The sequence below is a fragment of the Nostoc sp. JL23 genome, from assembly GCF_017115065.1.
Classification (GTDB): domain Bacteria; phylum Cyanobacteriota; class Cyanobacteriia; order Cyanobacteriales; family Nostocaceae; genus Nostoc; species Nostoc punctiforme_A.
The window spans coordinates 1-57,671 of the sequence record NZ_JABXKN010000024.1; the positions used below are offsets into that span (position 1 = coordinate 1).

The window sequence follows — 57,671 nt, forward strand, 5'->3', positions numbered from 1 at the left end:
TTATCTGAATGGTTTACTTGCTATTTGAGTGTTTCTGCCAAAAGTGGATGCTCCCAACCTGTGCAGCTGGTCAACAACGCAGACTTGAATGCGCTTGGGCAATTGAACAGGCGATTGTTGCAACTTATCAAGTGCAGAATGAGGTTTCAGCAGTCAGCGATCGCCTCATCCTACTCCAAAATAAAATCTGTGAAGATGCTCTCACTGTGATTAATCGCTGCGAATCACATGATGAGCTTGATTTTCTCTTTCCCGAAATTATTCGCTTTAAAAATCATGATTTAGCGGTATTGGATTCGTGGCAAAATCATGTTGATTGGATGCGTAGTTTACCGCCGGAGGCATCGCTTCCTTCGTCAGATTTAAAACTTTTAAGTAGCGCTGATTTTAATAGTTCAGAGACCCACTATTCCACAATCAATTTAGCAGAACCGCCAGAACAATTAGTATATGAGAGTTTAGCCGAAAAATCTCATTTCGCTTCACTTCGTGACCAGTTGTTATTTCTATTCGAGCCTGAACTACGTCGAGAGTACGAATTTTATATTAGTGAACAAGCTGGAATTACGGGTTATAAAACATTAGTTACATCTAATTTGCAACAGGCATCAGACTTAACTGTTGGTAATCTTTATTACTACTTTAAAAATAGAGATGAATCGAAAGATGAGACAGAGCTAGTTTCAGCTAATTAAAACAGCTACGGCAATTCTTGAAACAAGTATTCTTCTAAAGTCCGCGTAGGCGGACTTTTTTGTATGTCCGCAAATTACATTCGTTAAAATATAAAATTATATCATGTCTGCTTGATTACTTATTAAATCCGAATGCAATAACTATGAACAGGTAAAAAACGAGTCAAACTAAATTAACCCCTGAAGAGTGAAAGTAAAATAAAATTATCCTCCACTTAAACCCCATCATGGCTATCCCAGAACTCGAACAACAACTCCTTCAGCTTTCCCCTAACGATAAACTGTATATGATCCAATTCCTTGCTCAAAGCCTGACCACACACAACACCCACCCAAACCAACCCACCAAACTCTCAGAATTCTTTCTTCAATCACCCCTAGCTGAACTCACCGAAGAACTCGACCTTAGCCGAGGCTTGACATTGCTAAAAACCCTCATTGAGTCCCTACAACCAGAAACCCAAATTGAAACTCCAGAATATCCCCTGACTAAATTCTATGGATGTATCGAAGATGAAACATTCTTTCGCCATCCCCAAGGACAACAACAAGAACGCGAACCCATCCAGTGAAATTCCTGCTAGATACTAACACTTGCATTATCTATATGCGTGGTAAAAATTTCACCTTAAAGCAGAAACTAGAAACCACTGCTACCAAAGATATTGCCGTTTGCTCAATCGTCAAAGCTGAATTATTTTATGGCGCAATGAAAAGTGCCAATCCAGAACGTAATCTTACCTTACAGCAAGAATTTTTAGCTCAATTTATATCACTACCGTTTGACGATCTCGCAGCAATGACATTTGGAATAATTCGATCTCAGCTAGAAGCATTAGGCACTCCAATTGGCGCTTATGATTTACAAATTGCTGCCATCGCACTGACAAATAACTTAACCCTTGTTACCCATAACACCAGAGAATTTAAGCGGATTAATAACTTGCTGATTGAAGATTGGGAGATAGATAATTGAAAAAAGACTGGCTAGAAAACATCATCTCACAACTTACCGCGTAGGCGTAGCCCGCCGTAGGCATCGCTCTCTTGCATTCCTTGGGGTATAAAATCAATCACTCGAATACTACTGTTCTATTACCATATACTAATACACGATTTTGTAAGTGCGATCGCACCGCTCTTGCTAATACAACTCTCTCCAAATCTTTGCCTTTTCTCACCAAATCATCAACCTCATCACGGTGACTCACTCGCACCACATCTTGTTCAATAATTGGGCCTGCATCTAAATCAGCAGTGGCATAATGCGCCGTTGCACCAATAATTTTCACACCACGTTCAAAAGCTCGGTGATAAGGATTTGCTCCGATAAATGCTGGTAAAAATGAGTGGTGTATATTAATAATTTGTGGAAATTGATTAATAAAATCTGCACTAACAATCTGCATATATTTTGCCAATACAACTAAATCAATCTTGTACTGACGGAGTAATTCTAGTTGTTGGGCTTCTTGTTCTGATTTATTATCTTTATTGATGGGAATGTGATGAAAGTCAGTATTAAATTGTTCTGCTACTACCTTTAAATTAGAATGATTACTAATAATTAAAGGAATTTCAGCAACAAATTCTTTAGCGTGTTGTCGCCAAATTAAATCAAATAGACAATGGTCTTGCCGACTTACCCAAATAGCAATGCGTGGTACTGTATCAGAAAAACGTAATTCCCACTTAGCGCCTAAAGGTTGTGCGATCGCATTAAATGCAGGGGCAATAAATTCTCGCGGTAAATTGAACCCATCTAACTGCCATTCAATGCGCGTGAGGAATAACTCAGCAGCAAAATCTGTGTGCTGATCTGCATGGATAATATTACCACCATTAGAATAGATGAAATTGGCAAACTTAGCCACCAGTCCCCTTCGATCGGGGCAGGAAATCAGCAATGTTGCTGTCGGATTTGTCATAGTAACTTAGAAAAACTAGTGAGATTTGAAGTAGAGTAGCACAGATGTGCTAACCCATTGTGCGTTACCGAAACATACCACAGAAACCGTAATTGCTTATTTACTATTTGTCGGAGTTGGTAAAGGGGTGCTGAGTTCAGGTAGCTTCTGACTATTATCTACAGGTTGTTTCCACTCTGATAGTTCCCGATTTACGGCATTTGCAAAATCTGTAGATACCAACAGCACATTTATATTACCATCAGGTTTAGCAGCAGGGTCAGCTTGAGCATACAAGAAACGTCCGTTAAAATTAGATTTACCCAAAAGCAACTGATGGCTTTGTCGGTTTTTCAGAGTGATATTAATAGTTGCTTGGGGTTGATCTAGGGCGAATTCTTTAAGCTCTTTTGCTGGAGTTGATAGAGTGCGATCGCTATTACCTTTGACTAACAAATCCATTAAATAAGAAACAATAGCGTCATTTGCTGGACCCGATATCGGAGATTTGATTAACCATTTGGGTTTACTAGAAGATTCAGGGTTACGTTCCAGATTAAGAGTGATTTTGTTTGTCTTGACTGTTAAAGACTGCACATCATCTTCTGCAAAAGAGAAAATTTTCTGCTTTTGCTCCTTAATTTCTTCTCGCTGAGTTGCACCCCGAATTTCATAGAAGTAAACAAAACCACTTAAACCCAGCGCTAGCAGTATCAAAATTAAAGTCGTTCGTGGCAATTTCATTTTTTAGTTATTTGTCATTTGTCATTTGTCGCATAGAAAAAACTCTTGTCCAGTCTCTAATTGTCACTCCTAACTCCTAACTCCTAACTCACTTCTTACCGTCGTTTCCACCAAATAATAACTGCCATCGCAAATCCAATTAAGGGTAAAACCAACAGAGATGACAATATTAAAAGATTAGCTTGTGTGTTTGTCAGGGTTATCCGGCGATTTTTCGGTTCTTTGGGACGAATGGAAAGGGGTTGCTGATCCTCTTGACTCAGCCAAGTAACTGAGTTGAGGAATACATCTCCATTTAATTGCTGTTGAAACAAACCATCGGTGGCGAAATCGGAATTTCCTAAAACTACTAACCGAGACTCGGTGGCTGTTTGAGATGAGGGAGCAGAGGGAGCAGGAGAGGCAGGGGGAGTGGGGGAAGCTTTGCTTAGTGATGGTAGAGGTGAAGGTGTGGGTGCAGGTTGGGGAGTGGAAGTAGATTTGGGTGTTTGTTTTCTTGTTAAGGCAACACCCAAGGTTAGGGGCCCTTTCAGGTCTTTATCTGCATTAAACTCCAATTTTTCGCTTTGGAGGTCGCTTTCTGCCCAACTGTTGGGGTAGGGTTTGGTTCGTAGTAGTGGAGTAGCCTGAACACCAGGCACAGAGGTAATTTCCAGTGGTCGGGCAATAGGATAAAAGGAATTACCGTTACCGAAATCTTTGGTAATTGGATGTTGACCGTATTCTGTGACTAAGGGCGCAGCAGGGCCAAGTCCGACGACGCTCTCGCCAGAGACATCGACAGCTAAACGATTATCTAGACGAACACCCCACTCTTGTAGCAAGCTGTTAAGTTTGGGATCGGTATTAGGATCGATCATCAGCAGTAAATTACCGCCGCGATTAAGATATTCTTGCAAGGCTTTGACTTCACCCTCAAACAGTCCTCGTTTGGGGCCAGCTACTATCACTACAGCCGCATCTTGAGGAACTTTGGAAGTTTCTCCTAAATTCAACGGTGATGTTGTAAAGTTTTTATCGCCTAATCCTTGAACTGCTTGTGATATTGCACCTTTACCAGCCGAAAGTTGGCGTTCGCCATGACCTTGTAATAAGTAAACTTTAGCTGTGGTTGAATTTGTTAGTTGTTGCAGGCGACTAGTTAATCTAATTTCTGATAATCGCTCATTTTCATTTACCGTCTGTACTAATTGCCGTTTATCACCAGATTCTAAATAAACTTCTCCATAATCTTTGACACCAAACTTTTCTGCAAGTCCTGGTCTAGCTTGGGGGTCAATATACTCATATTTAAATTTTGAGCTTTGCCTCTGATAATTTTCTAGTAGTTCTCGGTCTTGGGGATTTTGGTTAATATCAAATACCCACACTTTAACTGGCTGTGGTAAAACTCTTACTAATTCGCGTGACTGGGGAGCAAGAGTAAATAATTGAGCTTCTGTTAAGTCTGCCCGCAAGTGATAGCGAGTTCCCAAAAAGTTAATCAATCCCAAAATTGCTAGTACTGCCAAAGTTGCTACTAAGGCATTAGTCCCAGCTTGGGTAGAACGACGGTTCCACCAGTTACTCTGGTAGCTTTGCCATATTATCCCCAATCCACTGATGACAATTCCTGTAATTAGAAATGCTAATGGAATTAATCCCCATTGTTCAGAGACTAATCCAACTGTTAAGCCGACAGCAATTAGGAATGGGCCCAACCAAAACAGATATTTCCACAGTTTCTTTTTTGCAACTATTTTCATAATTTGTCATTTGTCGTTGTTCATTGGTCATTGGTCATTTGTCATTGAGCGTTAGTCTAAAAATAGTGACAAGTAAAAATATATGGACGAAAATTGAGTAATTAAAAATAAGATAAGCAATGCAACTGAATAAATGGCGACAAAGCGTTTCCAAGAATTACAGGTTTATCAATTATCAGAAAAGTTGGCAGATGACATTTGGAAAATTGTTGAGGGATGGAATTTTTTGCGAAAGATACGATAGGTAAACAGATTGTACGTACGGCAGATAGTATCGGTGCCAATATAGCAGAAGGTGTAGGAAGAGGTAGTTTTCAAGAAAATAGACGTTTTATAAAAATAGCGAGAGGCTCTTTGAATGAAACTCAACATTGGTTAAGACGGGCTTACACTCGTAACCTTTTAACTACCGAACAGATAAATGCAATCAAAACAATCATTAACGAACTAGCACCCAAATTAAACTCCTACCTAAACTCAATTGGCAATGTCCCAGATGACTAATAACAAATGACCAAGGACAAATGACAAATGAATGACTATTGCCTTTGAAAACGCAGTGCATCAATTGATTGAGCTGTGAGAAAGATGCCCAAAAAAATGTAACTGGCAAATAAAATTAAAGCGCTAGTATCAAAAATGCCTTGGATTAAAGTGTTGTAATGTTTCAGCAACGATAGATAACCTAAAGCTTCGCCTACAGGCCCAGGAACAATTTTGGCGATTAAATCAATCAATAACAATAATAAGATTACTGCAAAGGTAAGAACGGCAGACAAAATTGTGCTGTCTGTTAATGAAGAAATAAACATCCCTACAGATAAAATTGCCGCTGCTAGTAAGATTAATCCAAAATGACCCAGCAAGGGAATTGAAGGTGTCATTGGTGGATTTGAACCGCTGATGGCGATCGCTTCTAACACTAGCATGGGTACAACCATTGTGATAAAAAATGTTATCACGCCTAATAATTTACCTACAGCTACCGCCCAATTGGTGATTGGTGAGGTGGCTAACAGTTCTAAAGTGCCCCGCTTCCGTTCTTCGGCATAGAGTCCCATTGAGAGTATGGGCAGGATAAACAACAATAGCCATCCCATACGATCCAAAAATGCTCGGACAAATTCGTAGGGGACATCTATTGGTGGGACTGGTACTCCCAGCTGTTGCCCTTGTGCATCTATTGCCGCAACTCCTACCAAAATGCCGTCTGGCCCTAGCAAAATCATCACGAAGAATAACCCGGCGATGAACCAAAATATGCCTGCGATCGCATAAGCTAAGGGCGATACAAAATAACTCTGTAACTCTCGGCGATAAATGGCAATAATATTACTCAGCACTATACCCATTTACGCTGTTTCTCCTTCGTTGTCTGCTGCTAAGTCTACATCAGGATCGAAATTCTTTTCTTCTGTGGTTAGTTGCAAGAATACGTCTTCTAAGGTGGCGTTAACCCGCCGCAGTTCGTGTAAACCGAATCCCGCACGCACTAATGTTGTGGCAATATCCTTTCCTGGCTCTTTTCCTGGTTGCGATATTACCCGCAGGTAAGCGCGGTTTTCCTGGGGTTGATGACCTCCGGCTGTGGGAATTGATTCTATCAGGCTCACACCCGCGACTTTTTGCAATACCTGTTTTGCTAAGGCAGCTTCTCCTTCTATTTCCAACTCATACCCAGAACCACCTGTCAATTGAGTCATCAGGTTTTCTGGCGTATTAGTTGCCACCACTTTACCGCGATTAATGATGGCGACGCGGCTACAAGTCATGCTCACTTCTGGCAGAATATGTGTGGAAAGAATAATTGTGTGAGTACCAGCGAGGCTTTTAATTAAATTCCGCACCTCAATTATTTGTCGGGGATCGAGTCCGACAGTGGGTTCATCGAGAATAATCGCTGGTGGATCGTGGACGATCGCTTGAGCAATTCCTACCCTTTGGCGGTATCCTTTAGAGAGTTTGCGAATAATTACCCGCCGTTTATCTTCTAAGTTGCAGCGTTCGATGGCGGCTGTCACCTTATTGGGGCGATCGCCTGCTGGAACTCCCTTAATTCGGGCGACAAAATGTAAAAATCCCTCCACCGTCATGTCTGGATATAATGGCGGTGTTTCGGGTAAATAACCAATGCGTTGGCGCACAGCCAGGGAATTTTCATGGACATCATAACCAGCAATCCGGGCATTTCCATTGGTTGCCGGTAAATAACCAGCCAGAATCCGCATGGTTGTGGTTTTTCCAGCGCCATTGGGACCCAACAATCCTAAAATCTCCCCAGGCTCGACGCTAAAGGTGACATCAGTAATCGCTGGGGTAGAGCCGTATATTTTACTCAGATGTTCAACTTCAATCATCCGTATAGTGGCGATCGCAATTTATAGAATACCCAACAATCTTAGATCGCAATATTGAGTATGGGGGACTGGCACAAAGATTAGCTGACAAGGGGTAAAGTTCCTGAAAAAGCTCTTTAGGAACTTCCAAATAAAAAAACATCCCAAATTTTCTTGTGGGATGGTTGTCAATACGGTTCGGGTAAGCACTTTTCATATCCGTTGTGGTTTGGGAAAAGGAGAAAGGCTAAGGGGTAAAGGTTTGAATTCACCTTTTTCCCTTTTCCCTTTAACCGAACCGTATTGGCTCAGTGACTATAGTAGACATCGCACTTCTGAATAACTACCTTGTCGTGACCAAAACGATCGCTTTGGTTATAAAAAGAATCGTTTTTGTGGCAAACGCTTATGCGATCGCAAACAATACTTAAATAAAACTTATGAATTGTTTGATGTTGGCAATAAATCTTGCACTGAACTTACGACTCTGTTTCTAGCCTGTCTCGCGCTGTCCAAATTGCCTCGCGCACCTCTCCCGCGCACTCTTCACCCGTCGTCTCGCGCCAAAAGTTACGGAATAACGTAGACGCTTCTCTACGAGACGCTACGCGTAGCTTGCTTCCCGAAGGGTACGGCTGCAGGCTACCACAGAGGCACAGAGGGCACGGAGAAATCAGAGTTTGAGAGATAATTTGCGTAAGTCCTATTTTAATTCACTACAGATACAGCGATAATTTACTCAAATCATCACTGAGTTATTTCATGCAGCCAGTTATTGAAACTATTGCTTTACGTCAAATGGCTTCGGGCGATCGCCTATCTTTACAACTATACAAATTCATCGGCGCTAAACCTGGTAAAAAGGTTTACATTCAATCTAATCTGCACGGTGCAGAAATTGCTGGCAATGCCGTTATTCACCAGTTAATTGAGTTTTTGCTAACAATAAATGATACAGATTTAACTGGAGAAATTTGGCTAGTTCCCGTTTGTAATCCAATGGGGACGAATGAACGCGCTCATCATTTTTCCCCTGGACGTTACTGCGTTTACGAAGCCAAAGACTGGAATCGCATATTTTGGGACTATGAGAAAGAAGCTGATGATTTAGTAGCTTTTACTAAATCTCAACTTCATAGCGATCTAAAGGTCATTCGACAAAATTATCTAACTATAATTAAGCAACAATTTGCGAAAATTTTAGAAAAAATTAATTCTCCTAGTGCAGTGCCATACACTGAGCTTTTTGCTTACAAACTACAAACTCTGAGTTTAGATGCAGATTACTTAATTGATTTACATAGTTCTACAAATCAAGCATTAGACTACGTTTATTACTTCCAAAATCGAGAAGACAGTGCAAAATACTTCCTACTAGATTTTGGGATATTGCTTAATAAATATGATGGTGATGCTTTTGATGAAGCTTTTATCAAACCTTGGTTAGCACTAGAAGCTTGTTTTAAAGAGTTGGGTAGAGATATCAAGTTTGATGTGGAAGCTTGGACACTGGAATTAGGCTCAGGAATGCAAATGAATCCTGATTCAGTTGCTAAAGGTGTACGGGGTGTGAAAAACTATTTAGCGCAAAAAGGTGTAATACAAGTTTCTAATTTATCAGAAGACACCAAAACTCATAAAATGACTTTTGCATCTAGCAGCAACCGGAAAAAATATTATGCGATCGCAGGTGGTATGATTCAATCCAGAATCGAACTAGGTAGCACAGTCAAAGCTGGAGAAAAACTGTATCAGATTCTCAGTTTTAATAAAGAAGGTCAACTACCTACTGTAATTGATGTCTGCGCTCAACATGATGGATTAGTTTATGATGTCGCAACTAATCAGGCTGTGAATGAAGGCGAGTTTGTACTAGGAATTGTGAGTTAGAGCATGGGGCATTGGGCATAGATATTCATGTGATTGTCATCACAAAGACGCGATAAATCGCCGTCTCTACAAAAGACTAATTATTGTAGAGACGGCGATTCATCGCGTCTCTTACCTTAACCGAACAGTTTTGAGTTTAGTCTCCCAAATAAATACTCATACCACGAGCGGTTTTAACTAAAGTACCATTGGGATCGACAGCGCTATATTGAGCGATCGCTTCTGTAATTGGTACACTTAATACTTGGCGATTTTGCCAAGTCACCATGCGATCGTATTTAGCTTCGGCAATCAGATTAACGGCTGCTACGCCAAAGGCTGTTGCAACTGATCTATCCAATGGTGAAGCAGTTCCACCCCGTTGAATGTGTCCTAAAACTGTGACTCGCGTTTCTACACCGATGTGCTGAATAATTTCATCGGCTAAATATTCGCCAATTCCACCGTATCGAGATTGACCTAAGCGATTGGTAATCGTCACATTTTCGCCATCTTGGGTACGAACGGCTTCAGAAACAATAATCAAACAATAGTTTTTGCCTTTTTCTTGGCGTTCTTTGATTTTGTGACAAATATGCTCAACTGTATAAGGGATTTCGGGAATTAAAATTACATTTGCTCCCCCCGCAATTCCCGCAGCTATGGCTATGTGTCCGGCATCACGACCCATTACTTCTAAAATCATGACTCGGCTATGACTTGCTGCAGTAAAATGTAACCGATCTAGTGCTTCTGTGGCAATATTTACTGCTGTATCAAAACCGATGGCGTGTTCGGTAACGCCAATATCGTTATCAATGGTTTTGGGAATACCTACTAGATTAATACCGCCTTGTTGAGCGAGGCGACGCAAAATTGCCAAGCTACCATCGCCACCAACACCAATCAAAGCGTCTAAACCTAATTCATGATAACCTGCAATAATTTCTTCGGAGCGATCGCATAAACTTCCATCCGCCATCGGAAAGGCAAAGGGGTCGCCTTTATTGGTTGTCCCCAACATTGTGCCACCCGCAGTTAACAATGAGTCAACTTGGTCAACTTCCAGCTTGGTGAATTGTGGCGGACGTGCCATTAATCCTAGAGTCGCTTGACGGATTCCCAAAACCTCCCAGCCGTAAGTATTTACAGCACAATTTACTACAGCCCTAATCACAGCATTTAAGCCAGAACAATCACCTCCACTCGTCAGAATTCCTATGCGTTTGGGTTCTCCCACATTTTTTATTGACATTTTGATCCAAATGTATATGTTAAATAGTTGATGAAACTTAAGCCAAAGTTAGCAGCAGATTAAACCTCAGCAAAAGTCCTCCCTGTTAATGCCAAAGTAATATTATGTTTCTTTTGTATCTAAAAACAAAACTAAGTCTAAAAATTCCGTAAATCTTGAGCCAGAAGTCATAACTTATGTGAGTTTGGTATGATTACCGATGAAATGAGGTAAACTTGGAGTTTAATTTTTTTATATTCTGACTACTGAATTCTGACTCCTGAATACTACAACTAAGGTTATCTGAGCTGTAAAATATAAGTGTAGAGCCAGTAGTAGATTAAACCTCGGCAAAAGCAATCTCTAAAAATGCCAGGGTAATTTTATGCCTGTTTTGTGTCTAAGAAAAAACCAAGTTATCCCAGCTATAAAATATGAGGGTGGAGCCAAAGGTGACTAGTATTGAAAATTACACTTTCTCTTTTTCAGGAGAAGTAACAATCCCCCAGGCTCCTCCTGAATTCAAATCAGGTTTTATCGGCATTGTTGGTCGTCCCAATGTCGGTAAATCTACTTTGATGAATCAGTTAGTAGGACAAAAAATTGCCATCACATCACCAGTGGCACAAACTACACGTAACCGTTTGCGCGGTGTCTTAACTACACCAGAAGCGCAGTTAATATTTGTAGATACGCCAGGAATTCATAAGCCCCATCATCAATTGGGCGAAGTATTGGTGCAAAATGCCAAAATTGCCATTGAATCGGTTGATGTAGTCTTATTTGTGGTAGATGGAGCCGTGGCTTGTGGAGCCGGCGATCGCTATATTGCCGAATTGCTCAGTCGCAGCAAAACACCAGTAATTCTGGGCGTAAACAAAACCGACCAACAACCGACTGATTCACAGTTTCTAGATGATAGTTACGCTCAGATGGCCCAGTCTCATGAATGGGAAATCGTGAAATTTTCTGCCAAGACTAGTACAGGATTACCGCAACTTCAAGAGTTATTAATTGAACATTTAGAAATTGGGCCATTATATTATCCTCCAGACTTGGTAACTGACCAGCCAGAACGCTTTATTATGGGTGAATTAATCCGAGAACAAATTTTATTGTTGACTCGTGAAGAAGTACCCCATTCAGTTGCGATCGCCATTGACTTAGTAGAAGAAACTCCCAGCATTACCCGTGTACTTGCTACCATCAACGTCGAGCGTGATTCTCAAAAAGGCATACTCATTGGCAAAGGTGGAGCAATGCTCAAAGCCATTGGTAGTGAAGCCCGCGAACAAATTCAAAAATTAATCGCTGGCAAAGTTTATCTAGAATTGTTTGTGAAAGTCCAGCCAAAATGGCGACAGTCGCGGATTAGTTTAGCAGAGTTAGGCTATCGGGTGGAAGAATAATAATTGGTCATTTGTCATTAGTCATTAGTCATTGGCAAGCAAAAGACAAAGGACAAATGACAAAGGACAAATGACAAATGACTCTTAATTAATAAAAATGTCTTTAGATACTCACTATCCCTTAAATTTACCCGTCAATGCTCCGCCATTGCGCGTGTTAATTGTCGAAGACGATCCGATGATGCAATTGGGATTAGAGCAATCGTTAATGGCTCATCCTCAGTTGGAGATTGTTGGACAAGCTGAAGATGGTTATTTGGGAGTTCAAGCCGCACTGCAACTGAAACCTGATTTGGTGGTTATGGATATTGGATTGCCGCGATTGGATGGTATTGCCGCAACACAGCAAATTAAGGCGGCGTTGCCAGCAACTCATGTAGTAATGCTGACATCTCATCAAACGGAGACAGAAATTATTGCGGCATTGTCTAGCGGTGCAGATGCCTATTGTATCAAAGGTGCAAGTGTGGAACGATTGTTAAGTGCGATCGCAGCCGCAGTTGATGGCGCAGCCTATCTCGATCCCCAAATTGCACGGCGAGTAATTGATAATCTCAAACCACCTTCACCCACCACCAACAACGCCAACTTATCTGGGCGCGAGTTAGAAGTGTTAAAGCTGATGGTAGACGGGTTGAGTAATCCCGAAATTGCCGAAAAACTCTATCTCAGTCCCAACACCATCAAAACTCACGTCCGGGGAATTATGAATAAATTAGCAGTGGACGATCGCGTGCAAGCAGCAGTTGTGGCACTGCGTTCTGGATTGGTTTGATTATCTTATCTGGCGATCGCCACACCTTTTGCTTTCAAGTTAGCACGAATTTTAATCCCATTTACAACTAGAGACGTACATATATATGTACGCCTCTATAGCTGATTAATTTGTTGCCAAGATGTTTGAAAAATAGTCGCTCTCAATGCATTTCAGTTAAAAGAGTTTGAGAATTCATTAGGGTCTACATTAGCAGGAAATAACAAAATTTCCTTGCCTTCTAAACTTGCCTTATGGTGAAGCAAAATTGCCTTTTCCAAAGAACAATATTTAATTGGAACCCATCTGTCGCTATAAAAGTAGACAGTTACTCGGCTCATTGCATACTCTTTCAACAGCAGTGGAAGAGACCAGGACGAGTCCACAGTTTGAACCTTACCTGTTGAGTCCATGCTTTGAACCTCAGTTATTAAGTATATTTACTTTCACTGATTGGAATGATTTAAAGGAACTATCATAAGTAATAACAATCTGGCTTAACAGTATATCTTTAGATAAAAGTTACAATAATTAAAACTGCTCTCACGCTCTTGGCACGAAATGCGATCGCTACTTCTTGTGTCTTTGCAGCTTGGGTTATATCCACAGCATCACCTCCTGGAATAGTGGTTACTGAGATCGCCATTGCAAAAATATAAGTAGGGATTTGATAGAAGAGTGCGATCGCATAACCTAGTTTTCTTACAGCTATTTTCAGCTAAATAGCTGTAAGCTTTATGCATCTAACTCTTAACAAATGTCCACTCTAGTACCTTGATCGGGGCTTCTTGCAGTGCTTTAGTTAATGCGTTGCTGCTCTGAAATTTCACCTGAGAGAGATCGCAGGCTTCGACGTTGACTGTGAATTTATCGTCCTCGAAGGGCCAGGGTTTGACAACAACCAAGTTATCACTGCGCTGCATGATGTCATAGCGCTCACCTTCAGGACCCTTGCTAATTTCTAAAAACCGCTCATCATCAGGTAGTTCTTGCTGACATAAAATGAGAGAAAGGCGATCGCACCATTGCATAAATGCATAGGCTGCATCAACTTCTTCCTTTTTGATGCCCAATTCTTTGCGCCAACGTTGCTGATTTTGAAGTTGCTCGTCTAAAAGTTTGTCTAATTTTGAAGACTTACCCCGGCTTGACTCATTTAAACGGCTGATGTGCATAGAAATTAATAGAGCCACCCATCGTCCACGGTAAAGAGCATTTTTTGCCAAATTAGCTAATTTTTCGATACCGGCATCGACATCGGCATTTGAGGAGAGCATGAAATCCTTTGGCGCACCCGCTTCAGTCAGAATATCTTCTTCCCACTCTTTTTCTAGATCATCGTGGTGAGAAATTGCCGCTATGGTTTCATATAACCTTGCTGGAGCATCTTTGCGTCGCCACTGTCCCGCCAGTTGAGCTGCTAATAAAGCATGGGCACGATGATAAATGACTTCCCAACCATTTGACGTAGCGTTGACAATCACAAGTTAATCTCCTGATTTTGAGTTTTGATTTTGAGTTGAATTAATTTCTGAAGTCAGAAATGTTGGGGTAGTAATTGAAGCAGCGATCGCTCTAACTTTTTCAGTGTTGCGGAATATTTATAGCTATAGCTATTTCCAATTGAATGTAATAGCCAAATACTCAGCAAAAATTCCCGGCTTCATTAGAAAAGTCGGGAATATTTTTGCTTGCTAAATGTAGCTAAACAGCCCAAAAATTGCTAAATAAGGTGGGTAAATAACCCACTTGATGATTGGGATTTTTTCACAATTTCCCAATCATCTGTTTGCTCAAAATCAACCTATGCAATTAAGAGTGGCTTTCGAGCGGATTAGCAATATATTTGAATGTTGGCTCAGAATTCCAAGGGCCACGCTCATCCTTACCATCTCCGTTTGTAGATAGATTGTAGTAAAGAGCAACAGTTTCATCTGGCTTAATATTACCAAAGAATGGATCTGTCAACTTACCTAGTGAATCTAGAGCTTTCATAAACATCTGAGTATGAGAAATTTCTCGTGTTAACAGATGCACTAAAGTCTCTTGGGTTCCTTTGTCGGTTGCCAACTTAATCAATTCTTCGTAAGTTTGACGAGCGCCAGCTTCAGCTGCAACGTTAGCTCTTAAATCACGCACTACATCTCCGCCCTCATTTAAGTAATTTGCAGTCCAAGCATTACCTTGGCTATCTAGAAAATGAGGTCCAATTCCTCGTACTGCAAAAAGAGTACTCTTGTAAGCCTCTGTTTGATCTACATTTTTAGTATGAGCCTCAATGAGTTTACCAACCATTTCTAAATGGCTGAATTCCTCAATGGCAATGTCTTGGAGCATATCTTTAATGCCAGCATTTTCGACATGGAATGATTGAACCCAATATTGAAGTGCTGCGCTAAGTTCTCCAGTAGCTCCGCCAAACTGCTCTAGTAGCAACTGAGCAAAACGAGGGTTTGGTTCACTAACGTTAACTGCATGAATAGGCTCTTTTTTGTGGAAAAACATAGATTTACACTTCCCAAAATTTGGTGTTACACAATGAATCAATTTATCTTTTAGTTTTTTCCAGATAGAGCTAATTTGATGTTTGATAGCTTCTTAAGCTGGTGAACTAGAAGATTGAATAAAATACAGTAGTTATCTCAGGGTTAGATAACTGCCAATCAGCGGTTATACATTGCTGCTTCTTCTGATTAATCCCCACAGGTAAATAGCAACAATTGCACCAAGCACAGCCACTAAAATACCAGGAAGAGTTAAACCAGCGCCAGCCGCAGTAATTTGCAGAGTTCCTGTTCTTAACAAGGTAAATAAACTTCCACCGACGAAAGCACCAATGATACCCAAAATCATTGTGGAGAGAATTCCGCCGCCTTGATAACCAGGATAAATAGCTTTAGCAATCGCACCTGCCAAAAGTCCTAAAACTATCCAAGCAATAATACTCATAACCGCCTCAACAATCTCACTCACTTAATATCTAAGTTATCAAGTTTAATTTCAAATTCTTTCTACCAGATGGGGTAAATGCTAAATCCGAAAGTTATACAAAATAATTTATATCCAGATTGGATGAGAATTGGCATATTTTACATTTTCATATTAAACGAAATTTTTCTAGAAGTTATTATAAACATTTATTTATTATCTGCAAAATCAAGTATTAACTGACTGACTCAATCTATCATCTTTTATCTCTGCCTTAAGGCATAAAGTTTATATCTAACTTTTTGGGGATGTATTACAAATATTTATATCTAAATTTTTTGAAAATTTTCGTTATAGTTGATCATGAATTAGCTATATAAATAATTAACCAAGCTTTTTGCATATTTTTTATTTAATAAATTTACTCCAATTGTCTTCTGACTGCCTATCATGCTTTTGCTTTGCTTAATGCACCACGCAAATAAGTTCAAAAATAAAATCTGATTGCTATAGTCTTAATAATATCCCCTCAACTTTTATTCTTAAGGTAGATTGAGGGGATAATATGTGGTAAACATTTGCAGCTTGCAGAAGTGATATCAAATAGCGCGAGAGAACTTTGTCTCTTGCGTTCTTGTGTGAGTATCAAATATGACGACAATGTTTCTTACTAGTAATCTACCAATGTCGGTAATCTGAATTTGATTTTTTGATAAACTGACTAGACCATCGGCTTCTAGTGGTTTTAACGTCTCTAGTTCCTCAGAGAAATATTCATCAAAACTGATATGATATTTGTTTTCAATATCTTGCTTATGAAGTTGAAAATGAGACATAATACCCATAATCACATCCCGTCTAATAATGTCATTCTGAGTGAGCTTGATACCTTTACTAACAGGTAAACTACCTGCTGCTAGTGTCTGATAATAATCCTTTAACTCCTTGTGGTTTTGAGCATAAGCATCTTCTAACATACTGATGGATGTAGCACCAAAACCAAATAATTCTGTCTCGGCGTGGGTAGTATAGCCCTGAAAATTGCGTTTGAGAGTGCCATTACGTTGAGCGATCGTTAATTCGTCATCAGTTTTAGCAAAATGATCCATCCCAATAAAGAGATATTCGTTATTCGTCAATTCTTCAATGGTCATTTTCAGAATCTCTAACTTTTCCTCTGCTGGGGGTAGTGCCTCTTGGGGAATATTTTTTTGCGTGGGTTTGAGCCACGGTACATAAGCAAAGTTAAAGACAACAATTCGGTCAGGATCTAATTCAATCGTCTTTTTCAGCGTCTCATGAAATGTCTCGCGGGTTTGATAGGGTAAACCATAAATTAGGTCTACATTCACACTTTCAAACTTAGCTTCTTTGATCCAACTCATGGCATCAAAAAGCATTTCTTCTGGCTGGACACGATTGACAGCTACTTGAACTTGGCTATTAAAATCCTGAATGCCAAAACTAATGCGGTTAAATCCAATCTGTCTCAGAAAGAAAATGTAGTCTTTATCGATATAGCGGGGATTAATCTCAATTGAGATTTCTGCTTGGGAATCGATGTTGAAATAGCGATTGATGTTTTTCCATAAAAATTCTACTTGGTAAGGCTCCAAGTAATTAGGAGTACCACCACCCCAGTGGATTTGCAGCACTTTTCTATCAGAATCGATTAAAGCTGCGGTGTTTTTAATGTCTTGAACCAAAGACTCCACGTAAGGTTTAGCAATATTCTTGTTGTTGGAAATTACTGTATTACAGCCGCAGAAGTAGCAAGCACTTTGGCAAAAAGGGATATGGAAATACAAAGAAAGAGGGGTTTTGCGTTGGTTCGATGCTGCGATCGCGGCCTTAAAATCAGTTTCAGTGAATGTTTCGCTTAACTCTGTAGCAGGCGGGTAACTGGTATATCTAGGTGCGCGAGTGTCGTACTTTTGAATCAAATCCAGATCAAACTTGACACCAGGTAATAGAAAAACCATTGAGTTGCTTTCCAATGAATGAAGGGAGTATTTAATGGGGAGCAGGGGAGCAGGGAGGACAAGGGAGACAAGGGAGACAAGGGGAATTATTGAACAAGTTTTTCCCTTGTCTACCTTGTCTCTTCCCATGCCCCATACCCAATGCCCAATGCCCAATGACAAATGACAAATGACAAAATTAATTAGCCGCAGCTACTTCAGTGCTACCTGAATTTTGAGAACGAGTGAGGCTATTAAAGAGAACTTGGCCGAGTGCTTTAATTAAACTTCCCTCTAACTCTTGAGCCATCTTTAAATTGAACCCAAAGGCATTATTGGCTTCTGCAACAATCCGTTCTGCTGTTATATCATCAACGGGCAATGCATTTAATGCCTGACGATACTTATCCTTAAATGCCTTTTTGTCAGGAATTTGCTCAAAGTTGTAAAAGGATGTGCCTTCATAGCCAGAAAGCTTCAGGGCTGACTGAGCAACTTTTTGTAGCATTTGACCCCCAGAAAGATCGCCCATGTAGCGAGTGTAGGCATGACCTAGCAATAAGGCTGGTTCACTAGCAGAAATTTCCCGAATGCGGTTAATGTAGCTCTGGGCAGCAGGTGAGGCTGTAACTTGCTCTCTCCAATTATCCCCATAATAGAACACCATGTCTTTTTCGAGCGAGGATTGGCGATTAAGTTCCAGAAAGTAAACTGCACTAACCACAGGATGCTCTCTATGGCTCTCTAATGCGGCTTCTAGTTCGCTGTAGACGTAATACAAGTTGCTTAAGAATTTGGCGAAGCAGTCTCTATCCACGACTCCTTGCAAAAAACATTTCATGAATGCCACATTTTCCGCTGATGTGTGGGCTTGTTGAGTTCCAGAGCGAAGTTTGATGGCTAGATTGCTACTCATTGTTGCTTCCTTCATGTTCAAGCGCAAGGTTTCTCGGCAGCCACCGACTCACGATGCCTGCCACAGCCAACTAAAAAATTGTTATTCTAGGTTGAGAAAGAATTTGCATCACTCTATCCAACAAGTACAACTGCCGATGCAAATCCCAGCTATTTTTATTTATCCTAAGATTATTTAACTATTCATTCATATATAACTATTAAGATATTAATATTTATTTATGTTTTTCTGATGCTCATGTTCAGACACATCCCAGTAGAGGCGCAAGGACTTGCGCCTCTACCGCGTAGTCTATTTACCTGAAAAGCGATGCCCACGGCGGCAAGCTATGTGAACTCATTGTAAAATTCTGCCAAAAATTACCCTTGATAGTCTCCACTATTGGGTATTCATTGCAGACTTACCTAATCAAACCCGTCGATATTGAATCATTGAGACGGACAATTTACTGGACATCTGCTGACAAAGAATGTAGAGATGAGTTAGCGCAGTTAGGTGAAGCCTAGTACCGCAAGGCGGAATTAAAAATTAAAAATTAAAAATGAATACAGCATAAGCATTTCATTGATTTGGAATGGTGAGGCAGTCCGGTCTTCTTCCATAGCGCCAAGGGGGTTCCCTCCATGAGGAACTGCCGTTAGCGCAGCGTTAGCGAGCCTGCGTAGCAAATGTGTTCATCTGCGTACAAGTGGCGATCGCTATCCTTTATGGTGGACAGATATAGAAATTGATATTCAAGAGTCAGGCGATCGCCAGAAAGTTGAATACAAGTATGTGCGTCTCGATGCAAACGGTAATGCCCGATGGGAGAGCTTACTAGATACAAATCGCTGGATTCCCATTGATTCTAACAATGACGCCAACACAATTATTGTGGATGATGGCGCATTCGGTTATTTACAACCTTATCCGTTCGGATATATTGAGAACCCTGCTGTCCGAATACCCCTAGATGAAGAGTCTGAAGGGTTAAAAATCGTAGTCATTGGCAGTTCCGTTGCATTAGGTCATAAAGCTTGGTTTTTGCAAGGTTGGGTCTGGCTGTTAGCACAGGCTTTACAGCAAAAATATGGTTAATTTGAGGTCACTTGATGGTTTATCAATTACTGTATCATCTCCGCTTAATGTGCCGCCTACTAAGTTGATATAGAGCTTAATTTCATCAAATAAGTCTTTGGGTTCATACTGCTCACGCAGCAAAAATCTATTGTCAATTTTTGCTAAAGAGAAAGTTATTTGGTCGAGTCTATATTGTGTTGTTCCACGTGTCGTAAAAGATGGAAATCCTTCAGCAACAATAGTAGATTGATCAATATTTGCATCAAAATTACTTTGAGATAAATATGATTTAGCTGCTAAAAGTAAAGCCACTAAATGAGCTTCAGCGCTTCCATCTGTAGGGCTAGCAATCCAGCAGCGCTTAAAGCAGCATCAGGAATAAATAGTCCCGCACTGGCTGTAGTAGCTCCATTCGCCAGTCGTGCTGTGCCTGTTCCTAAAATTTGTACTAGAGTTGGTTTAGTCATCAATAAAAAATATTTAGGTTCTTACAATTTAAAGTAGTTCTCTTGTACTGCAAAGAGTTTTTAAAAATTTAGTGACAAAAATTAAGTTTTGTCACTTCGACTACGGGCAACGGCGATAGCCTTAAAAAGAGCGATCGCAATCTTGACAATACCAACGCTGAATCATGCCGTCCTTGCACTGATTGCAGCCGTTACGGTAAGTATGCCACTCGTGGCAACGGGAACACTGAATGCGGGTTAGGTTTTTTGTCAATTAGGTTTACTCAAAGTAGGTACGAAAATAAGTAGCATTTTAGCAGTGCGAACTTCTGCAAAGATCCTCAAAACGGGGTTATAAATGCTCTGGATGAGTAGCAAATGAGTAGAATTATAGATCAGAGCCAAAAAACCTTGATATACAAGGGGCTTCGGTTTAGCATTGAAAAACGAAGAGAAAATTGCGTAAATTGAGAATAGGAAATCAATTTTTATAACTCCTAACTCTTGTACAGACGCGATTAATCGCGTCTCTCCTAATTTCCTACTCCCCACTCAGTACTCAGCACTCAGCACTCAGAACTGTTATGAGCATTACACTTACAGGTACAGTCGAACGTCGTGATATTGGTACAGGCGCATGGGCGTTAGTTACAGAAGAGGGCGTTACTTACGAAATCCTCAGAGGGGCTGACAAAGACTTACTCAAAGCCGGACAAAAAGCAAAAGTGAAAGGACAGGTGCGTGAAGATATCATGACTACTGCCATGATTGGCCCTGCTTTAGAGGTCAAATCTTTTGAGGTAATTAGTTCTGATTAGCTGTGGAATCCAGAACCTCTTGCAGACGGCTTCTAAACTCCCCTTTGGGATGGCCTCCTTTCACTTCACCAACAATCTGAAATTCTCCCTCTGGAGAATTGCAGAGGATGTAAGTAGGCCATCCCATTTCTGATTTATCGGGATATTGAGTCAACAAAATCTTGCGATACTTGCGGTAAGCAGTCGTATCTTGCATTTTTACATCGATAAATTCTAAACCCAGTTCTTCAGCCACCTTTTTGTCATAAAAAGACATTTTGTGGCAGATGCCGCACTCTTCTGAAGAGAACTTAATTACAGCTAAACTCATGGGTTGGCTACTCTTTGATTATAAACAAAGTTTTTTAGCATAATGCCATGAAATATTACCATATAGCTGGTCATTAGTGTCAATCTAAGGCTGAAACCCCGATCTAGTATTTTTTCATTTTTCCCTAATAGTAGTCTGTCAAGTTTAAATTGATGGATTCATCAGTGACAAACCAGTGCGATATCTAAGACGGGCTACGTCTACGCCAAAATATCAAGTAGGATGCGTTTATCAGTCCAAATCTATTCACTGTCTGGATTTAGGCTTGCATTTTATATACCAAAATAGAGATTTTGAGAAAAAATAAGGTGCGTTAGCTGTCTTTGTAACGCACCATCTATTAGCAATTGCAGATTAATAAATCCACATTTTTTATTCTTCTGGCTCTAAATCGACTTCTTCCTCTTCATCTTCTTCACTGGCTTTAGCTACAGAGTTAGCAGAAACAACAGCACCTTTATCTAACTTTTCACGCACCAGTTTCTTAATCTCTTCAGCAAATTCAGGCTTTTCTTCTAGATACTTAATAGCGTTGTCTCGCCCTTGGGAGATATTATCGCCATTGTAACTATACCAAGCCCCCTTGCGGACAATAATGGAAGTTTCTTCTGCCAAGTCTACAATACAACCCAAGGTAGAAATCCCTTTACCAAAAATAATGTCAAATTCCGCTATTCTGAAGGGCGGCGCTACTTTATTTTTGGCGACTTTGACTTTAACGCGATTACCAAATTCATCTGTACCTTTCTTCAAGGTTTGAATTCGACGAATATCCAAGCGCACCGAAGCGTAAAATTTCAATGCATTACCTCCAGTCGTGGTTTCTGGGCTACCGTAGGTAACACCGATTTTTTGCCGCAACTGGTTAATGAAAATTACTGTACAACCAGATTTACCAATGTTGCCCGTAATTTTACGCAGGGCTTGGCTCATCAACCGCGCTTGCAAACCAACGTGAATATCACCCATATCGCCTTCAATTTCAGCACGGGGAACCAGTGCTGCTACTGAGTCAATGACTACAATATCAACCGCAGCAGAGCGTACAAGCTGATCGACAATTTCCAAAGCTGATTCGCCAGTGTCAGGTTGGGAAATTAGCAAATTGTCAATATCTACACCCAATGCCGCAGCATAAGTAGGGTCTAGGGCGTGTTCAGCATCAACGAAGGCAGCAATACCGCCATTTCTTTGCACTTCGGCGAGCGCATGTAGCGCTACTGTAGTTTTACCAGAACTTTCTGGCCCATAAATTTCAATTACCCGCCCTTTGGGTAAACCACCACCCAATGCTAAATCTAGGGTAAGCGCTCCACTAGAAATTGTTTCCACCCGCATCCGGGTAGCGTCGCCCAGGCGCATGATTGCTCCTTTACCAAAGCTGCGCTCAATCTGGTTTAGCACCATAGTTAGTGCTTTTTGCTTGCCAGAAGTATCGGTGTTGATAGCCATTCTTGTCTCTAATGCCTCTTAATATATGGTTTTAAGGAGTGTTGGTGTCGGAGTTTGAGTAGAACAGATATACTATTTTAACCAGAAAATTCTGGAATAGAACTTCTCAAATCAAAAAAGGGGTGTGACAAGATCGTAACTCGATCGCTACCAGATTAGGGTAGTTTTGCACAATGATACCAACTTGCATTCAGAGATAGCTTTTTTTGGCTGGGTAAGCAAGGGTTTTCAAAGAAAAAATAAGTTACCTAAACAACACTGTCAGTAGAACTGTACTAGTGAGCATTTGCGGAGGTTGCTCAATTCGGAGCGATCGCCATTCCAATAAGCATATCATCTACAGCGACTTCATTACTTCATTGGGTCGGGATTGATGTAGAAGGCTTTTAGGGTAGTAGTAAAGGGATTTTCAATGCTTTAGGTAACTTTTAGCTTTGAGAAGCTATGATGCTCAGTCGTACTTGCTGCCTATGAGCTTGACGTATAATTGTACCAATACAGGAGAAAACATCATGGCTAAAGTTAATCTAGATGCTCTGATTCCAAGAGAGGATTTTGATGTAGAAGAAAATATTAATCTGGGCAAGAAAAAAGAAACAATTTCTATTGAAGACCTTAAGATAGACTCATTCTTCTTTTCAAACATCAGAAAACCTGATTTTCAAAGAGAAACTAACGAATGGGATAAAAATAGAATTTGTGAATTTATCAAAAGTTTTCTTGAGGGCGATTTAATACCAGCAATTATTTTATGGCGAAGTACAGGTGGCTACTTGTTTGTAATTGATGGTAGCCATAGATTAAGTGCTTTATCTGCTTGGGTAAATGATGATTATGGTGATGGGAAAATTTCAAAACTTTTTTATGATGGGGTAATTTCTGATGAACAACTAGAAATTGCTCAAGAAACGCGAAAATTAGTAAACAAAACAGTCGGTTCGTATGATGATTTTAAGTTGGCTTCCACATACCCTGATAAAGTTAAACCCGAAGTTGTCAAATATGCTAAAAATCTAGCAGCCTTGGCAATTCAACTTCAATGGGTTGAAGGTGATGCAACTAAAGCAGAAAGTTCATTCTTCAAAATTAATCAACAAGCTGCACCAATTGATAAAACTGAGCTAAAACTCCTTGAATCTAGGAGAAAGCCTAACAGTATTGCAGCGCGTGCAATTATTAGAAGCGGCAAAGGGCACAAATATTGGTCATCTTTTTCAAATGAAACACAATATCAAATACAAGAAATAGCCAAAGAGATTAATGAAATACTTTTTGCGCCTAAGTTAAAGACTCCTATAAAAACTCTGGACATACCAGTTGGAGGAAAACTTTATTCATCGCAAACATTACCACTAATTTTAGATTTTGTGAATGTTGTTAACAATCTAGATTTTAATAATAAGGGAATTAATGATGACTTAACTGGTGAAGCAACAATACAGATTTTAAAGAAAACCAGAAAGATTGTGTATAGATTAAATAGCAATCATTCCTCATCTTTGGGGTTACATCCAGTTATATATTTTTACTCAAAAGAGGGACGACATAGAACAGTATCCTTACTTGCTGTAGTTGATTTTGTAATGGAACTTGATAAAAGACAAAAAATAAATGACTTCATTAAAGTACGAGAACAGTTTGAGGAATGCCTCATAAAATATGATTATTTGATTCAGCAAATTTATTTAAAATATAGGTCTGTTCAAAAAAGCTACAAAGATGTATCAAAATTATTTCAGAAACTTGTAACTAATTTACAAACTGAAAAAACGATTCATAATATTCTAAATGATATTATATCTAGTAATGATTTTCAGTACTTGACTATTCGTACAATAAATCAAGAAACTCATTCATCTACACAAGACTTTAATACAAATAAAAAAAGTGAGATTTATATAAAAGATGCATTACAAAATGCACAAAAATGTAAAATTTGTCAGGGTCTTATCCATAGAAACTCAATTTCGATTGATCATATCCAGCGTAAAGAAGATGGCGGATTGGCAAGTGTAGATAACGGACAGATAACTCATCCATACTGTAATACAGGATATAAAAATTAAATGACAAAATACATCTGCATTAGAGCATTCAGCTAATGGCAAAACTTGATGGCACTTCATGCATTACCATTGTTACTATAAACGCCAGTTATCTAGTTTTAGTGAATAATTTAAATCCTGAATCCTTTGATAATGAGATAAATTACCCGTAACTAAAGTTATATTATGACTGATGGCAATTGCAGCAATCATACAATCGGGATAACCAATTCTTTTTCCGGTTGTCTCTAAATCAGCGTAGATTTTCCCTGCTAATACTGCTTCTGTCAAGTCAAAGGATAATATTTCCTGTGAAGCCAGTATAGTTAAAAATTGCTGAAGACGTTTTTCTTGCTTACGTTTTTGCCAGCCTTCTACAATTTCCATGACTGTAATTGCAGAAATGGTATATTTATCAAACTGATTTAAGTAACTATTGGCTTTGACAATAATACGAGGATTTACTCGTTTAATAATTTCTGAAAGAATATCCGTATCAAATAGGGACTTTTCTACTTCATTCATCTGTTCCAGTATATCCTCTTTTTTCCATCGCCTCAGCAACAATTTCATCAACAATTTCTGGAACATCAGCATATAATCCCATTAAGGGATCGTTTTTCTTCTGAACTTCTGCTAAACGTTCAATTACGTGACTAATCAATTCTGATAGAGTTGATTGATTGACTATTGCCAGAGTTTTTGCTCGTTCAAAGGTGAGTCTGTCTAGTTCAAGTTCTATTTTTTCCATTATAGTTTTAAACTCTATTTAGTGATTAATTTAAGTCTAATAGATTTTTTGGATATTTTCAGTTTGATTATTCAACAAAATAGCTATCAATTAACGTTATTTGCTAAGATTTAATTAGGCTTTTGCTTTCAGGTATCTTTGATGACTTTCGACCTTCCCGACTCTCTGATACTCGATACAGCGCTTTCAGTTTCTGGATTAACTGACTATATCCGCTTGCTGTTAGAGCAAGATGAACAATTGCGGCAAGTTTGGGTAACTGGCGAAGTTTCCAGTGCTAACAACCATCGCAGTGGTTTATTTTTTACACTGCAAGATCCCGATCGCACCGCCGGAATTAAGTGTGTAGTATGGAATAGCCAATTGCCAAAACTCGCCCAAATGCCTGTTCCTGGTGAGCAAATAATTATTTTGGGTAGTATTCGCCTATATCCACAACGGGGAGAGTATCAGTTATCAGTTTGGCAGACTTTACCTGCTGGTGTTGGTTTACAGGCATTACGCTATCAACAACTCAAAAACCGCTTGCTGGCTGAGGGATTGTTCGACGCGCAAAGAAAGCGATCGCTCCCCACCCACCCTCAAACGATCGCTGTCGTCACTTCACCAACGGCTGCTGCTTGGGGTGATATTCAAAAAACCCTGAAGCAAAGGTATCCAGGTTTACACGTTTTATTTTCTCCGGCGACCGTACAAGGTGAGCAAGCACCTGAATCTATCGTCAAAGCAATTGAGCGGGTGGAAAGAGATGGACGCGCCGAAGTGCTAATTTTATCGCGGGGTGGTGGCGCGGTGGAAGAGTTGGCTTGCTTTAATGATGAACGAGTGGTGCGATCGCTGGCTAGTTGTTCGATTCCTGTAATTACTGGGATCGGCCATCAACGAGATGAATCTTTAGCAGATTTAGTTGCAGATGTATGTGTGCATACACCGACTGCGGCGGCGGAAATGGTTGTGCCATCACTTTCAGAGTTGTATACTGAACATCGGCAGCGAGTTGTGGCTTTACATGAGGCGGTGCATGACTTTAGAGAAAATGCCGAGAATAAACTGCAAGCATTACGGAATCGTTTGCGACGTTTGCGGTTAGATCGGCAAGTGCAGCAGGAAGTGGAAAAGCTTGCTTGGAAGCGTCAGCATTTGGTGCAAATTACGACGGGGCGATCGCAGCAAGCAACGCAGCATTTAGAATTATTGCGGCAAAAGTTGGCAACTCTTGACCCGAAAGCGGTGTTGCAGCGTGGTTATGCGGTGGTGAGAAGGGAAGATGGGGCGATCGCTCGTTCGGCGGTGGAGTTGGCTGTGGGGGAAGAGTTAATGATTCAGTTGGGACAGGGTGGAGTTAGAGTGAAGGTTATGGAAGTGAACGAACCGCAGAGGCGCAGAGGACGCAGAGAGTTGAATGGTTAAACGTAAGGGTGCTTCTAGTTCTGAGGAAGGTTGGAATTATGAGGCGAAGGTTGCTGAGATAGAGGGAATTATTACTCGCATTGAGGCGGGTGAGTTGGAATTGGAAGCTGTGTTTGACCAATTTGCCACTGCTGTGGAGTATTTGCGTCAGTGCGAAGGTTTTTTGCAGCAGCGACAGCAACAGGTAGATTTGTTGATTGAAACATTAAGCCAAGAGTAGATACCGGAGACTCTAGTTTGAGTTTAGGCTAGTAGTGTGAATATAGGAGTTTGCTTTTAAGTGAGGTATAAAATGCAGGACTCAAAATCTCAGATATAAAGAGTTTCTGCCTTCTGCCTCCTTTAAGCCAGAGTTCTAATGAGGAGTTGGATAAACAGAGAATGACTGATGAGATCATTGATTTGACAAACTGCGATCGCGAACCGATCCACATTCCAAGTTTGATCCAGCCTCACGGGGTTTTACTGGTTTTGCAAGATCCCACCCTGGAAATCCTTCAGGTGAGCAGCAACATCCAGGAAGTTGTTGGTCGTCAACCTGATAAATTGCTGGGCAAGCCATTGTCAGATTTACTTGATATCAAGCATATTCAGCTGATTCAACAATGTCTTGCAGAGGATTTTGAGAGCGTCAATCCCCTAAATCTGTCTATCAAACATCAAAATAAATTAATTCATTTTGATGGTATTGTGCATCATTTAGAGAATATTATTATTCTAGAATTAGAGCCGAAAAAAGCGAAGGATAAAACAGGCTTTTTTGACTTCTATCAACAGGTAAGAGGAACCATTACCCGGATTCAGAAAGCACCAACGCTGCTAGAAATGTGCCAGATTGTGGTGAGAGAAGTTCGGCGAATTACTGGCTTCGAGCGCGTCATGGTCTATCGATTTGATCGCGAAGGGGCAGGCAGCGTCATCGCTGAAGACACCAATCAAGAAACGCCCTATTTGGATTTACACTATCCGCCTTCTGACATTCCCAAGCAAGCCCGACAGCTATACACCCTTAATTGGCTGCGGCTGATTCCAGATGCCAGCTACCAGCCTGTCACCTTAATTCCAGCGAACAATCCTTTAACAAATCAACCGTTGGATCTCAGTCTCTCGGTGTTGCGGAGTGTTTCTCCAATTCATCTAGAGTACCTACAAAATATGGGCGTGACCGCCTCTATGTCTATTTCTCTGATGCACGAGCAAAAGCTTTGGGGATTGATTGCCTGTCACCATTCGTCACCCAAATATATTTCTTACAATATCCGCACCATCTGCGAGTTCATTGGACAGGTGATGTCTGTGGAACTGGCAAATAAAGAGGCAAGTGAAGATATTGATTATAAAAGTCAATTAAAGTCATTACAAACTCAATTTGTCGAAGGGTTGTCTCAGGCTGAGTATTTCCTGGATGGCATGGTGCAAATGAAATCTCAATTACTCAATCTGGTTAGTGCCACAGGAGCTGTGATATGTAGTGGCAACCAGTATATTCGAGTCGGTAAAACGCCACCGGAGTCAGAGATTCACGCTTTACTTGATTGGATTAAACCTCAACTGCATCATAATTTGTTTGAGACGCGATCGCTCACGAAAAATTACCCTGCTGCTGAGTCATTTAAAGCGATCGCTAGTGGCGTTTTAGCTCTGGAAATTTCCAAAGTTCACCACAATTACATTCTCTGGTTTCGCCCAGAGGTAATTCAAACGGTGAATTGGGGCGGCAACCCCAACAAGCCTGTGGAAGTTTTCTCAGATGGTAGTTTAAGAATGTCTCCTCGCAAATCCTTTGAATTATGGCAAGAAACGGTGCAAGGATCTGCCCTGCCCTGGAAACCCTGTGAAATAGAGGCGGTTACTGAACTGCGAAGTCTAGTTGTGGGCGTTGTATTGCGGCAGGCAGATAAACTGGCATCGATGAATTTTGAATTACAACGGAGTAACGAAGAGCTTGATTCTTTTGCTTATGTTGCCTCCCATGACCTAAAAGAACCGCTGCGGGGCATTCACAACTACGCTAACTTCTTAATGGAAGACTATGCAGACGTACTAGATAGCGATGGAATGGCGAAACTGCAAACCTTGGTACGGCTGACGCAGCGAATGGAAGACCTGATCAATTCCCTTCTCCATTTCTCGCGGTTGGGACGCGCCGAACTGATCCGGCAACCAGTGAATTTAAACGAGTTAGTGCCGCAGGTAATCACCACTTTGACCATTTCCCGACCGCAGAGCGAAGTTGAGTTTCGCATTCCTCAACCCCTGAAAAGCGTTCAAGGCGATCGCGCTCAGATTAATGAACTCTTCAGCAACCTGATTAGCAACGCCATTAAGTACAACGATAAACCCCAGAAGTGGGTCGAAATTGGTTTCATCGAAGGCAATGGAGAAAGCAAAGTTGCTTCTACTTCTCTAACTTTCTACGTTCGTGATAACGGCATTGGCATCCCCCAAGAGCATCTCGACAAAATCTTTCAAATCTTCCGCCGCTTACATGGACGGGATGACTTTGGCGGTGGGACTGGCGTAGGGTTAACCATTGCCCGCAAAATTGTGGAACGTCACGGTGGTAGAATTTGGGTGGAATCTACACCAACTGAAGGTAGTACGTTTTTCTTCACCCTGTCAGCGGAGGCAAATATATGACTCGGATTTCAGCCTTCCCGATCCAGGAAACGCCACTACTTTTAATTGTCGAGGATAGCAACGAAGACTTTGAGGCACTGCAACGATTTCTAGGGCGTTCTACCATTGCGATCGCTATTCAGAGGTGTGTAAATGGGGAACAAGCCTTGGCGTTTCTTTATCGCACTGGCAGTTATGTGGAGCGCCAGAGTGCGCCCCGTCCCGGTTTGATTGTGCTTGATTTGAATCTGCCCGGAACGGATGGACGAGAAGTGTTACGCCGGATTAAACAGGATGACAACTTGAAGATGATTCCGGTGGTGGTGTTTACTACCTCTAACAATCCTAAAGATATTGAAGTATGCTATCAATATGGTGTCAACAGCTACATTGTTAAGCCAATCAATTTTGCTCAACTGAAACGAGATATTCAGATGCTTGTGGAATATTGGTTTGAAGTGACGACACTGCCTGATTATTCCAAGGATTAGTAATGAGTCAGAGATGGCGCACTGTCTTAATTGTCGATGATTCCGCAGAAGACCGAGAACTCTATCGGCGGTATTTACTAAGCGATCGGGAGTATTCCCATACCATTTTAGAGGCGACACTAGGAAAACAAGGTCTGGAACTATGGCAGCAACACCAGCCAGATGTCGTTTTACTTGATTATCGACTGCCCGATTTAGATGGACTAGAATTTCTGGCTCGGTTACAATCCTGCCTGCAACAGCCATGTTTCCCGGTGATTATGGTAACGGGACAGGGCAATGAAGCGATCGCAGTTCAGGCGATGAAAGCCGGCGCACAAGATTATCTAGTCAAAGGGCAAATTAGCGCGCAAGGGTTACACCTGGCAATGAATCGAGCAATCGCCAGCCTACAGATCCGTACCCAACTGCAACAGCAGATTGAACGAGAACGATTGACTAGACAAATCAGCCAGCAAATCCACCAATCACTGGAACTAGATGAAATTCTCCAAACCACTGTAACTGAGGTGCGCCAGTTTCTCCAGACCGATCGCGTCATCGTTTTTCAGTTAGATTCTGACGTAAATGGCATTGTTGTCGCCGAATCTGTTGTCGGAGAATGGCGAGCAGTCCTGTCGGCCAAAATCTATGACCCTTGCTTTGCCGAAAGTTGTATAGAACGCTATCAGCAAGGGCGGGTGATGGCAAAATCTGATATTTATGACGGCAGTCTTGCTCCCTGTCATGTGGAATTTCTCGCACAGTTTCAGGTATGGGCAAATTTAGTTGTTCCCATTCTGCGAGATGACCAATTGTGGGGACTTTTGATTGCTCATCATTGTACTGCCCCGCGATCGTGGCAATCGATGGAAATTGAATTACTACAACAACTTGCAGTTCACCTGGGAATAGCCCTCCAGCAAGCTAATGCTTATGCCCAACTAGAGCAGCAGAGTGAAGCCCGTTATCGTGCCATTGTTGAAGATCAAACAGAATTGATTGCCCGGTATTTACCAGATAGCACCATTCAGTTTGTTAATAGTGCTTATTGTCGTTACTTTGGGCTAAAACCAGAGGAAATTATTGGTAAGAGTTTTCAACCTGTGATTTTTGCAGAGGATCGGGAAATGGTGACTCGGTTGGTAAACTCTATGAGTGCCGAAAATCCCACCGTCACGGTTGAGAATCGAGTCATGATCAACGGGGAAATTTGCTGGACTCAGTGGATCAACCGGATGATATTTAATCAACAAGGACAATGTACAGAATTTCAATCTGTGGGACGAGATATTACCAAGCTGAAGGAGGCAGAAGTCCAACTGCGTCATAGTAGTGAGCGTGTCAGTTTAGCCAATGCAGAATTAGCCAGAGCTGCCCGACTTAAAGACGAATTTCTGGCAAATATGAGTCATGAGTTGCGTACCCCTCTCAATTCAATTCTCGGATTATCTGAAGCCCTATTGGAGGAAGTGTTTGGCAGCTTAACCCCGAAACAAAGCCAGTTTTTACAGACTATCGAACAGAGTGGGGAACACTTACTGGCATTGATTAACGATATTTTAGACCTATCTAAAATTGAGTCAGGCAAGATGGAGATTGAATTACGTCCAGTCTCGCTTGATTCAGTTTGTGAATCTAGTCTCAATTTTGTCAAAGAACAAGCTCGACAAAAACAAATTCAACTAACCTGCGAAATCGATCCAACCATCACCGAGATCGAAGCTGATGAACGTAGATTGCTTCAGGTGTTGGTCAATTTGTTGACAAACGCGGTGAAATTTACGCCCGATGGAGGTCGCGTTAAGTTTGAAGTCAAGATGAACTCGCCACAGCAAGCCGTTGAATTTCGGGTAACTGATAACGGAATTGGGATTTCCCCAGAAAATTTGAGCCAGATATTTCAGCCGTTTATTCAGTTAGACAGTTCCCTATCACGACGTTACACAGGAACCGGACTAGGATTATCGATTATACAACGTATTGTCGATTTACATGGTGGCAGCATCCACGTCGAGAGCGAGGTGGGACGAGGGAGTTGCTTTAGTGTCATGTTGCCGTGGCATCCCTTATTTAAACAAGATGACTCACCATTACCTGAAGCCCGATTGAACGAAGGTGAAATCCAACAAGCTTTAGTGGTGGAAGATTCCGGTGTGGCTGCCAACCAAATTAAACGATATTTTGCGGAATTAGGCGCAACTAGTGTAATTCACCCAGTTGGGGAAGGTGTATTGAAAGTTGCTCTACAAGTCAAGCCGGATGTGATTGTGCTGGATATCTTGCTGCCTAAGAATTCTGGGTGGGAAGTTTTAAGGGAGTTAAAAGCACATCCCCAGACTCAGAATATTCCGATTATTCTCATTTCAGTAGTGGATGAGCGATCGCGCAGCTTAGAGTTAGGATCTACTGAATATCTTTTAAAACCTCTCTCGCGACAAAAGTTTTATCAAGCATTGAACCGGATTTTCGCAAAGGTTCAATCGCCCAACTCACAAGCTGCCATTGTCATTGCTGCGGCCGAATCAGCCCAAACCCCCAAAATTTTGTTAGCAGAAGACAATGAAGCCAACATCACTACGCTCATGAGTTACCTGGAGGCATATAATTTTCAGGTTATGCTTGCCCGCAATGGCTTAGAAGCCGTGCAAATGGCTAAACAGCATCAGCCTCATCTCATCTTGATGGATATTCAAATGCCACAAATGGATGGATTAGAAGCAACCCGTCAAATTCGTACCGATACCAAAACCCACTCGATTCCGATCATTGCCCTGACAGCTTTGGTCATGCCGGGAGATTTAGAACGGTGTCTAGAAGCGGGCGCAAACCACTACTTAGCCAAGCCGATAAAACTCAAGCAGTTATTGGAGATGATCGCCCAGCAACTCTCAAAAACTGACAATCAGCAATTATAGTTCAACTTATATTCCGCAGATATAGTAAAAAAAGCTAATTTTTTTAAACTCATATCTAAATATAAAGTCCGTTAAAACACCCATAATAACAAGTTTGTAGTGGGGACTTCAGTCCCCAAAGCTAGGACTAAAGTCCTTACTACAAACTTTAATTTTTTTTATGCATAGATAGTTATATCTGACTTTTCACGGCATCTGGAAAACCTCTCTCTAAATCTCTCTCCTAAAAGGAGAGAGACTTTGAATTTCCCCCTTCCCGCATCGGGAAGGGGGTTAGGGGGTTAGGTTTTTCGTGGACTTTTCCACATAACGTGAAAAGTCAGATAGTTATATCTATCTTACTTATTGAGTATATTTGCAATTGTGATAACGGCGATCGCATTCAGTTTGTATATGTCCTGCCATTGGTCTTATATCATGCTGAGTAAAAAAATTATCATTCAGACTGCAAAGTTTAGGGAGCAGAGAGAAAGAGGGTTTTAAGATTTTTACATAGATGCCCACAATCATAACTAATGAATCAGATATAGCAATTCGAATTCAAACGTGAGAATATAAGGAGATTAAAAGCACCCAATTATAAGCTTTACAGCGATTTTAATCCCTATGATTTAGGATTGCTATTACTATCTTCATAGATAATTTGTATTAGTAAGTAAATATTTATAGATTATTCTCTGGGAAAAGTGATATAAATTTTATCAGCACGCAAGAATAAAATTATACATTAAAATTCCCAAACAAGTTAACGCCAAACAGATGTCAAGAGCGATCCCATAAATTCTCTCAAATATGGTAAAATCCTGGCATTAATGAAGGGTTTTAGCATTTCTTGAAAAATGTCAAATTTTATATGCAAACCTGCGGAAGGTGGGTTAATATCTACTTGATTAATTAATGCACAATGTCTCAGCAACAGCGCACTCTCTTAATTGTCGATGATTCCCCAGAAGATCGAGAACTCTATCGGCGGTATTTGCTGCGCGATCGCGAACATTCTTACACTATCCTAGAAGCAACGCTGGGACAACTTGGGCTAGAACTTTGGCAGCAACATCAGCCTGATGTTGTGTTGCTTGATTATCGACTGCCCGACATGGACGGACTGGAATTTCTGGCACAATTGCAACCATCTACCCAACAGCCTTGCCTACCTGTAATTGTCGTCACTGGGCAGGGCAATGAGGCGATCGCAGTTAAGGCGATCAAAGCGGGCGCACAAGATTATATTGTCAAAGAGCAAATCACCCCAGAAGGGCTGCAAATAGCAGTCAATGGGGCAATTGAAACAGTGCAGCTACGCACCCAACTACAACAGCGGATTGAACGAGAGCGCGTAGTCTCACATATTACCCAGAAAATTCACCAATCGCTGAATCTGGATGAAATTCTCCAGACAACCGTAACCGAAGTGAGAGAATTTCTGCACACCGATCGCGTCTTGGTTTTTCAGTTAAAACCTGATGGCGATGGCACAGTAATCGCAGAATCTGTTGGGGGACACTGGGAATCGCTGCTCTCATCTACTATGTACGATCCCTGCCTCGCGGAGAACTACCTTGCATGGAATCCGTCGGAAACTGTCAGCTACGATACCGCCTTTGTCGAGAACTATATCCAACGCTATCGTCAGGGTTACGTAACGGCAATATTTGATATTCAGGATAGCAGTATTGACCCCTGCCACGTTGAATTGTTGGCTCAGTTTCAAGTGAAAGCTAATCTGGTGGTGCCGATTATTTCCGATAACCACTTTTGGGGATTGCTAATTGCTCATAACTGTGCAGTTCCTCGAAGGTGGCAACCCTTAGAGATTGACTTGCTCAAAGAACTGGCGATTCAAGTTGGCATTGCAATTCGGCAGGCGGAACTCTATCAGCAGGCACAGAATGAATTGACCGATCGCAGACGAGTAGAAGCAGAATTACGGGAGAGCGAAGAATGGCTACGATTAGCACTGTCAGCCTCTCGGATGGGAACATGGAACTGGAACATCCAGACGGGAAAAATTTCCTGGTCGGATAACCTGGAAGCCTTATTTGGACTGGAACAAGGAGAATTTGACGGTTCATTCGAGATGTTTGCCGCGCGAGTCCACCCTGACGATCGTGATCGCCTACTGGCAGCCGTTGGTCGTGCCGTCGCTACTGGAGAAGACTATGACATTGAATTTCGGGTAGTATATCCCAATGGTACAATTCGGTGGGCACTAAGCCAGGGCAAGGTATTTTACGACCAACACGGACAACCGATTCAGATGGCGGGTATCGATCTAGATATCACCGAACGCAAACGATCAGCCGAAACTCTGCGTGAGAGTGAGGAACGTTTTCGCCAACTCGCAGAAAATATTGATGCGGTGTTTTGGATCAAAGAGGTGTCGAAAAATCGAGTTAGCTATGTCAGTCCTGCATATAAAAAACTGTGGGGATTGAACCCGCAAGAATTGTATCAAGGACAACAAGCATGGGTCGATCGTATCCACCCAGAAGATCGAGAAGCGACAGACAGAGCGTTTCATGAAAAAGCTGTCGCCGGTCAATTTGATGAAGAATATCGGATTATTTTACCCAATGGTAGTATTCGCTGGGTTCACGATCGCTGTTTTCCCCTACGAGATGAAACAGGAGAGATTTATCGGTTTGCCGGGATTGCCGAAGACATCAGCGATCGCAAACAGGTAGAGCAGGCCCTGCGAGACAGTGAAGAACGCCTGCAAATGGCACTGGAAGGTTCTGGTGGCGGTCTATGGGATTGGAACATTGTTACCAATGAAGATTATTTAAGTTCACGATGGCTGGAAATGCTGGGATATGAGCAAGGAGAGCTACCTGGACACTTTAACAGTTGGGAGCGACTAATTCATCCTGACGATAAAGTTTGGGTGATGGAACGGTTGAATGCCCATCTTCAGGACGATTCGGTGTCTTACAAATTTGAATATCGGATGTTAACCAAGTCTGGGGAGTGGAAATGGATTGCCAATCACGGAAAAGTGGTTTTGCGCGATCAACAGGGCAATCCCCTGCGAATGGCAGGCATCCATTTTGATATCAGCGATCGCAAACAGGCAGAGCTTGATTTGCGCCAGAGTGAAGAATTTAAAAACCGTATTTTAGATAGTAGTTCTGACTGTATCAAGGTATTAAGCCTCGACGGGCGGCTGCTGTATATGAATACAGGTGGACTGTGTTTGATGGAAATTGACGACTTAAATCCCTATCTGAATATTGAATGGCTCTGTTTATGGGAAGACGGCTATCGGCAACAGGCAGAGCAGGCACTCGCTGCCGCTAAAACAGGTGAAGTCAGCATTTTTCGCGGATACTGCCCAACCGTAAAAGGCACTCCCAAATGGTGGGAAGTGGTCGTTAGCCCGATTCTGGATGCTTCCGGGCAACTAGAACGAATCTTATTGATTTCACGAGATATCACAGAACGTAAAAAGACAGAACTCCTATTGCAGGAGAGCGAAGCCCGGTTGAAACTGGCGTACAAAGCTACGCGATCGGGAGTATGGGATTGGGACATTACCCGCAACAGCGCTCATGTATCTGAAGAGTACTGCAATCTATTCGGGCTTGACCTAACTACAGAGGAAGTCAGCTTTGAACAGTGGTTAAGCCTCCTGTACCCAGACGATCGCACCTTTGCCAATGAAATAGTGAGCCGCACCATCCAGCAACAGCAAGAGTACTATGAAACTGATTACCGCATTCTACATCCTGATGGCATTCGCTGGTTAGCAGCTAGAGCTAAGGTTTTCTATGATGCTGCGGGTAATGCAGTACGGATGCTGGGCAATGTGCAAGATATCAGTGATCGCAAACAGGTAGAGGATGAATTACGGCAAAGTGAAGAACGCTACCGCTACCTAGCAGAGGCGATTCCGCAACTTGTTTGGACTTGCGATGCCAGTGGTTCCTGCGATTACGCGAATCAACGATTGTGTGATTATACCGGATTGAGCTTGGAACAGATTTTAGGGCAAGGTTGGATATCAGGCGTTCATCCAGACGATAGACAAGCGGCTCAATCCTTGTGGAATAATACTGTGGATTGTGGCAGTAGCTATCGCCACGAATATCGCTTTAAAAGAGCTTCTGATCGCAGCTACCGTTGGCATTTGGTGCTGGGTATGCCGCTAAAAGACCAACGGGGGCAGGTGGTGAAATGGTTTGGCACCTGTACAGATATTCACGATCAAAAGGAACTGGAAGTTGAACGTAATCGCCTACTTGCCCAAGAGCAAGCAGCCAGAGCAGAAGCCGAACGCGCCAATCGGATCAAAGATGAGTTTCTCGCCGTTCTCTCCCATGAATTGCGATCGCCTCTCAACCCGATTCTCGGTTGGACAAAACTGCTACAAACCCGCAAATTTAATGAAACCAAAACAGCCCAAGCTTTAGCCACTATCGAACGCAACGCTAAACTACAAACTCAACTGATTGATGACCTACTCGATGTCGCCAAGATTCTGCGCGGCAAACTTAGCATCGAGGCGACTCCTGTGAATCTGGCATCTGTGATTGAATCTGCGATCGACACGGTAAGTACAGCAGCCATTGCCAAATCAATTACGTTGCATCCGGTACTGCCGAACATTGGGCAAGTCTCTGGAGATTCCAACCGCCTGCAACAGATCGTTTGGAATTTACTTTCTAACGCGATCAAGTTTACCCCTAACGGAGGACGGGTAGAAATCCGACTACAGCCACTCGATAATCAGGCTGAGATTATTGTCAGTGACACTGGAAAAGGGATTAACCCAGAGTTTCTTCCATATATTTTTGAATCATTCCGTCAAGAAGATGTCTCAGTTACTCGCAAGTATGGCGGGTTAGGATTGGGGTTAGCGATCGTCCGGCAGTTAGTTGAGGCTCACGGCGGCACCATCACGGCTGATAGTGCAGGTGAAGGCTTGGGAGCCACCTTTACAGTCCAGTTGCCATTGCTGAATGTTGAACCGGAAATCAAGCAGCCAGATGAGTTGTCACAACCAGCACTAGAACTCACGGGTATTCGAGTTCTCACAGTTGATGATGATGCCGATGCCCGTGAGTTATTAACAGTATTGCTTGCTGAATACGGAGCGAAAGTCTTGACTGTTTCCTCTGCGGCAGAAGTTTTAGCAAACCTAGAGTCCTTTCAACCCGATGTTTTAGTCAGTGATATTGGAATGCCCGAAGTCGATGGTTACTCCCTGATTCAACAGATCCGCGCTTTAACTGCCGAAAGAGGGGGAGAGATTCCCGCGATCGCTTTAACTGCTTATGCCAGAATTGAGGATTCCCTGCGAGCCATAACCAGTGGCTATCAACGGCATGTTACCAAACCCCTTGATCCAGAAGAGTTAGTGCAAGCGGTGGTGGCACTGGCACACAGAAAACTAAACCATCCCACTCCTTAAAATAATTAGGTTTAAGCTTCAATCAACATCTATGTTTGGATTGATCTTCAAAAGTACTTCTCGAATAATGGCGGAGCGCTGCCAGGCAGATTGTGCCTCCTCTTTGAATCTTTCTGCCGCCAAGTTTTGATTGCGAGCCTCCATCCTTGAAGCTATACGATGTGATAAAGAAGCTTTCTCTTCCAATGCCCTTAAAGCGATCCATAGTGCATCTTCCACCTTATCAGACTGGGTGGCTAGCAAAGTTTCTACTGAATAAGCATGACCCGTGCGGCACCGGAAGCGCAACAAATTTCCCTCTTCGAGTTCCCAGAGGATACCGCCGCAGTCAGGACAGCCAAAGGTTGATGGTTTACCAGGTCGATCGCTTTCGTTTTCTACTGCTTCCAAACTCAACTGCGCTATTTCAGTTTCAAACTCCATCTTGCTAGGTACGGGGTTTTCTGGCTGTATTTCCATTGGTATATTAACTAAAGCTACCAAAATAGAAGGAATATCTGAAAGTGGCGCGATATGGTCAATATCGTCTAAATTATCGATCGCATTACGTGGCATATTAGGATACAAAGCATCATCGGGATCTTGGACAATTGCCACACCGCCCCGCATTTTTACAGCCATTATTCCCGCCGTGCCGTCGTCAAGCATACCTGTTAGCAGCACAGCAATCACTCGTTGCCCATAGGTTCGCGCTGCACTGCGAAACAATGGATCGATGGCGGGACGACAACGGTTTTCTTTTGCTCCCCGCGTTAAACGCAAATATCCTCCTTCTACCAGTAAGTGGTGGTCAGGCAAAGCCACATAAATCCAACCATGAACAATAGCTTCGCCGTCCTGAGCATGAGACACTGGTAAGTTGCCAGCGCGATTTAATATTTTTGGCAGAATACTGATGCTGTGACTGGATACGTGAAGAACTATAATCACAGCAGCATTGAGATCGGCCGGCAAATGCTTGACTAGATAAGTCAGCGCCTCAACTCCACCTGCTGATGTTCCAACGACAATAATATTGTGTTCAAGCATTAATGTAACGATTTCACTAGCATAGCTGCGTAGTTAATAAAAGCACGTTTACTACCAATTTTGAGACTAACGCAGCCAAAGAATTTGCTCACCTAGCTTTGAGAGGATTTATTATTCATTTAAGGAATAAGACTTTAGACGAATAGCACTAAATGCAACTTCGCGTCTCTAAAAGGGTTTTAAAATCACGCAAAATTATTCTCCGCGATTGAAAAATGTAAACTGCGGAAAACCATTTCCACAGAAATATATTCTAAGGGTCGTAGCAGTGCTACATCTCGACATTGTTTTTCAGTGCTACGTCTCTGTAGACATCGCTCAAATTTAAACATTAGTTATCAAAATTTGAGCGTTTGCAGCTAATGTTCTTCCATGTATAAGAAACGCTTAAGCATTTGCAGCAAATGTATAATTAGTTGTTGCAAATGCTTAATACTTTACAACAAATGCTCTTCCATGTATAAGAAAGGCTTAAGTATTTCCAACAAATGTATAATTAGTTGTTGCAAATGCTTAATGCTTTGCAACAAATGTTCTTCCATGTATAAGAAAGGCTTAAGTCTTTGCAACAATTATTGTAATGAAATTATAAATCTATTTATTACGTGAAGGCTTGACTCGTTCCCAGGCTGCGCCAATGCATTCATTGAGTCAGAGACTTAATGTCTTGACTGGAGGCCCAGCCTCTAATCAGCCATTCCCATGCAGAGTATAGGAACGAGATAATCAACCAGTATCGGAAATTGGAAAGCTATTTTATTAGGAGATCAAAAGCCAAGTGTGCTGATGTAGTGTTTTTATACATACCCTGAGCTTTACATAGAATACAGTTCAGTTAAGCATTGATCTTCGAATTTAGTGTCTGATATAATGCTTTGTTTTTAGCAAATAAATCTCTTGTAAAAGTCTCTTCACGCGGTAGAATAACGAGATTTTGCAAGAGGTATTAATCATGAAACCATTTCTGTTTGTAACCGACTTAGATGACACCCTGGTATACCGGACTGTGGGCGATGACAGCGCTTTACCAGAACTAAATCAACTGCTGAGTCAACATCGCCAAGAATACGGCACTAAGATCGTTTATTCTACCGGGCGATCGCCTGTACTTTACAAAGAACTCCAAGCTCAAAAAAACCTTTTGCAACCGGATGCCCTCGTTCTTTCCGTGGGTACAGAAATTTACCTAAATGGTACTGATACTCCAGACTCAGATTGGTCAGAAATCCTCTCTCCGGGATGGGAACGGGAAACTGTATTATCTATTACGAAAAAATATCCTGAGTTAGTTCGGCAACCGGATTCCGAACAGCGTCCCTTCAAAGTGAGTTGTTTCCTAGAACAAGATGCATCTGTCAGAGTGATATCACAACTTGAAGCAGAGTTGCAGAAATCTAAATTAAATGTAAAGTTAATCTACAGTAGCGGTATTGACCTTGACATTGTACCCCATAGCAGCGATAAAGGTCAGGCAATGCAGTTTTTACGCCAGAAGTGGAAATTTGCAGCAGAACAAACAGTTGTCTGTGGTGATTCAGGTAATGATATTGCTTTATTTGCTGTAGGCAACGAACGGGGAATCATTGTGGGGAATGCCCGCAAAGAGTTACTCCAATGGCACAATGAGTATCCCGCAGACTACCGCTACCTGGCAAAAGCTTTTTGTGCAGGTGGAATTATCGAAGGCTTAAATTATTTTGGTCTCTTGTAATGATTAGTTATTTAAAAGGTATAGTCGCTGGTATCCAAACAATTGGCGCTAATCGCGTGATTCTGACTCTGGAAGTGAATGGCTTGGGGTATGATTTGCAAGTTCCCCAAAGGCTAGCAAACCAGTTACCAGAGTCGGGAGGAGTAACGCAAATTTTTACCCATTTGCAAATTCGTGAAGAAGTGCCCTTTCTCTATGGCTTTGCTTCCCCAGCCGAACGCGATTTATTTCGTCACTTGCTGACTGTTACAGGTATTGGTGCAGCCTTAGCGATCGCCCTCTTGGATACTCTGGAACTACCAGATTTAGTCCAAGCAATTATCGCTGGCAATATACAAATCCTAATTCAGGCTCCAGGTGTGGGCAAAAAAATTGCTGAACGCATCTGTTTGGAACTGAAAAGCAAATTAGTCGAGTGGCGCAAATCAGCCGGGTTCTTCGTCGCCACAGGCGGGCCTGCACCGGGAATTCTCGAAGAGGTGCAAATGACCCTCTTCGCCTTGGGATATACTGCCCATGAGGTCAGTCACGCCCTACATGTAGTCAGCGAAGACATTGGACTACCCCAAGATGCTTATGTCGAAGACTGGATTAAACAAGCGATCGCTCATCTTAGTAGCGAACAAGTTTAATGGTCATTGGTCATTTGTCATTTGTCATTTGTCATTTGTCATTCTCCCCTGCCCCCTTATGCCCACTGACCAAAAACAACTCATGATACAAGCCCCCAAATTTATTTATTATTTATGGGGATCATTAATTTTGAATTTTGAATTTTGAATTTTGAATTCGGAGCGAAGCGACGTAACCCTTATGCTTGGCTAGAACAGTCCTTAGCCACAATTCATCGGGCAGACTGGTATCGTTCGGTACAACCTATCAATGGCCGTCCGGGTCCAACGGTGGTTTTAGCTGGGCAAGAGGTAATTAATTTTGCCAGCAATGACTATTTGGGATTGGCTGGAGATGAGCGTTTGATGGCAGCGGCGACGGCTGCGATCGCGGAATTTGGTACTGGTAGTACTGGTTCTAGATTACTCAGCGGGCATCGGGAGTTACACAGGGAATTAGAGGAAGCGATCGCATCTACCAAACAAACAGAAGATGCCTTGGTATTTAGTTCCGGGTATCTAGCTAATTTGGGTGCAATTACCGCCCTTGTGGGCAAGCGCGATCTAATATTCTCTGACCAGTACAATCATTCCAGTCTAAAAAATGGAGCGATTCTCAGCGGTGCAGCAGTGGTGGAATATCCGCACTGTGATATGGCAGTATTAAAAACTCAGTTGAAACAGCAGCGGCAAAATTACCGCCGCTGTTTGATTGTTACTGATACCGTTTTCAGCATGGATGGCGATTTATGTCCGTTGCCTGTACTGTTGGATCTCGCTGATGAATTTAGCTGTATGCTGCTAGTCGATGAAGCTCATGCCACTGGGGTACTAGGAAAAACTGGCGCTGGGTGTATTGAGCATTTTGGATGTACAGGAAAGCAATTAATTCAAATTGGCACTTTGAGTAAAGCTTTAGGTAGTTTAGGCGGGTATGTAGCAGGAAGTAGCGCCTTAATTGACTTTTTGCGGAACCGCGCACCGAGTTGGATTTATACCACTGGGCTTTCGCCTGCTGATACAGCAGCAGCCTTAGCAGCAATCAAGATCGTGCAACAAGAACCGCAACATCGTGCCCAATTGTGGGTAAATATACATTATTTGAAAACTTTGCTGCAACAGTTACCTAACCTGAAATTGCTGCCTTCTGAATCACCCATATTATGTTTTCAATTGCCTAATGCCACAGATGCGCTTAAAGCTGGAAAACAGCTAAGAGATGCTGGCATTTTTGCCCCAGCAATTCGTCCCCCCACAGTACCCACAAGTCGAATCAGAATATCCGTGATGGCAACTCATGAAGTCGCACATATTGAAAAATTGGTCGCAGTACTATCTGAGTGCTGAGTAGGAGAGTTAGGAGAGTTAGGAGTTAGGAGTTAGGAGTTAGGAGTTAGGAGTTAGGAGTTAGGAGTTAGGAAAAATTCTTCCCAATGCCCCATGCCCAATCCCCAATCTTTTTACAAAACTGGCAATTGATTAAACAAAATCCAATAAAAATCAAGCTGTTGGACTGCTTGGTTAAATTGTTCAAAATCCAATACAGTTCAGTTAAGCATCTCTTTCTTCTCTCTGCGTTCTCTGCGCCTTCTCTACGAGACGCTACGCGAAGGCGGTTCGTTAAAAAAACGACTTTGGTAACAGAGTTTTAGCCTTAACTGAACCGTATTGGTTCAAAATCGACAGGTTTGACGATGTAGCTATTTACCCCAAGCTGGTAACTCTCGATCATATCCTAGTCTTCAGCAGAAGAGGTCAGTACCACAACCGGAATCTTCTAGCAAGTCAAACTATATTTATCGTTTGGTGAATATGGCAACAGATGCGCTAATTAAAAAAACAGAAATTTTGTTAAAGTGAAACTAGAAGTAGGCGATCGCATTGTTATTATATCTAAATGCTGAAGTAGATATCTTGGCAATATCAATATTTTACTTATTCATTCAAATTTAAATATTGATTGCTACCAAATAAATAGTAGTATATCAAGTAACGATCGATTTTCAAAAAATTTCACCTGCAAGGAAGGGAGTAAAAGAGCGTCATTTATCTTGATGGATAGAACTAAATTTTTACTTTCTATATCAGATAGCTAACAAATCAACCTCTGGCAAAAGAGGTTTTGTAACTCAGCAAAAATCTATCTGGAGATAAGTTACTAAAATTTGCAAACTAGCTTAGGGTATATACAGCCTCTGCAATGAGTATTGGTTGTTCTAAGAACTTTTCATGCCCCATATTCATTATTCTCAGTTACTGCGTTATGGCATCGTTGTATTAATTGTTGCACTTGCATTAGTGCTAATGTTGATGCTAGACCCCTGGTTAAGCATGAGTGGAACTCCTTTTTTGCTGTTTTTTAGCGCTGTAATGGTGAGTGCTTGGTATGGTGGTTTGAAGTCAGGGGTGTTAGCAACTTTCTTGTCTGCGTTACTAAGCGATTACTTCTTTCTCCCTCCAGCTTATGAGCTGAGTTTTGACTTATCCAATTCTGTGCGAATTGGGTTGTTTGCATTACAAGGATTGCTCTTTAGTATCTTATGTGAGCGATTAAAAACTGCAAAAATACGAGCTGATAGAAATCTGCAAGAGCTAAGAGTTAGTGAAGAAAGATTTCGATTAGCATTAAGTAGTTCAGATATCGTGGTCTTTCAGCAGAATTGCGATTTGCGATATCAATGGATTCATAATCCTCAAGGTCTAGAAACTGCTGAGGAAATGTTAGGTAAGTCTGATGATGAATTATTTCCAGCCTCAGTAGCAGAGCAATTGAAGGCAATTAAGCTAAAGGTAATAGAGACTGGTGTTGCAACCCGCCAAGAAGTTTATCTGACAACTTATGGAGAAGACTGTTACTACGATTTGCTAGTTGAACCACTAAAGGATGCAGACAATAGCATTCAGGGTATTACCTGTACAGCTGTGAATATTACTCAACTAAAACAAACTGAACAAGCATTACGGGAAAGCGAAGCTAAGTTTCGCAGTGTAGTTGAGTCAAACATGATTGGTATTGGCTTCTGGAGTAGAGACGGGGGGATTACAGAAGCAAACGATGCCTTGCTGAATATGGTGGGTTATACCCGTGAAGAATTAGTTTCTGGAAAAATTAACTGGCAAGATTTAACTCCTACAGAGTACGGGCAACTCGATAAGCAAGCACTGACTCAACTTCAAGACAGTTCTTTTTGCACACCATATCAAAAGGAATATATCCATAAAAACGGCTCACGCTTCCCGATTTTGGTAGGTGCTAGCCGCTTTGAAGGGATTGTAGATCGAGGAGCTTTTTTTGTTGTCGATATTACAGAGCGCAAGCAGGCTGAGGAAAGACTACACTATATCGCCCAAATTAGTAGTTTACTCTCTACTTCGCTAGATTATGAACAAACCTTAGAACAGATCGCTAAAATCTCGGTTCCCCAGCTTGCTGATTGGTGTAGCGTCGATATTTTAAATGAAGATGGTTCCATTCGCCGCCTACCCATTGCCCATACAGACCCATCGAAAGCGGAGTTGGCGCGTAAACTTCAGGAGTATGCAACAGATTACAAGGGTGCAAGCGCAATTACCAAAGTACTGCAAACCGGGCAAAGCGAATTAATCTCAGAGGTATCTGACTCGCTATTAGTGGCAAGTACTCAGAATCAGGAACACTTAGAACTTGTTCGCCAACTGGGGATGAAGTCTGTGATGATTGTGCCGTTAATTGCAAAAGGGCGAGTACTGGGCACCATCAGCTTTGTCACCACTCAAGCAGACCGTCGGTACGATCGCACTGACCTAACTTTAGCAACAGATATTACCCAGCGTGTTGCCTTAGCAGTGGAAAATGCCCAACTTTATCGAGACATCCACCAAGCTTTAATCCATTATGCCGAATCTCTATCTCTTTTAGATGCGTTACTAGGAGCGGCTCCTGTTGCCGTATGCTTTTTGGATCGGGAACTGCGATATATCCGCATTAATCAAGTTTTCGCTGACATTAACGGTTTAACTATAGAAGAACATCTAGGATGCAAATTTAGAGAAGTCTTGCCAGCAATGGCGGCTGAGTTAGAGCCACAATTACAGCGCGTGTTAGATACTGGAGAACCCCTGCTGAATATGGAAATCAGCGGTGAGACAAGGGAGCAACCCGAACGTTACGGTTACTGGCTGGGCAACTATTACCCAGTTCGTAACGCAATGGGTGAAACGGTAGGAATTGGAATTATTTTGGCAGATGTTACCGCAGCAAAGCAAACAGAAGTTGCTTTGCGAGAAAGCGAAGAAAGGTTTCGGGCAATGTTCAATCAAGCAGCTGTCGGTATTGCTCTCGTAGCGTTGGATGGACAATTTCTGCAAGTTAATCCTGCTCTGTGCGAAATTACTGGGTATAGCCTAGAAGAGTTAATTCAAATGAACTTTCAGGAAATTACCCACCCTGACGACTTAGAAGTTGATTTGGAAAATGCTGGGCGAGTTTTAGCAAAAGAAATTAGTGGTTATTCCCTAGAGAAACGCTACATCTGCAAAGATGGTTCCATAGTTTGGGTCAATCTAACTTCATCAACAGTTTGGGATGTTAACGGACAACCTATGTATGCATTAGGGATTATTGAGGATATTAGCCATCGCAAACGAATTGAAGCCACACAAAACTTTTTAGTCGAAGCCAGCACCTTACTAGCTGCCTCATTAGATTATGAAATCACCTTGGAAAATGTGGCAAATCTAGCAGTGCCAACTTTAGCCGATTTGTGTATTGTAGATGTCTTTGAGGAAGATTGGTCAAGTAAACAAATTGCGATCGCAATTGCCGATCCCACAAAACTAAATATTTTAGACGAAATCCGACGGCGTTATCGACCCAAAACCAAAGCCAAAGAGCTTGTACGGCAGCTACGCTTAGGAATATCTGTCTTTTATCCCGAATTATCTGACTCACATCTTCTACAGATGTCTGAAGACAACGAACATCTGCAATTGCTGCAAAATCTGGGTATTCGTTCTCTAATGGTGATTCCAGTTCGTTCCCGCGGGCAATTATTTGGAGCAATCTCTTTTTTTACCGCCGAATCTGGTCGGTACTATCAACAAACAGACTTGGCTTTAGCAGAAGATATTGCTCGGCGGGCGGCGACAGCCATCGACAACGCCAGACTCTACCAGGAAACTCAACGGTCTGTCAATCGCACAGTACTTTTACAAAAAATAACTGCTGCCTTCTCAGAAGCTCTAACTCCCCAACAGGTGGCTGATGTAGTGGTGAACCAGGGCATTGCCGCCTTGGAAGCTACTGGTGGTTCCGTTGTCTTACTTACTGAAGGAAATACTACCCTAAAAGTTGTGCAAGCAATTGGCTATCCGCAAACGCTCATAAATACTTGGACAAGTTTTCCAATCGCAGCACCTAACCAAATAGCAGAAACAGTCAGAACTGGGCAGCCGATTTTTTTAGAAAATTTAGCAGCCATGATTGCTAGATATCCCGACTTAGCAGACGTTGTGACTGTTATAGCGAATAATGCTTGGGCTTCCATTCCCTTGATAGTAGAAGGTAAAGTAATTGGGGCTTTGGGATTAAGCTTTACTCCTCTTCAAATATTTAACGAAGAAGACCGGGGATTTATGTTGACACTGGCACAGCAGTGTGCGCAAGCCATCGCCCGCGCTCAACTTTACGAAGCTGAAAAGACAGCTAGGGCACAAGCCGAAACAGCCAACCGGATTAAAGATGAATTTCTCGCTGTCCTTTCTCACGAACTCCGAACTCCCTTGAATCCGATTTTAGGGTGGGCAAAGTTACTCAGAACCCGCAAGTTCGACGAAGCTACTAAAATCCGAGCATTAGAAACAATCGAGCGGAATGCCAAGTTACAAACCCAATTGATTGGAGATTTACTTGATGTTTCGCGGATTTTGCAAGGTAAAGTCAGCTTAAATCTCCATGCAGTGGATTTGAAAATAGCGATCGCATCTGCACTAGAAACGGTGCGTTTGGCAGCAGAAGCCAAATCGATTCAAATTCAAACAGTGTTAAGTAATGATATCGGCAAAGTTCTCGGCGATGGCGATCGCTTGCAACAAGTAATGTGGAATCTCCTCTCCAATGCCGTTAAATTCACACCCACAGATGGACTTGTAGAAGTGCGTCTACAGCAAGTTGGTTTAGATGCCCAAATCCAGGTAATTGATACAGGTAAAGGAATCAACCCAGACTTTTTGCCCTACGTCTTTGATTACTTTCGGCAAGCAGATGCTAAAACAACCAGAGTATTTGGTGGACTGGGATTGGGACTGGCAATTGTGCGTCATTTAGTAGAACTTCATGGTGGCACAGTTCAGGCAGAGAGTTTGGGAGAAGGACAAGGGGCTACCTTCACAGTCAAACTACCTCTGCTCAAAAATTCTGAGTTGCGATTTAGCAGTAGTGAGGCTTCTCAAGCAGAACTCGAGACTGAGGAGACATTACTTGCTGGAGTGCAAATTCTGCTTGTGGACGATCAAGCCGATGTGCGAGAATTTTTTAGCTTTGCGCTGGAACAATATGGCGCGACAGTAACGGCAGTTGAATCAGCAGATGAAGCGCTGCAAACATTAGTGCAATCCCAGCCAGATATCCTCTTAAGCGATATTGGAATGCCCATCATGGATGGGTATATGTTGCTACGCGAAGTGAGAAAATTACCGCCAGAGCAAGGCGGACAAATTCCCGCGATCGCTTTGACTGCTTATGCAGGAGAAATTAACTACAACCAAGCAATGGCAGCAGGATTCCAAAAACACTTACCTAAACCCGTCGATCCAGTGGATTTAGCCGCAGCGATCGTTAGTCTCGTTGATCGCACTTAACCTTGAGGTAAATAAATTCTTCAATTTCTCTTCTTTCCTTGACAAATTAAATGCCTCGTTCCCAGGCTGTGCCTATTGGTGACAACTTAAAGCGATCGCCAAAATGTCAAGTGGGGTGTGGAGATAAGTCCAAAGTGTCTCGCTGTTGAGATTTGATACCAATTTGAAAAAGGAATGCGACAAATAGACCACTTGTAGAGACGCGATTCATCGCGTCTTTACCCAAAGGATGTGTTGCAATCATTAATTGAATTGGTATGAGTTGATATTTAACAACGTTAGACAATGCTTGTTGCGATACGCAAGTCGCTTTGCACAATCAATTTGTCTTCTCGATTTAATAACCGATGTAACTCGCGCACCGATGGTACTTGTCGCCACAGTAGTGTTAATAGTGCTGCCACCATTAGAGGTAAACCCAGAATCCGGTCGCGTAGCCCCAACTGCTGGTAATAGGACAGTTGATTGTATACCAGTGGTGTTAATAGCTCTTCCATCCACGCGGCGATTACTTCGTTTTCTGGCGCTGGCATGTTTCTATCCCGCTTGTGATCTGGGTTTGCGACTCTTGGATTTGCCATCGTTTTTTCCCTTGATGCACCTGTTGACATTACTTTTTTCTTAAGTTGTCACCAATAGTATCTGACTGGGAATGCCGTCCTTGGGGCTGCCGCCTCCCTTGCTGGCGGCAGAGCCGCAATTGAAGTGCATTTCCAGCCCAGAAGCTGGAAACGAAATTTGAAAAGGCTTTTAGTTAAGTTGACATCAATGCAAGGCCTTGTGCCTCTACCGCCTGGTCTATTTACTTGAAAATAGCTATAGCAAAAACAGAGACTTACACAGATGCAAGTCTCTGGTTGGCTTTTATGCCGCTGCTAACTGAAAGCTTCAGTTATTCTTTTATGGCTTTTTCACACTATCAACTTTTGCTTCTACCTTCACTGTCTTCACACCTTGAACTTCTTTAGCTAAGGTTTCAGCTTTCTTGAGTTCTTCAGCAGAAGCGGCTGTACCTTTGAGGATAATTTCACCCTCTTTGTTTTCAACTTGTAACTTGTTGCCTGGTAAGCCTTTATTCAACTTTGCGCTAACTTCAGTTTTTAAATCGCTCTTAGCTTTTGTTGCTGCCGTTTTTTCAGCATCGGTTTTAACTTTCGTACCTGTATTAGCTGCTAAAGGAGTAGCCTGTGTTTCTGGAACTTTGGCAGTTTGATTTGTCTGCGAAGCTGGTTTTGCTGGTGCTTGAGCGGCTTCATTAGTTGTGCTAGGAGTTTCTGAACCAGTTTTAGGAGCCTCTTGGCAGCCAAAAGTACCAACTACCAAAATGCTACTAACTACTAATAGAATTAGCTTTTTCATTATCTATCTCCGAATTGAGTACTTGAAGCGGTTAATTGAGGTGTGTGTGATGATGAGGAGCAAATTTAAAAAAACAATTAAAAGTGAAGTAGCAAAAATGCTTAAGCAATAGCTCAGGTTACTGAAAATTGAAATTTGGGCGATTTCTTGAAACTAAGATTTTGCACCCAGTTTTGAGAAATTCCAATTCAATTTTCCTGACGGCTGATAACCAGCATGGCTTTACTCACAGTCTGTGGCTCTCTATGAATTTAATGTAGATGCTGAGTAGCTGTTTTGATGGTAGACTATGCCACTCCACAGTAGTGACTCGATGTTATCAGATTTGAGTTAATTTGGCGATATCTATGACTAATTTCAAACTTCAGCCTTTTTGCAATCCTGTATAAGCATTCTTACCAACAAAATGTTACTTTATAAAACTATGGCTTACTTACAATGCCTTAAATATCAGGAAATATTAGCCAATGCCCTACCTTACTTCGGCTAGCGAAATTCGTGCCATTGTTGCTGAATATACAAACGCTAAAACACTGTGGATAGATACAGAAGTCGCTGACTATAAAAGTCGTAATCCCCGATTATCGCTGATTCAGGTATTAGATAATCCTCAAGATATGAGTGGCGATCGCGTCTATCTTTTAGATGTCTTAGATCAGCCTACTATCATAGCTGAATTTATTGACCAAATTATGATAAATTCTGCCATTGAAAAAGTTTTTCACAATGCCAGTTACGATCTAAAATTTCTCGGTAGCAAGAAAGCCAAAAATATTACTTGCACTTTGGAAATGGCCAAAAAAATTCCCTACTATCTTTTGCCATTACCCAACTACCAACTCAAGACAATAGCTACAGGACTTTGTAGCTTTAATAATATCGATAAACAAGAACAAAAAAGTGATTGGGGAAAACGCCCTCTGACTGAAGAACAGATAGAGTATGCTTACCTAGACTGCATTTATCTTGCTCAAATTCACCTAAACTTGTTAGGCTTACAAGCCCAAGCCAGCCCCGAACCTGCAACGGAAGATTTAATATCACTAAGTACTAGATACTCGGAACTTGAACAGCAATGGAAGTTGTTGAATTCAGAATTTGAGCATTTGCAAGAACGTATGAAAAAAGCTATGCAAGCTCAAAATATATCTGAAACTTCTAATTATAAGTTGACTAGTTATGAGCGTACAACAGTCAAAGCTGCATTTACAGAATTGGCAAAGCTAGCACAAACTCAAGGTATTAATTTAGATTTTCCAATCACACTAACTCAGAAGCTCCAAAAGGATTTAGGAAAAAATCTGGAACAATTGTCTGTAGATATTGACAAAAATACGTCTTGGCGGCTAATTTCTAAAACTCAAGAGAGTGAAGCTGAGGATGAGTAAATTGTTCATTAGGCTACAAATGTCAGAGTTTATAGAGTTATTGTGAAGAAGAAATATTGAAACTTAATAATTATTTCCTGCTTTTTTCTCTGATAAATCTATAAAATATTAGGGAAAATTGTCAATTAACTTTAAAGGCCTATCAAAAGTTAGAATAGTTATTGAGTTAAAGAATTAAAATCTAGATTTTGGTACTAATTCCGTTCAGGTATGATGGCAGTTTATATTAACTTATGAGACGGCGTTTATTTGGGCAAAAGCGAACAAGGGTAAATACTTTATTTACCATAGCTATTTTTACTACATTGACTGCAATTAGCAGTATTTCTTGTAGTAAGAATGACAATGTATTGGTGACAGAAATAGGAGTTAGTCAACCTAGCCGTCGTTCAGCTACAACATCCAGAGGTGGGGAATTTTATCTTCAGGGAAAGAATCAGCATTTAAACGGCGACTTGCAAGCTGCGATCGCTTCTTACGGTAAGGCAATTAGTCAAAATTCTCAGTATGGCGCTGCCTACAACGCGCGAGGATTAGCCTATTTTGATTTGGGAGACAAGGAAAAAGCGATCGCAGATTACAATCAAGCACTCCGCATCAACCCTAACGACGCCGAAGCCCACAATAACTTGGGGAATGCCCGCGCCTCACTGGGAAACAACAGAGAAGCAGTTAAAGATTACAGTGAAGCGATTCGCCTAAATCCCAACTATGCCGAAGCCTACAATAACCGAGGAAATGCCCGTGCCACCAATGGAGACAAAAAAGGGGCAATAGACGATCTTGATCAAGCAATTCTCCTCAACCCCAAATATGCGATCGCTTATAATAATCGAGGAAATGCCCGTGCTGCCAATGGAGATCCCAAGGGTGCGATCGCAGATTACAATCAAGCCATTAGCCTCAATCGTAACTTTGCCCCTGCCTACAATAACCGAGGAAATGCCCGCGCCACTAATGGAGACAAACAGGGAGCGCTCAAGGACTTACAACAAGCAGCAAACATTTTTCAAAGTCAAGGTAACAACGACTTATACCAACAAGTGATGAATAACATCAAAGAACTTGGGCAGTAGCAGAGGGGCAGGGAGCAGGGCTAACCTAATGCCCAATGCCCAATGCCCAATGCCCAATGCCCAATGCCCAATCACAAATGACAAAATCACATCCCAGAACCAATGTGAATGCGATCCTCAACTTCCGCAAATTTTTCCTGTGCCAGCTGTTCAGTACTCAATAGTGAAACGACAATCGCCACAATAAACGCCAGTGGGATGCTGATTAATCCAGGATTTTTTAGGGGAAAGGGTGCAGAAGCGTGCTTGAGAATCGTTACTTGAATAGTAGGTGACAAATAAATCAGCACTAAAGAGGAGACAGTTCCTACTAACATACTTGCAACTGCACCATTGGTTGTGAAGCGTCGCCAAAGCATGGATAAGAGCAATGCTGGGAAGTTTGCACTCGCAGCGATCGCAAATGCTAAACCTACCATATAAGCTACGTTTTGCCCTTTAAACAAGATACCCAAGAATATCGCCACTAACCCCAACAGCATTGTTGCACCGCGAGCCACCTTTAGCTGTTCTGACTCGTCAGCATGGCCAGAGCGCACAACATTTACCCATAAATCGTGGGACAATGCAGCCGCACCTGAGAGTGTCAACCCAGCAACAACCGCCAAAATAGTTGCAAATGAAACAGCGGCAATAAAACCTAAGAAAGCATCACCACCCAAAAATTCTGCCAACATCGGCGCAGCCATATTACCACCAGTACCAATTTTCTCAATGGCATCTTTACCTACTAGCACCATTGCTCCAAAGCCCAGGATGAAGGTAAGAAGATAAAAAACGCCAATAATAGCTGTCGCATAAGTAACAGAGAGCCGCGCTGCTTTGGCGTCGGGTACTGTGTAGAAACGCATCAGAATGTGTGGTAGTCCAGCAGTGCCGAACATCAACGACATCCCTAAAGAGATAGCATCCAAGGGGTTAGAAACCAGTTTGCCCGGAGCTAATACACCTGGGTACTTCTCAGATGCAGCGGCGAAAAGAGCAAGTGGGTTAAAGCCAAATCGTGCCAGTACCAAGATAGCTAGTAAAACAGTTCCGGCGAGTAACAAAACTGCTTTGATAATTTGTACCCAAGTGGTGGCAATCATGCCGCCAAAAATCACATAAGCCATCATCACACAACCGACGATGACCACAGCTAATTCATAATCAAAGCCAAATAGTAGTTTGATTAGTTCCCCAGCACCTACCATCTGGGCAATTAAGTAAAAGCTAATTACTACCAGCGTTCCAATTGCAGATGCAATACGTACAGGTTTTTGCTGCAAGCGAAAAGCCACTACATCGGCAAAAGTGTATTTACCTAAGTTTCGTAGTGGTTCGGCAATTAGAAACATAACAATCGGCCAGCCCACCAGGAAGCCGATAGAATAAATTAAGCCATCAAAGCCGTTGAGTGCCACCAGCCCAGCAATACCTAAAAAGCTAGCTGCACTCATAAAGTCTCCTGCTAGGGCTAGCCCATTTTGGAAACCGCTGATTTTACCACCAGCTGTATAGAACTGTGCCGTATTTTTAGTAAGCTTTGCCGCCCAATAGGTAATGCCTAGAGAACTTACAACAAATAGAAAAAAGAAAGCGATCGCCAACGGGTTAAACTTACCAAGACTGGTAATATCCGCCGCTAGTGGCAGATCGAACCACACACTATTCATGCTTTTTTGGTTTAGGATTTTGAATTTGGGACTAGAAATTGCTAATAGCTAATTCGCCTTACTCAGTGCTGAGTGAGTCAAATACTACTCAGCACGGGCTAAACGCCCCGCTAACAGCACTTTTAACTCAGCACTCTTCATTTGCGTTTCAGCCTTGCGATTTGGTCGTCGTAACTACTATTTGCCCAACGCACATAGATAAAAATTAATACCCATGCTGAGACAATTACCAGTGCCCCTAGTAAAATTCCCAGGCTCAGACCAGGAACTACTAATGACCCCAGCAGGGGCTTATTGAACGCGATTAATAGGATAAAGCCAAAGTAAATAAACATCATGGCTCCAGTCAGAATCAAGGATACCCGCCAACGTTCAGCGGCGAGAGCCTGGAGAGCCTTTGTGCGATCGTTCATGTCTTCCTTTAGGTTGAGAAGATTAGGTCAGATTGTCTCATTGAAGCTGATTTCTGCGTAATTTTCTTAAAGATTATTAGTAAATCCATTGCTACTTCCATTGAATTATTGATGAGATTATTGATTGTTGGAAGCTTTGGTTCTGTGGGGATTGCAGGTTATTCTTCTTTTGGAGAGCGATATTTTCAAATCATTAATAAAGATGTAAAAATCATTTGCTACAGTATTTTTTTATTACTGTCTTTACAGATTATATGTAGTTTTCTTAGAACGATGTCTTCATCCACAAGTCCAATTTCTTCTGCGATAAGCCCAAGCTCTAGCTGTATTTTAGGAAAACCATAATTGGAATTGCTATATAGCAACTCTGACTCATTCATGAGAGACAAGAACCCCAACTTTTCAAAGAAGTCGGGGTTCTACTAGTTGCATATACCAATCTTATTTCATTTGTATATACAAGTTAATTGTCTACACAAACAGAAATAAGTTTGCTGTAATATTCAGTTTTGGTATTGATGCTGATAATACTATCACCAACTGCAAAAAAACTGCCTTGTTGCTCATCTTTAGAAAATTGCAAATTTGGGTATTTAGCAGCAGCTTCATCAGCAGTCATGCCTTTAGCTTCCATTTTATCTGGCAATAGTCCAGTAGAACCAATGCAAAATACTAAGGGAGATATTTTATCTTGGTAGATATTTTCTGCATATTGTTCTAACTTTTTATTTGCCACTGTTAAAGCTGCAACCATTTCCTCTTTGCCGATCTGCTTACCAGTTTGTTTATCCTGCAATAACTGCGCCAAACTATCAGCACCAACTTTCTTAAGGATTCCTCCAACAATCCCATTTTCCTCAAGCCCAAGAAAATCATCAAAAATTGGTTTCATCAATTCGTCAACTTTTGTAATCTTGGTACGTGATGACAGTAACCTGTGCCTCACAGTGATATTCTGATTAAATGCCATCTCAAAACTCGGTTTAATGATAATTTCTCCAGTTTCTTTGTCATAAAGGCGATACATTCTATTGAGAAACTTGTTAGCAGAAGGTAACTTACTCAAGTTCAGAATCTCTTGACTGCCGATATCGATTTTATAACTCAATTTTGAGTCAATAGTACCATTAGCTAAAGCTTCGCTGATATCAGTGTATTCATTGGTTGTAGGAAAGTTGATGTAAGTATTCTTAGATAGATAGTGCTTTTTAAACTCATCTAACTGCGCCTCGATAAATACATCTGATTCATTTTTTAATTGAGCGAAAATAATACTAGTCAGTACTTTAATTTCTGCCAGTTCATTGAATAGTCCATCAATACTGCTGTAACTACTATTAGCAGCTACAAGTGGCAAGTTATCTAACTGAATAGTATATTCTGCCCGAAAGTCAAATTCTTCTGCATCCAGTATGCCTTTTTGTTTGAGTAAGTCAAAGACTTTTTTACTACTAATTTTGACTTGTAATGACTTTACGTTGATTTTGCCGTCACTTATAATCGTGTAATTATTAAAGGTATTGAGGTCATTTACTAACAATCCTGCGACTTCAATAGTAGGAGTTTGGTCTTCAGATTTAGCAAGTTTAACTCTACGTTTTACAAGCATATTGATAGTAGCAGCGTTGCGGCTAAACTGAAACTCGCCCATGTCAACGTACTCAGCATTATCTATATATTCTGTTGTTAACCAAGGTTGTAACAGTTCTCCATTTTCGTTTCTGACACCTCTAATACGTTTAATACCTGTTCTTTGATAATGTTCTTGTAGGTGTTTGATGTTGACGATAATATTGTTGCGATATTCGGCAAAAATTTTGATTAGTTCTACTAGAGAAATCTGATTCTTTGTCATATTGCCACCTTCCATATAAAGGTCAATAATCTTTTATAGCAACGGTTATTGAAGTCTATTAATTTTCCACAATAAGCTGTTATAACCGTACTAATTTCCAGTAAAAAAACACAATGATTTGATTACCAAGCTTTGTACACAGTTTGGTAAATTCGTGGATAATTGAGGGTTTAAGTTTAAACGCAGAGGAGCGCAAAGTTTGTTTGAGTCTATTCCCTACGAACTTAGGCAAAACTGTACTTCGCGTTGCATACTTATCAGACATTCATACTTTTATAGTACAATTGTATCATAAAAATACCAAGTTGTGTCGGCGTAGGCCCTAGTAGATATCGTTGTGCAATGAGGTGTTATGGTGTAACGCAATTCAGTCACAATCATTGCGAATTTTTGAGCGCACATTTAGGCTCCGGGTTTGAAATAATCGAAGAGGCGATCGCCTGAATCTGCGCGAATTAATGCTACAACTACATCTGGTAAGGCAGCTAAACTGGGGTAAACCAAATAACGCGGTTCCCAACGGGGGCGGAACTTGTCTTTGTAGGCGTGGAGTCCCTTGAAGTTGTAGAAGCGATTCAAATGCTCGTAAAGATAGTGCAATACTTTCTCCAAGCGGCGCGATTCCGGGTTATCTCCAACTCCAGCAAGCGCAGAAAGACCGAAATTAAAGCTGTCGTAGCCACCCTCTTTAAAATGCTGGAGCAGGGAAATAAATAGAAAGTCCATTGTGCCATTTTCAAGAGACGAGCGATGTCGCATCAGGTCAATAGTCGCTTCGTTAAGTTGATACTCCCGGATAATATTGGCAAAGGCGCTAATCTGACCTTCAGGATTATGCACCACAGCAATCTCGCACTCTCGCAGGTAAGCTTCGTCAAACCAACCCAAAGAAAATTGTTTTTCTGAACCTTGTACCATTTTCAACCATTCATCACTCACAGATTTGAGCCGATGCAATAAATCATTGGCGATGGGTGGTTGGTAAAAGTCGATTTGGTATCCTAGCTTAGTTAAACGACTAATTGATGGTCTAAAGTTTTTACCGGCTTTACCTTGTAAGGTAAAACTTTTCAAGTCAACGATCGCTTCCTCTCCAATCTTGAGTACTTTAAACCCCAATGATTTGTAAAGCTCAACATCATCGGGCATAGTTTGGTAAAAGCCAGGATACCAGTCGTTACGCTGGCAAAACTGCTGGAAAGCAATAATTGTCTCTTTGCGGTCTTCAATGGGGCCGATGGGATCTCCCAAGGCGATCGCACCCCGTCCTTTGGGAACATAAGCAATTACACTATTACCCGAAGGACTGAAATAATAACTTTTATCATTTAAAAGTGTAAGCGCAGCTAAAGAAGAACATCCATATTGCTCGACAATTTCTTTAACTCTTCGTTGCTCATTTGTAGTTGTTAGATTGCGCCAAAATACAGGTTGCAACAACATTACTATTGCATAAGTAATAGTACCTGCGGCAATAATATAGATAGAATTAGCAAAAAATTCTCCAAATCGACTCTTTGGTTGCAGTCCC

General features: G+C 41.6%; 45 protein-coding genes and 4 pseudogenes (1 of these 49 running past the window's edge). 23 read left to right on the forward strand and 26 right to left on the reverse strand.

What is annotated here, in order from left to right:
• Positions 1-47 precede the first annotated feature (47 nt).
• The 3 genes from HWQ42_RS03500 to HWQ42_RS03510 all read left to right on the forward strand — a co-directional run bounded on the left by HWQ42_RS03500 (position 48) and on the right by HWQ42_RS03510 (position 1,671).
• Positions 48-695, forward strand: coding sequence for a hypothetical protein (locus tag HWQ42_RS03500; RefSeq protein ID WP_367119035.1), 648 nt, complete (start codon positions 48-50; stop codon positions 693-695).
• 227 nt (positions 696-922) lie between these two features.
• The gene (locus tag HWQ42_RS03505) at positions 923-1,267 is read left to right on the forward strand and encodes a hypothetical protein (protein WP_292809360.1); all 345 of its coding nucleotides are present in this window, start codon (positions 923-925) and stop codon (positions 1,265-1,267) included.
• On the forward strand, positions 1,264-1,671 hold the full coding sequence (locus HWQ42_RS03510) for a type II toxin-antitoxin system VapC family toxin (RefSeq protein WP_292809362.1): 408 nt from the start codon (positions 1,264-1,266) through the stop codon (positions 1,669-1,671). The genes HWQ42_RS03505 and HWQ42_RS03510 overlap by 4 nt, the downstream gene beginning before the upstream one ends.
• A gap of 97 nt (positions 1,672-1,768) precedes the next feature.
• On the opposite strand, the gene purU is transcribed toward HWQ42_RS03510, so the two are convergent.
• The 3 genes from purU to HWQ42_RS03525 form a co-directional block, all read right to left on the reverse strand.
• Entirely contained in the window at positions 1,769-2,623 is an 855-nt protein-coding gene (purU, locus tag HWQ42_RS03515; RefSeq protein ID WP_292809365.1) for a formyltetrahydrofolate deformylase, read from the reverse strand.
• Positions 2,624-2,719: 96 nt separating this feature from the next.
• Positions 2,720-3,346 carry a DUF4340 domain-containing protein gene (locus HWQ42_RS03520; RefSeq protein WP_292809368.1) on the reverse strand — a complete coding sequence of 209 codons (627 nt, stop codon included), beginning with the start codon at positions 3,344-3,346 and terminating at the stop codon, positions 2,720-2,722.
• Between the two features lie 95 nt (positions 3,347-3,441).
• Positions 3,442-5,091, reverse strand: a complete 1,650-nt coding sequence (locus tag HWQ42_RS03525) for a Gldg family protein (protein WP_292809370.1) — start codon at positions 5,089-5,091, stop codon at positions 3,442-3,444.
• Positions 5,092-5,224: 133 nt separating this feature from the next.
• Between HWQ42_RS03525 and HWQ42_RS03530 the strand changes: the two are divergent.
• Positions 5,225-5,595, forward strand: a pseudogene (locus HWQ42_RS03530) (four helix bundle protein).
• Positions 5,596-5,630: 35 nt separating this feature from the next.
• Here HWQ42_RS03530 and HWQ42_RS03535 read toward each other — a convergent pair.
• Both HWQ42_RS03535 and HWQ42_RS03540 read right to left on the reverse strand, forming a co-directional pair.
• Positions 5,631-6,443, reverse strand: a complete 813-nt coding sequence (locus HWQ42_RS03535; RefSeq protein WP_292809372.1) for an ABC transporter permease — start codon at positions 6,441-6,443, stop codon at positions 5,631-5,633.
• A complete protein-coding gene (locus HWQ42_RS03540; protein ID WP_292809374.1) occupies positions 6,444-7,448 on the reverse strand; it encodes an ABC transporter ATP-binding protein in 1,005 nt (334 codons plus the stop codon).
• Between the two features lie 741 nt (positions 7,449-8,189).
• Between HWQ42_RS03540 and HWQ42_RS03545 the strand changes: the two genes are divergently transcribed.
• A complete protein-coding gene (locus HWQ42_RS03545; protein ID WP_292809375.1) occupies positions 8,190-9,317 on the forward strand; it encodes a succinylglutamate desuccinylase/aspartoacylase family protein in 1,128 nt (375 codons plus the stop codon).
• Between the two features lie 136 nt (positions 9,318-9,453).
• Here the strand turns inward: HWQ42_RS03545 and HWQ42_RS03550 are convergent, their stop codons facing one another.
• On the reverse strand, positions 9,454-10,536 hold the full coding sequence (locus HWQ42_RS03550) for an ATP-dependent 6-phosphofructokinase (RefSeq protein ID WP_292809460.1): 1,083 nt from the start codon (positions 10,534-10,536) through the stop codon (positions 9,454-9,456).
• A 428-nt stretch (positions 10,537-10,964) separates the two neighbouring features.
• Between HWQ42_RS03550 and era the strand changes: the two genes are divergently transcribed.
• Together era and HWQ42_RS03560 are read left to right on the forward strand one after the other, a co-directional pair.
• Positions 10,965-11,939 (forward strand): GTPase Era, encoded by a 975-nt coding sequence (gene era, locus HWQ42_RS03555; protein WP_292809378.1) that lies wholly within the window; start codon positions 10,965-10,967, stop codon positions 11,937-11,939.
• Positions 11,940-12,036: 97 nt separating this feature from the next.
• Positions 12,037-12,714, forward strand: coding sequence for a response regulator transcription factor (locus HWQ42_RS03560; protein ID WP_094349869.1), 678 nt, complete (start codon positions 12,037-12,039; stop codon positions 12,712-12,714).
• Between the two features lie 490 nt (positions 12,715-13,204).
• Here HWQ42_RS03560 and HWQ42_RS03565 read toward each other — a convergent pair whose 3' ends face one another.
• From HWQ42_RS03565 to HWQ42_RS03590, 6 genes are all read right to left on the reverse strand, one after another.
• Positions 13,205-13,339, reverse strand: a complete 135-nt coding sequence (locus HWQ42_RS03565; protein WP_292809381.1) for a hypothetical protein — start codon at positions 13,337-13,339, stop codon at positions 13,205-13,207.
• A gap of 97 nt (positions 13,340-13,436) precedes the next feature.
• Positions 13,437-14,177 (reverse strand): DUF3891 family protein, encoded by a 741-nt coding sequence (locus tag HWQ42_RS03570; RefSeq protein ID WP_292809383.1) that lies wholly within the window; start codon positions 14,175-14,177, stop codon positions 13,437-13,439.
• A 328-nt stretch (positions 14,178-14,505) separates the two neighbouring features.
• Positions 14,506-15,198, reverse strand: a complete 693-nt coding sequence (locus tag HWQ42_RS03575; RefSeq protein WP_094349865.1) for a manganese catalase family protein — start codon at positions 15,196-15,198, stop codon at positions 14,506-14,508.
• A 165-nt stretch (positions 15,199-15,363) separates the two neighbouring features.
• Entirely contained in the window at positions 15,364-15,642 is a 279-nt protein-coding gene (locus tag HWQ42_RS03580; protein ID WP_094349864.1) for a GlsB/YeaQ/YmgE family stress response membrane protein, read from the reverse strand.
• 578 nt (positions 15,643-16,220) lie between these two features.
• Positions 16,221-17,603: an oxygen-independent coproporphyrinogen III oxidase gene (hemN, locus tag HWQ42_RS03585; RefSeq protein WP_292809386.1), complete on the reverse strand. Its 1,383-nt coding sequence runs from the start codon at positions 17,601-17,603 to the stop codon at positions 16,221-16,223.
• A 178-nt stretch (positions 17,604-17,781) separates the two neighbouring features.
• Positions 17,782-18,498: a heme oxygenase (biliverdin-producing) gene (locus HWQ42_RS03590; protein ID WP_292809388.1), complete on the reverse strand. Its 717-nt coding sequence runs from the start codon at positions 18,496-18,498 to the stop codon at positions 17,782-17,784.
• A 657-nt stretch (positions 18,499-19,155) separates the two neighbouring features.
• Between HWQ42_RS03590 and HWQ42_RS03595 the strand changes: the two genes are divergently transcribed.
• Complete coding sequence (locus HWQ42_RS03595) at positions 19,156-19,575, forward strand: carbohydrate-binding module family 20 domain-containing protein (protein WP_292809462.1); 420 nt, start codon at positions 19,156-19,158, stop codon at positions 19,573-19,575.
• A 6-nt stretch (positions 19,576-19,581) separates the two neighbouring features.
• Here HWQ42_RS03595 and HWQ42_RS03600 read toward each other — a convergent pair.
• A pseudogene (locus tag HWQ42_RS03600) lies at positions 19,582-19,707 on the reverse strand (IS701 family transposase); the annotation flags it as partial.
• Positions 19,708-19,868: 161 nt separating this feature from the next.
• Positions 19,869-20,024, reverse strand: a complete 156-nt coding sequence (locus HWQ42_RS03605) for a hypothetical protein (protein WP_292809391.1) — start codon at positions 20,022-20,024, stop codon at positions 19,869-19,871.
• 88 nt (positions 20,025-20,112) lie between these two features.
• Here HWQ42_RS03605 and HWQ42_RS03610 point away from each other — a divergent pair, with 88 nt between their 5' ends.
• Positions 20,113-20,265, forward strand: coding sequence for a hypothetical protein (locus HWQ42_RS03610; protein WP_292809394.1), 153 nt, complete (start codon positions 20,113-20,115; stop codon positions 20,263-20,265).
• 322 nt (positions 20,266-20,587) lie between these two features.
• On the forward strand, positions 20,588-20,821 hold the full coding sequence (locus HWQ42_RS03615; protein ID WP_289796246.1) for a hypothetical protein: 234 nt from the start codon (positions 20,588-20,590) through the stop codon (positions 20,819-20,821).
• Here HWQ42_RS03615 and HWQ42_RS03620 read toward each other — a convergent pair.
• On the reverse strand, positions 20,808-21,131 hold the full coding sequence (locus HWQ42_RS03620) for a thioredoxin family protein (RefSeq protein ID WP_094347267.1): 324 nt from the start codon (positions 21,129-21,131) through the stop codon (positions 20,808-20,810). The two genes, HWQ42_RS03615 and HWQ42_RS03620, sit on opposite strands and share 14 nt — an antisense overlap.
• 372 nt (positions 21,132-21,503) lie before the next feature.
• A complete protein-coding gene (recA, locus tag HWQ42_RS03625; protein WP_114082455.1) occupies positions 21,504-22,583 on the reverse strand; it encodes a recombinase RecA in 1,080 nt (359 codons plus the stop codon).
• Between the two features lie 512 nt (positions 22,584-23,095).
• Here recA and HWQ42_RS03630 point away from each other — a divergent pair.
• Entirely contained in the window at positions 23,096-24,649 is a 1,554-nt protein-coding gene (locus tag HWQ42_RS03630; RefSeq protein WP_292809396.1) for an HNH endonuclease, read from the forward strand.
• Positions 24,650-24,724: 75 nt separating this feature from the next.
• On the opposite strand, the gene HWQ42_RS03635 is transcribed toward HWQ42_RS03630, so the two are convergent.
• Both HWQ42_RS03635 and HWQ42_RS03640 read right to left on the reverse strand, forming a co-directional pair.
• Positions 24,725-25,153 carry a type II toxin-antitoxin system VapC family toxin gene (locus HWQ42_RS03635; protein ID WP_292809398.1) on the reverse strand — a complete coding sequence of 143 codons (429 nt, stop codon included), beginning with the start codon at positions 25,151-25,153 and terminating at the stop codon, positions 24,725-24,727.
• Entirely contained in the window at positions 25,146-25,379 is a 234-nt protein-coding gene (locus HWQ42_RS03640; protein ID WP_292809399.1) for a hypothetical protein, read from the reverse strand. Before HWQ42_RS03640 ends, HWQ42_RS03635 begins: the two co-directional genes overlap by 8 nt.
• A gap of 141 nt (positions 25,380-25,520) precedes the next feature.
• Between HWQ42_RS03640 and xseA the strand changes: the two genes are divergently transcribed.
• The 6 genes from xseA to HWQ42_RS03670 all read left to right on the forward strand — a co-directional run bounded on the left by xseA (position 25,521) and on the right by HWQ42_RS03670 (position 38,206).
• Positions 25,521-26,789 (forward strand): exodeoxyribonuclease VII large subunit, encoded by a 1,269-nt coding sequence (xseA, locus tag HWQ42_RS03645; protein ID WP_292809402.1) that lies wholly within the window; start codon positions 25,521-25,523, stop codon positions 26,787-26,789.
• On the forward strand, positions 26,782-27,009 hold the full coding sequence (gene xseB, locus HWQ42_RS03650) for an exodeoxyribonuclease VII small subunit (RefSeq protein WP_099102361.1): 228 nt from the start codon (positions 26,782-26,784) through the stop codon (positions 27,007-27,009). The genes xseA and xseB overlap by 8 nt, the downstream gene beginning before the upstream one ends.
• A gap of 161 nt (positions 27,010-27,170) precedes the next feature.
• Positions 27,171-29,429 (forward strand): ATP-binding protein, encoded by a 2,259-nt coding sequence (locus HWQ42_RS03655; RefSeq protein ID WP_292809403.1) that lies wholly within the window; start codon positions 27,171-27,173, stop codon positions 29,427-29,429.
• Positions 29,426-29,899, forward strand: coding sequence for a response regulator (locus HWQ42_RS03660; protein WP_292809406.1), 474 nt, complete (start codon positions 29,426-29,428; stop codon positions 29,897-29,899). Before HWQ42_RS03655 ends, HWQ42_RS03660 begins: the two co-directional genes overlap by 4 nt.
• Positions 29,900-29,901: 2 nt before the next feature.
• Positions 29,902-32,796, forward strand: a complete 2,895-nt coding sequence (locus tag HWQ42_RS03665) for a response regulator (protein WP_292809408.1) — start codon at positions 29,902-29,904, stop codon at positions 32,794-32,796.
• 904 nt (positions 32,797-33,700) lie between these two features.
• Positions 33,701-38,206 carry a PAS domain-containing protein gene (locus tag HWQ42_RS03670; protein WP_292809411.1) on the forward strand — a complete coding sequence of 1,502 codons (4,506 nt, stop codon included), beginning with the start codon at positions 33,701-33,703 and terminating at the stop codon, positions 38,204-38,206.
• An 18-nt stretch (positions 38,207-38,224) separates the two neighbouring features.
• Here HWQ42_RS03670 and HWQ42_RS03675 read toward each other — a convergent pair whose 3' ends face one another.
• Positions 38,225-39,235, reverse strand: coding sequence for a chemotaxis protein CheB (locus HWQ42_RS03675; protein ID WP_292809413.1), 1,011 nt, complete (start codon positions 39,233-39,235; stop codon positions 38,225-38,227).
• Positions 39,236-40,187: 952 nt separating this feature from the next.
• Between HWQ42_RS03675 and HWQ42_RS03680 the strand changes: the two genes are divergently transcribed.
• From HWQ42_RS03680 to bioF, 3 genes are all read left to right on the forward strand, one after another.
• Positions 40,188-40,946, forward strand: coding sequence for a sucrose-phosphate phosphatase (locus HWQ42_RS03680; protein WP_292809415.1), 759 nt, complete (start codon positions 40,188-40,190; stop codon positions 40,944-40,946).
• Entirely contained in the window at positions 40,946-41,578 is a 633-nt protein-coding gene (ruvA, locus tag HWQ42_RS03685; RefSeq protein WP_292736010.1) for a Holliday junction branch migration protein RuvA, read from the forward strand. The genes HWQ42_RS03680 and ruvA overlap by 1 nt, the downstream gene beginning before the upstream one ends.
• 144 nt (positions 41,579-41,722) lie before the next feature.
• Entirely contained in the window at positions 41,723-42,904 is a 1,182-nt protein-coding gene (gene bioF / locus HWQ42_RS03690; protein ID WP_292809417.1) for an 8-amino-7-oxononanoate synthase, read from the forward strand.
• A 307-nt stretch (positions 42,905-43,211) separates the two neighbouring features.
• On the opposite strand, the pseudogene HWQ42_RS03695 reads toward bioF, so the two are convergent.
• Positions 43,212-43,331 (reverse strand): annotated as a pseudogene (locus tag HWQ42_RS03695) (response regulator); the annotation flags it as partial.
• Between the two features lie 455 nt (positions 43,332-43,786).
• On the opposite strand from HWQ42_RS03695, the gene HWQ42_RS03700 reads away from it, so the two are divergent.
• Entirely contained in the window at positions 43,787-48,394 is a 4,608-nt protein-coding gene (locus HWQ42_RS03700; RefSeq protein ID WP_292809420.1) for a PAS domain S-box protein, read from the forward strand.
• A 280-nt stretch (positions 48,395-48,674) separates the two neighbouring features.
• Here the strand turns inward: HWQ42_RS03700 and HWQ42_RS03705 are convergent.
• Positions 48,675-48,927, reverse strand: a pseudogene (locus HWQ42_RS03705) (IS4 family transposase); the annotation flags it as partial.
• Between the two features lie 367 nt (positions 48,928-49,294).
• The gene (locus HWQ42_RS03710; protein ID WP_292809422.1) at positions 49,295-49,753 is read right to left on the reverse strand and encodes a BON domain-containing protein; all 459 of its coding nucleotides are present in this window, start codon (positions 49,751-49,753) and stop codon (positions 49,295-49,297) included.
• A 467-nt stretch (positions 49,754-50,220) separates the two neighbouring features.
• On the opposite strand from HWQ42_RS03710, the gene HWQ42_RS03715 reads away from it, so the two are divergent.
• The gene (locus tag HWQ42_RS03715; protein WP_292809424.1) at positions 50,221-51,141 is read left to right on the forward strand and encodes a ribonuclease D; all 921 of its coding nucleotides are present in this window, start codon (positions 50,221-50,223) and stop codon (positions 51,139-51,141) included.
• Positions 51,142-51,374: 233 nt separating this feature from the next.
• Complete coding sequence (locus HWQ42_RS03720) at positions 51,375-52,217, forward strand: tetratricopeptide repeat protein (RefSeq protein ID WP_292809426.1); 843 nt, start codon at positions 51,375-51,377, stop codon at positions 52,215-52,217.
• Between the two features lie 86 nt (positions 52,218-52,303).
• Here the strand turns inward: HWQ42_RS03720 and HWQ42_RS03725 are convergent, their stop codons facing one another.
• From HWQ42_RS03725 to HWQ42_RS03740, 4 genes are all read right to left on the reverse strand, one after another.
• Positions 52,304-53,872 carry a sodium/solute symporter gene (locus tag HWQ42_RS03725; protein WP_292809429.1) on the reverse strand — a complete coding sequence of 523 codons (1,569 nt, stop codon included), beginning with the start codon at positions 53,870-53,872 and terminating at the stop codon, positions 52,304-52,306.
• A gap of 137 nt (positions 53,873-54,009) precedes the next feature.
• A complete protein-coding gene (locus tag HWQ42_RS03730; protein ID WP_292809432.1) occupies positions 54,010-54,285 on the reverse strand; it encodes a DUF485 domain-containing protein in 276 nt (91 codons plus the stop codon).
• Between the two features lie 463 nt (positions 54,286-54,748).
• Entirely contained in the window at positions 54,749-56,140 is a 1,392-nt protein-coding gene (locus HWQ42_RS03735; RefSeq protein ID WP_292809435.1) for a hypothetical protein, read from the reverse strand.
• Positions 56,141-56,542: 402 nt separating this feature from the next.
• A protein-coding gene (locus HWQ42_RS03740; protein ID WP_292809438.1) for a phosphatidylglycerol lysyltransferase domain-containing protein crosses the window boundary here: on the reverse strand, positions 56,543-57,671 show its 3' portion. 542 nt of this gene lie beyond the right edge of the window; 1,129 of the gene's 1,671 nt are visible here — the last part of the coding sequence; its start codon lies beyond the right edge, outside the window — the gene reads right to left on this strand; it ends in the stop codon at positions 56,543-56,545.

Coding starts and splice junctions, on each gene's coding strand:
- HWQ42_RS03500 (WP_367119035.1), top strand. CDS start 48: ATGCTCCCAACCTGTGCAGCTGGTCAACAACGCAGACTTGAATGCGCT.
- HWQ42_RS03505 (WP_292809360.1), top strand. CDS start 923: ATGGCTATCCCAGAACTCGAACAACAACTCCTTCAGCTTTCCCCTAAC.
- purU (WP_292809365.1), bottom strand. CDS start 2,623: ATGACAAATCCGACAGCAACATTGCTGATTTCCTGCCCCGATCGAAGG.
- HWQ42_RS03520 (WP_292809368.1), bottom strand. CDS start 3,346: ATGAAATTGCCACGAACGACTTTAATTTTGATACTGCTAGCGCTGGGT.
- HWQ42_RS03525 (WP_292809370.1), bottom strand. CDS start 5,091: ATGAAAATAGTTGCAAAAAAGAAACTGTGGAAATATCTGTTTTGGTTG.
- HWQ42_RS03535 (WP_292809372.1), bottom strand. CDS start 6,443: ATGGGTATAGTGCTGAGTAATATTATTGCCATTTATCGCCGAGAGTTA.
- HWQ42_RS03540 (WP_292809374.1), bottom strand. CDS start 7,448: ATGATTGAAGTTGAACATCTGAGTAAAATATACGGCTCTACCCCAGCG.
- HWQ42_RS03545 (WP_292809375.1), top strand. CDS start 8,190: ATGCAGCCAGTTATTGAAACTATTGCTTTACGTCAAATGGCTTCGGGC.
- era (WP_292809378.1), top strand. CDS start 10,965: ATGAGGGTGGAGCCAAAGGTGACTAGTATTGAAAATTACACTTTCTCT.
- HWQ42_RS03560 (WP_094349869.1), top strand. CDS start 12,037: ATGTCTTTAGATACTCACTATCCCTTAAATTTACCCGTCAATGCTCCG.
- HWQ42_RS03565 (WP_292809381.1), bottom strand. CDS start 13,339: ATGGCGATCTCAGTAACCACTATTCCAGGAGGTGATGCTGTGGATATA.
- HWQ42_RS03575 (WP_094349865.1), bottom strand. CDS start 15,198: ATGTTTTTCCACAAAAAAGAGCCTATTCATGCAGTTAACGTTAGTGAA.
- HWQ42_RS03580 (WP_094349864.1), bottom strand. CDS start 15,642: ATGAGTATTATTGCTTGGATAGTTTTAGGACTTTTGGCAGGTGCGATT.
- hemN (WP_292809386.1), bottom strand. CDS start 17,603: ATGGTTTTTCTATTACCTGGTGTCAAGTTTGATCTGGATTTGATTCAA.
- HWQ42_RS03590 (WP_292809388.1), bottom strand. CDS start 18,498: ATGAGTAGCAATCTAGCCATCAAACTTCGCTCTGGAACTCAACAAGCC.
- HWQ42_RS03605 (WP_292809391.1), bottom strand. CDS start 20,024: ATGACTAAACCAACTCTAGTACAAATTTTAGGAACAGGCACAGCACGA.
- HWQ42_RS03615 (WP_289796246.1), top strand. CDS start 20,588: ATGAGCATTACACTTACAGGTACAGTCGAACGTCGTGATATTGGTACA.
- HWQ42_RS03620 (WP_094347267.1), bottom strand. CDS start 21,131: ATGAGTTTAGCTGTAATTAAGTTCTCTTCAGAAGAGTGCGGCATCTGC.
- recA (WP_114082455.1), bottom strand. CDS start 22,583: ATGGCTATCAACACCGATACTTCTGGCAAGCAAAAAGCACTAACTATG.
- HWQ42_RS03630 (WP_292809396.1), top strand. CDS start 23,096: ATGGCTAAAGTTAATCTAGATGCTCTGATTCCAAGAGAGGATTTTGAT.
- HWQ42_RS03635 (WP_292809398.1), bottom strand. CDS start 25,153: ATGAATGAAGTAGAAAAGTCCCTATTTGATACGGATATTCTTTCAGAA.
- HWQ42_RS03640 (WP_292809399.1), bottom strand. CDS start 25,379: ATGGAAAAAATAGAACTTGAACTAGACAGACTCACCTTTGAACGAGCA.
- xseA (WP_292809402.1), top strand. CDS start 25,521: ATGACTTTCGACCTTCCCGACTCTCTGATACTCGATACAGCGCTTTCA.
- xseB (WP_099102361.1), top strand. CDS start 26,782: ATGGTTAAACGTAAGGGTGCTTCTAGTTCTGAGGAAGGTTGGAATTAT.
- HWQ42_RS03655 (WP_292809403.1), top strand. CDS start 27,171: ATGACTGATGAGATCATTGATTTGACAAACTGCGATCGCGAACCGATC.
- HWQ42_RS03660 (WP_292809406.1), top strand. CDS start 29,426: ATGACTCGGATTTCAGCCTTCCCGATCCAGGAAACGCCACTACTTTTA.
- HWQ42_RS03665 (WP_292809408.1), top strand. CDS start 29,902: ATGAGTCAGAGATGGCGCACTGTCTTAATTGTCGATGATTCCGCAGAA.
- HWQ42_RS03670 (WP_292809411.1), top strand. CDS start 33,701: ATGTCTCAGCAACAGCGCACTCTCTTAATTGTCGATGATTCCCCAGAA.
- HWQ42_RS03675 (WP_292809413.1), bottom strand. CDS start 39,235: ATGCTTGAACACAATATTATTGTCGTTGGAACATCAGCAGGTGGAGTT.
- HWQ42_RS03680 (WP_292809415.1), top strand. CDS start 40,188: ATGAAACCATTTCTGTTTGTAACCGACTTAGATGACACCCTGGTATAC.
- ruvA (WP_292736010.1), top strand. CDS start 40,946: ATGATTAGTTATTTAAAAGGTATAGTCGCTGGTATCCAAACAATTGGC.
- HWQ42_RS03700 (WP_292809420.1), top strand. CDS start 43,787: ATGCCCCATATTCATTATTCTCAGTTACTGCGTTATGGCATCGTTGTA.
- HWQ42_RS03710 (WP_292809422.1), bottom strand. CDS start 49,753: ATGAAAAAGCTAATTCTATTAGTAGTTAGTAGCATTTTGGTAGTTGGT.
- HWQ42_RS03715 (WP_292809424.1), top strand. CDS start 50,221: ATGCCCTACCTTACTTCGGCTAGCGAAATTCGTGCCATTGTTGCTGAA.
- HWQ42_RS03720 (WP_292809426.1), top strand. CDS start 51,375: ATGAGACGGCGTTTATTTGGGCAAAAGCGAACAAGGGTAAATACTTTA.
- HWQ42_RS03725 (WP_292809429.1), bottom strand. CDS start 53,872: ATGAATAGTGTGTGGTTCGATCTGCCACTAGCGGCGGATATTACCAGT.
- HWQ42_RS03730 (WP_292809432.1), bottom strand. CDS start 54,285: ATGAACGATCGCACAAAGGCTCTCCAGGCTCTCGCCGCTGAACGTTGG.
- HWQ42_RS03735 (WP_292809435.1), bottom strand. CDS start 56,140: ATGACAAAGAATCAGATTTCTCTAGTAGAACTAATCAAAATTTTTGCC.